Genomic DNA, 55,432 nt, shown 5'->3' on the forward strand with positions numbered 1-55,432 from the left:
CGGCATGAGCCAGCCCATCCTTCTGCGCCTCCCGCCAAGACCTCCCGGCGGAAAAACAAATCCACAAAAACAAAACCCGCCGAAAATATCGACGGGTTTGTCAGCAGTCTGGGCGGGCTCAAGGCCCGCTTTTTTGTTGTGCACGGCAGATATGCCGGCCAAGCCTTGCTCCGGATCGGCATTGCACCTATCTGAAGGTCAGCGAGGACGACCTCCCCCATTCGGGCAGAAACTCCGGGACGGCCCGGAAAGCACCCCAGGAGGTCATCATGCGCTCCACACGCGACCGTATCCGCCATGCCATCAGCTTCGAACTGATCGGGCTCGCTCTCATCACACCACTCGGCTCCTTCGCCTTCGGCATGCCGGCCGCCGATATCGGCGTGGTCGGCATCGGCAGCGCGACGATCGCCACTGGCTGGAACTATCTGTACAATCTCGGCTTCGACCACCTGATGCAGCGCTTTACCGGCGGCACGCAGAAAAACACCGCCATACGCGTGGCGCATGCGGTGCTGTTCGAACTTGGACTGCTGATCGCGCTTCTGCCGCTGATCGCCTGGTATCTCGGTATAAGCCTCGTCCATGCGCTGACGATGGACGTGTCGTTCGCAGTCTTCTACGTGGTCTATGCCTTCGTGTTCAACTGGGCCTACGACCGGATCTTTCCGTTGCCGGAATGGCAGCGGCAGACCGAGGCGGCTTAAAGCCGCCTCTCAGGATTCCATTGAATAACCCGCGCCGCGGACGGTGCGGATGACATCCTGCATATTGGAGAAGTTGAGCGCCTTCCTGAGACGGCCGACATGCACGTCGACGGTGCGCTCGTCGACATAGATGTCGTGACCCCAAACGCCGTCCAGAAGCTGCGACCGCGAGAAAACGCGGCCAGGCGAGGCCATCAGGAATTCCAGCAGGCGGAACTCGGTCGGGCCAAGGCGCACTTCGCGGCTCTTGCGGTGAACGCGATGGGTTTCCCGGTCGAGTTCGATATCGCCGCAACGGAGCACGCTGGAGAGCACTTCGGGACGGGCGCGGCGAAGCATCGCCTTGACGCGGGCCATCAGTTCCGGCGTCGAGAAAGGCTTCACCACGTAGTCGTCGGCGCCGGTGGCGAGGCCGCGAACACGCTCGCTCTCCTCGCCGCGGGCCGTCAGCATGATGATCGGCAGGCGCTCCGTTTCCGGGCGCATGCGCAGCCGGCGGCAGAGTTCGATGCCGGAAACGCCGGGCAGCATCCAGTCCAGGATCAGAAGGTCGGGTACCCGCTCCTGAAGCCGAATTTCGGCTTCGTCGCCCCGCAAAACGGTATCGACCTCATAACCCTCGGCTTCCAGATTGTAACGAAGAAGCACGCTCAGCGCTTCTTCGTCTTCTACGACAGCGATTTTCGGCAGCATTCGTGGCCTGCTCCGTCAGTTCTATTCGGTGATCGCGCCGAGCGTGTTCGACGAGTCGTCCTTCGGACGGTCGCCTTCCGGCTGGGCGCCCGTCGTCATGTAGTAGATGGTCTCGGCGATATTGGTGGCGTGGTCGCCGATACGCTCGATGTTCTTGGCGCAGAACAGCAGATGCGTGCAGGTGGTGATGTTGCGCGGATCCTCCATCATGTAGGTGAGGAGCTCGCGGAACAGCGAGGTGTACATCGCGTCGATTTCCTCGTCGCGGCTGCGGATCGCCTCGGCCTTCTCCGCCGAACGCGTCGAATAGACGTCGAGGACGTCCTTGAGCTGCACGAGGGCGAGATCGGAGAGATGCTCCAGACCGCGGGCGAGCTTGCGTGGCACGCCGGTGCCCTGAACCGCGATGACGCGCTTGGCGGTGTTCTTGCCGAGGTCGCCGACGCGCTCCAGATCAGAGGCGATGCGCAGCGAACCGACGATCTCGCGAAGGTCAGCCGCAACCGGCTGGCGGCGGGCGATCGTGATGATCGCCTTGTCGCCGATCTCGCGCTCGGCGTGATCGAGGATCACGTCGTCGGAGATGACCTTCTGGGCGAGTGCGGCGTCGGAATTGACCAGCGCGCGCACGGCGTCCGAGCACATCTGCTCGGCGAGGCCGCCCATTTCGGAGATACGGCGGCTCAGGTATTTCAGTTCGTCGTCATAAGCCGACAGGATATGGGTCGATGCCATCTTCTAGTCCTCAAAATTGATTTTCAGGCGGCACAGTCGGCTGGATCAGCCGAAGCGGCCCATGATGTAATCCTGGGTGCGCTGGTCGTCGGGATTGGTGAACATCTTGTCGGTGTCGTTCTCCTCGACGAGCTGGCCGAGATGGAACATGGCGGTGCGCTGCGAGACGCGGGCAGCCTGCTGCATCGAGTGCGTCACGATGACGATCGTGTAGTTGGCACGCAGTTCATGGATGAGTTCTTCGACCTTGGCGGTCGCGATCGGATCGAGAGCCGAGCAGGGTTCGTCCATGAGGATGACTTCCGGCGACACGGCGATCGCGCGGGCGATGCACAGACGCTGCTGCTGGCCGCCGGAGAGGCCGGTGCCGGATTCATGCAGACGATCCTTGACTTCAGTCCAGAGACCGGCGCGCTGCAGGCTCGCCTCGACGATCTGATCCATGTCGGCCTTGTTCTTGGAAAGGCCGTGGATGCGCGGACCGTAGGAAATGTTCTCGTAGATGGTCTTCGGGAACGGGTTCGGCTTCTGGAAAACCATGCCGACGCGGGCGCGAAGTTCCACGACGTCGATGTTATTGTCGTAGATATCGTCCGTGTCGAGGGTGATCTTGCCGGTGACGCGGCAATTCTCGATCGTGTCGTTCATGCGGTTGAGGCAGCGCAGGAAGGTGGACTTGCCGCAACCGGAAGGACCGATGAGAGCCGTCACAGTGTTTTCGCGGACGTTGAGGTTCACGTCGAAAAGCGCACGCTTTTCGCCGTAATAAACCGAAACGTCCTTACCGATCATCTTGTGGGAAGCATCGCTCATCTTTTGGTCCAGCGCCTTTTCTACTGCCGATTCTGACATCATATTCATTGTCATACTCCTTCTACCAGCGCCGCTCGAAGCGACGCCGCAAGAGAATTGCGCCAACATTCATTAGGATGAGAAACAGGAGCAGGATGATGATTGCTCCCGAGGTACGCTCGACGAACGCGCGCTCAGCTTCGTTCGCCCACATGTAGATCTGGACCGGCAGCGCCGTCGACGGGTCGAGCGGCGTGGTCGGATAGTTGGCAACGAATGCCACCATGCCGATCAGGAGCAGCGGTGCGGTTTCGCCAAGGGCATGGGCCAGGCCGATGATGGTGCCGGTCAGGATGCCCGGCATGGCAAGCGGCAGGACATGGTGGAAGATCGTCTGCATCTTCGAGGCGCCGAGCCCGAGGGCGGCAGCACGGATCGAAGGCGGCACGGCCTTCAAGGCGGCGCGCGTCGCGATGATGATCGTCGGCAGCGTCATGAGGGTGAGCACCAGACCACCAACGAAGGAGGCCGAGCGCGGCAGGCCCATGAAGTTGACGAACACCGCCAGACCGAGCAGACCGTAGACGATCGAGGGAACGGCCGCGAGATTGTTGATGTTCACCTCGATCAGATCGGTGAACTTGTTCTTCGGGGCAAATTCCTCGAGATAGATCGAAGCAGCGACGCCGATCGGCAGCGCCAGGACAAGCACGATCAGCATCATGTAGAACGAGCCGATGAGTGCGACGCCGACACCGGCTGCTTCCGGACGGCTCGATGCGCCGTTGACGAAAATGCCGCCGTTGAAGTGCTTGGCGAGGGCTCCGCTGTCGGAGAGCTGTGTCATCCAGCCGAGCTGCTGGTCGTTGATCTTGCGGTTCTCCTGGCTGACATCGAGGTCGATCTGGCCCTTGTAGGCCGAGTCGATATCGCCGGAAGCAAGCAGTCTTACCGTCTGCGTCGTGCCGATGATCGCCGGATTGGCGATGACCAGGTCACGCAGCTGAACACGGACACCATCCGACAGCATCTGGCCGACCGCGCGGGCCGCGACACGGTCATCGACGCTGACGTTGAGCAGCTTGGCGAGAGCGTTGCGGGCGACGACCGGATAGTTGGCCGTCATCAGCTTCTGCGGATTGGTGGCACGTTCGTTCTGCGGGTCGATGATCTGCTGCGAGAACTCGACCGGCATGGTGATCATGGTCTGCTGGAAGGCGGTGTAACCCTTGGAGACCACCGACCACAGGAGAAGCATCAGGAAGATGATGCCGAAGGAAAGCGCGGCGATGCCATAGGCACGGAAGCGACGCTCGGCGGCGTAACGGCGCTTGATGCCGATATCGCGACGGACGGACTTGGCCCTGGAGATGCCGGCGGCGGGAGAAACCACATCGGTCATTCGTACTGCTCCCGGTATTTGCGCACGATATAAAGCGCGTAGATGTTGAGGCAAAGCGTGATGGCGAAAAGCGTGATGCCAAGCGCGAAGGCAACCAGGGTCTGCGGCGAGGTGAACTCAAGGTCACCCGTCAGCTGATTGACGATCTTGACGGTCACGGTCGTCATCGGCTCGAAGGGGTTGATCTGCAGGCGGGCGGCGACACCGGCCGCAAGCACGACGATCATGGTCTCGCCGACGGCGCGCGATGCGGTCATCAGGAGTGCACCGACGATGCCCGGCAGAGCGGCCGGCAGGACGACCTTCTTGATGGTTTCCGAACGGGTGGCGCCGAGGCCGAGCGAGCCGTCACGCAGGGCACGCGGCACCGCCGTGATGATATCGTCGGACAGCGAGGAGACGTAGGGGATCAGCATGATGCCCATGACGAAGCCGGCGGTCAGAACGCTCTGTGCCTGAATGAAGTTAGCATAGTCGCCGGTGACGAGGCCGTTCAGCTGCGAGGAGATATCGCGCAGGAACGGGCCGACGGTCGTCAAGGCGAAGAAGCCGTAGACGATGGTCGGAATGCCGGCGAGCACTTCGAGCAAAGGCTTCGCAACCGAGCGGACCTTCGGCGAGGCGTATTCCGACATATAGATTGCCGAAAAGAGGCCGATCGGAACCGCGAAGAGCATCGCGACGAAACCGATATAGAGCGTACCGAGCAGCAGCGGAATAAGGCCGAACTGACCTTCGGAGCCGCCAGAACCGGCAGCAGCAAAACGCGGATCCCATACCGTGCCGAAGAAGAATTCCCAGGCGGGAATAGCGGTGAAGAAGTGGGCCGCTTCGGTCAGCATCGAGGCGACGATGCCGATCGTGGTCAGAATGGCGATCGAGGAGGCGACGACGAGGCTGCCGAGAACCACCTTTTCCACTCGGTTGCGGGCGCGGAAGCGCGGCGCAATCTGACGATAGGCGAAGAACGCCCCGCCGATGGAAACCGCCAGCACGACGATCGTCATGAGGATGCGGCTGACGAAGGTCATCCTGTTCAGGACCGCGGCGGCCTTGACCATGAAGGGCTGGGGATCGCCCGCAAGCGGAACGCCCTTGGCCCCAAGCGCAGCACGCAGCTCGACTGGATTATTCTCGACGCGGGCAATCTCGTCGCCGGTCAGCGCATTCATGCCTCGGGCGATCGAAGTGATCATGCCGTAGCTCAGGCCCTGCTCGGCCTGCGATTGGGTTTTCACCTCCTCAGGAAACGCACCGCGGACCGAGGAGCTGATATAGATCGGGCTGGCGACCAGCCAGACAAAGAGAATGACGACGGCCGGCAGGATCGCCCAGACAGCGACAAAAGAACCGTAATATCCGGGCCGTGAATGAAGTTTGGAGGAAATCCCTCCGACCAGTGCCATTGAATACCGGGCACCGGTGACGTAACCGGCTATGCCGATTATTGCCAAAATCAATAATATTAGTGATGTGTTCATCATAATCCCCCGGCGTACCGCTTTCGGCGGCAACCCATCACCGCCCAGCTCCGTTCATCGGAACCGATCGCATTCGCCATCGCGCACTGCGCAACACCATCGCCACAAAACCGACGATTCCGCCGATGCAAAGGCCATCGATCGGAAGAGAAAACGGCGCCGCCAAAAGCGGCGCCGTTCTTTGGATTACATGGTCTTGCCAGCGGCAAAGTCCTTGCGGCCCTGTTCGCGCTGTGCGTCAGGAGCAGCAACCAGGCCGTACTCGATGAGCGGCGAGTCAGGGCCGATCATGTCGTCGGAAAGGAAGAACTCGACGTATTCCTTGAGGCCCGGAACGACGCCCAGGTGAGCCTTCTTCACGTAGAAGAACAGCGGACGGGAAACCGGGTAGGTGCCGTCGGCGATGGTGGCCGAGGTCGGCTTGATGCCGCGCATGGTGGCGACCTTCAGCTTGTCGGCATTGTTTTCGTAGAAGGCGAGGCCGAACACACCGACGCCGGTCTTGTTGGCAGCGATACGAGCGAGGGTCTCGGTGTAGTCGCCGTCGATGTCCACGGCAACGCCGTCCTTGCGAACAGCAACGCAGGCTTTGGCCTGGGCAGCCTTGTCAGCGATTTCCTTGGCGATGACGTCGGTTGCACCGGCATCCTTGCAGCCTGCGGCCAAAACGTTCAGTTCGAAAACTTCGCGGGTGCCGTGCTTTTCGCCCGGGATGTAGGCGGCGATCGGACCCTTCGGAAGCGTCGGATTGATGTCCGACCAGTTCTTGTAGGGGTTGGCGACGAGTTTGCCGTCAACAACGACCTGAGCGGCGAGAGCCTTGTAGAGGTCCTTCGGCTCGAGTTTCATGTCGCCGTTGCTGCTGGCGGTCGCGAAAACGATACCGTCGTAACCGATGCGGATTTCCTGGATGTCGGTGACGCCGGCTGCCTTGCAGGCTTCGGCTTCAGACTTGTTGATCGGGCGAGAAGCGTTTGCAACGTCGATCGTGGCTTCGCCAACGCCCTTGCAGAATTCCTTGAGGCCGGCGCCGGTGCCGCCCGACTCGACGATCGGGGTCTTGAACTTCGGGAAGGCTTCACCGAAGGATTCGGCGACGATCTTCGCATAGGGAAGAACGGTGGAGGACCCGGCAACCTGGACCTGGTCGCGTGCAGCGGCGGCGCCGGCAAACGCAACGGAGGCCACCAAGGCAGCTGCAGAGAGTTTAAGGATGTTCATGAGGAATCTCCCGTCATGGGCTTGTGTGAATGCGGACGGCGCTGGCTCTCGCTCTCGCCAACGCTCGGCCCGCTTGTCTTAGCCGCTGTAGCACCTCTCTTTTATGTCAGTTCGGTGAAACATTTGTGACATATCAAGTATTTGATATTTAAACGGAAATGCAATGCACAGCTTTGCAGAGAGAGCCCTTTATGTCAGAATCTGACGGTGAACTCGCTTCCCTTGCCGACTTCCGACTTCACGATCAGACGTGCTCTGTGGCGGGTCAGGATGTGCTTGACGATTGCAAGGCCTAGGCCCGTGCCTTTCTTGGAACGGCTGTCGGCCACGCTGACCCGGTAGAAGCGCTCGGTAAGCCGCGGAACGTGCTCGGCCGGAATGCCCGGCCCCTGGTCGACAACGGTCACTTCCACCGGATCGGAGGCGCCGTTGCGCAGATAGACGTCCACGAACTTGCCTTCCTGGCCGTATTTGCAGGCGTTCTCGATCAGGTTTTCGAAAACCTGGACGAGCTCGTCGCGATCGCCCAGAACCTCCACCTTGCCTTCCGGCAGGTGCGTGCGGATCTCTACCCCGAGATCGTCGGCGAGCGGTACGAGCGCATCCCGCACATGACCGATCAGCGGCTTCAGGTCGATCGTCTGGTCCGGAGCGATATGGGATTTGAGCTCCAGGCGCGACAGCGACATGAGATCGTCGACAAGGCGGCTCATGCGCGTCGCTTGGTCGAACATGATGGCGAGGAACCGCTCGTGCGCGGCCGGATCGGAGCGCGCCGGCCCCTGCAGGGTCTCGATGAACCCTCGCAGCGACGCAAGCGGGGTGCGCAGTTCATGGCTGGCATTGGCCACGAAATCGGAGCGCATCCGGTCGATGCGGCGCAACTCCGAAATATCCCTGAAAGAGAGGAGATAGAGCTTCTGCACCACGTCTTCCGAGCTTTGCTGCATCGGCTGACCAAGATCGATGGGTGCGATGCGCAGGGTATAGACACGCTCGGAGGGCAGCCGCTCGGAATGCTCGATCTGGTTCGGCTCGTCGGTGGCGATGGTTTCCCGCACCATGTCGAGAATGCCGGGCGACCGCAGCCGGGCCGAAAGGTGCAATCCGGGCGAAAGGGTACCAAAGGCCTTCTCGGCAGCCTTATTCTGGTAGAGCACCGTTATATCCTCGCCCAGCACGAAAGCCGGAATATCGAGCGCACTGAGCGTTGCGGCCACCTGAGGCAGCGGCTGGAAATCCGGCTGCTCTTCCTCAACGATCTCCGGGACCGGCGGCGGAAGGACGACGGGCTTGCGCCCGACAACGACCAGCACCAGCAGCAGCCAGCCGACGAGCACGCCCACCCAATCCATTCCGACCAGGAACGCGATCGTTGCCAGAAGGGTCAGAAGCAGCAACAGCGGTCGCTCCTGCCGAGCCCTCGCAGCAAGCGTGCCCAGACCCCGACGCCATTTCTCCAGTACCGACCCCACAGACAGACTCGCAGCTTTCACAGGTTGAACACGCGCTCATATATCCCCTGCATGACAGATATACATCGCTTCCGAGTGCGCATCGCAAAAATGACGCTATCCGGACTGTAGCGGAATTTCCAACTTGCGTTACATATCGGCTACCGCCCCCATGCGGCGGATCGATCGGAGGGAGCACTATCATGGCGGATGAGACCGAAAGCCGGGCAGTCGATATCGACATCAACGGCAAGCTCAAGCGGTTCGATATCGATGACCCGGCGTTACCGGCCTGGATCGAGGAACGTGCTCTTGGCTCCGGCGGATATCCCCATGACGATAAGCTGGACAAGGACAAATACGCAAAGCAGCTCGAAAAGCTGCAAGTCGAGCTCGTCAAGGTGCAGTTCTGGCTGAAGGCGACCGGCAAGCGGATGATGGCGCTGTTCGAGGGGCGTGATGCGGCCGGCAAGGGCGGCACGATCTTTTCGATCAATGCCTATCTCAATCCGCGTTCGGCCCGCGTGGTGGCGCTCAACAAACCGACGGAGACCGAGGCCGGCCAGTGGTATTTCCAGCGCTACATCTCGCATTTCCCGACCTCAGGGGAGATCGTGCTCTTCGACCGCTCCTGGTATAACCGGGCCGGCGTCGAGCCGGTGATGGGCTTCTGCACGCCGGAGCAGTACAAGGATTTCATGAAGGCGGTGCCGCGCTTCGAAGACACGATTTCCGACGAAGGCATCATCTTCTTCAAATTCTGGCTGGATATCGGCCGCGAGATGCAGCTCAAGCGTTTTCATGACCGGCGCCACGATCCGCTCAAGATCTGGAAACTGTCGCCGATGGATATCGCCGCATTCAACAAGTGGGACGCCTATACCGAGAAGCGCGACGCGATGCTCGAAAAAACCCACAACAAGGAGACGCCATGGGCCGTCGTGCGGGCCAACGACAAGCGCCGCGCCCGCCTCAACGTCATCCGCCACATCCTGCTATCGCTCGACTATGAGGGCAAGGACAAGGACGCTGTCGGCGAGATCGACGACAAGATCTTCGGTTTCGGCCCGAAATTCCTGAAATAGACCTCATTGACCGGGCAGGATGCGCACCGAATAGAGCAGCACCGCCCGGTCCGCGCCGTCGATGCCGCTGTTGAAGATCAGGCGACCGGGCCGGTTGGGCGCGAGCGACCGCTCGAAGGTTACCCGGAAGAGGGCCTCCAGCTTCTCCTGCGTTGCCGTAAAGCGATGGCGACTGCAGCTGCCGAGGCTTCCGAAATCGCAGCGGACCGACAGCTGCGCGGAACTGTTCTGTCCCGACTGCAGGGTCAGCGCCACCGTCGAGCTCTTCCCGGCCATTTCGCGCAGCACTTCCGGTGGTACTTCGACAGAGACATCGCCGCCCTCGCCTGACGTTGCCGATGCGATGCGGACGGCCTGCCCTTCCGAGGCGGCGACCGTCTCGATTTTCGCCTGGCCGCCGGCTTTCATTTCCGCCGCCTTGGAGGGCACGAAGATTTCCACCCATTCATCCGAGAAGCCGCGGCGCGGATCGAAGGCGACTGGGCCTCCCGATCCCTGGCCGGCGACCGAGCGGTCCGCCGACTTCGTGGCTTCCTCGATGATCGATTGCACAAGGCCGGATTGATAGAACCACCAGCAGGCGCCGCCAACCACGCCGAGGGTGATGACCCAGGTCAGGAGATGCGACAGGAAACCGCGACGCTTTCGCGGTTTGGCGGCCCGCTCCGGGGGGACGTCCAGTCCGCTATCGGATGGCGGGCGGGCGTTCCTGTTCGTCCTGCCCGGCTTTGCCGCTTTCGCCTGAGGTGCCGGTTCGAATGACTCGGCTTCGATCCGCTCGCCGCGCGCGGGGCTGACGCCGCCGAGATCGCCGGGAGACATGGCCGCGGCAGCTGGCGCGCGCGTCTCACCAGAAACGGTATCGACAGGCGGCGCGACGGACGGCGGCGCCGACCGTTGCTGTGCTTCAGGCCGCGGCCGAGCCTCCATGACGGGAGACTCCACTGCCATCGGTTCTGCGGCATATCGCAATTCCGGTTCGAGCTCGACGGCGGGGCCCGGCACCGGTTCGGCCAGGCGCTCGACTTCACTCATTTCGATCTCGTGGATCTTCCGCTCCAGAAGTTCATGCTGCTGCATGATGATCAGCCGGTCGGTAACGCCCTGCTTGCGAAGGCCGGCGTCCAGCGCCTGACGCGCCGACTGATAAATACGCGCCCTGATCTCCCGGTCCGCCCGGTTCGAGCGATCCAGTGCGTTCCTGATGGCCGTTTCCAAACCGCTCACTGCCGGTCCTTCTTCATACTCTTACCCACTGCGCGGGAGTTTACGTTTCGGTAACCTCTCCGCCGCCGAACTGCAAGCACCGCATTCGACTGCACCATGGCCAAAAATAAGGACAGGATATGTCGGGTGCCTTTGCCGGGCCTCCCGGCGATCTGCTTCGAAAATCTTTCCACCGGCTTTTCGGGGCCTCCGCGATCTGGTAGACGGATTTACGTTTGCGTAAAGGTCAATCGGGAGGTTTTTGATCCATGCTTCCAGCAGTCCTCAAGGACAGGCTTCGCCTGCCCGTGATCGCGTCGCCGCTGTTCATCATTTCCCACCCGGAACTGACGCTGGCGCAATGCAAGGCCGGCGTCGTCGGCGCCTTCCCGGCGCTCAATGCCCGGCCGGAAAGCCAACTCGACGAGTGGCTGGCCATGATCACCGAGGATCTCGCCACCCATAACGCCGCCAATCCCGACAGGCCGGCCGCTCCCTTTGCCGTCAACCAGATCGTTCATACATCCAACAAGCGCCTGGAGCACGACCTGATGATGTGCGTGAAATACAAGGTGCCGATCGTCATCTCCTCGCTGGGCGCAGTGCCGGAGGTGAATGCCGCCGTGCATTCCTATGGCGGCATCGTGCTGCACGACATCATCAACAACCGCCACGCCAATTCGGCGATCCGCAAGGGCGCCGACGGGCTGATCGCGGTCGCCGCCGGCGCCGGCGGACATGCCGGCACGCTCTCGCCCTTCGCACTGGTGCAGGAAATCCGGGAATGGTTCGACGGGCCGCTGCTGCTTGCCGGCGCAATCGCCACCGGTGGCGGTATTCTGGCGGCTCAGGCCATGGGCGCCGACATGGCCTATATCGGCTCGCCCTTCATCGCCACAGAGGAGGCGCGCGCCGTCGAGGGCTATAAGCAGATGATCGTCGACTCGAATGCCGCCGACGTCGTCTATTCCAACTATTTCACCGGCATCCACGGCAACTACCTCAAGGGTTCGATCACCGCCACCGGCATGGACCCGGACGCCCTTCCGGTCGCCGATCCGTCCAAGATGGATTTCGACCAGGCGGTCAGCGGACCGAAGGCCTGGAAGGAGATCTGGGGGGCAGGCCAGGGTGTCGGCGCGGTCAAGGCGGTGGTTCCGGTCGCGGAACTCGTCGATCGGCTGGAAAACGAATACCGGGCGGCGCGCGAGCGCCTCGCAGTTTAAACTAAGGGCCGGATAATAACCGTCTTTCCAGGAAAATCGTCGCGAAGCCAAAAAGCCCGCTTGAAATCGCAGGTCATTGCCTGTATCAGCCGCATCACTCGCAGCCCCGGCAAACCCGGTCGCTGCCCGTGCCGCTTTAGCTCAGGTGGTAGAGCACATCATTCGTAATGATGGGGTCGCAGGTTCGAGTCCTGCAAGCGGCACCACTTATCTCCAATTGTTCCATAGCGCCTGCGTCGCCGACATCTCCGCGCAAAGGCCGGCGCGGGTTTAACCTGCCACAAGGCTGGTTTCGTCGCCGAGGCAATCGCTCTGGAGCTGGATCTGGACGGCGTGCATAAAGAGACCGGCCTGGCGGGAGATTTCCTCGTCTGCCACGCCCTGGGCTTTGAGAGCTGCCGCAAAACCGGCCATTTCCGATCGCCAGAAACGGTTCGCTTGTTCGCCGTGAAGCCGCAGAAGCGCCTCAGCGCAGCGTTTTACGTCAGCGGTGCGCCGATCGGCGGGGAATTGCAGCAGCGTCATGCCATCTCCATATTGTCGGGCGAATCGCCCAGGGATCGCAGCACATTGGCCGCCAGTCCTTCACAAAGGCTGAACGACGGGAGGTATCTGGTGCAGGGAAGGTGGATGTCGAGGCCATCGCTGCGAAGACGATGACCTTGACGACAGCTGTTTGCAGTTTCCCAACTGGCAAAATTGCCGGAATTGACGCTCGCCAACCCTTGCCGTCGGGGCTTTGCCCGCCTACCTAAAGCTCACACTGCGATTGCCGCAAGGCTTCGCACGTAAGCGTTAACGTCACTCAACGCGCTGATCGACCGGGCATTGCCGGTTTCGGTCTGCGCGGCGGTGTCCGGCAGGTCGATATCGACATCCCGTGAAAGGATTTAGATGAACGACCTTACGACCCAGGACCAGACCTCCTCCGCCCCCAAGATCGAGCGCATTCGTCACGAACTCAAGCGTCGCGTGCTGACGGTCGAAACCGTCGAACGTATCACACCGCAGATGCTGCGCGTCACGCTCAGCGGCGAGGATCTTTCGGATTTCGTCAGCGCTGCGCCGGACGACCACGTCAAGATTTTCCTGCCGACCGAAACCGGCGAACCGGAGCGCCGTGACTATACGCCCCGGCGGTATGATCAGAACGCCAGGTCGCTGGTGCTCGATTTCGCCGTCCATGATGCCGGTCCCGCCACGCGATGGGCCCTGGATGCCGTGCCGGGCAGCACGTTGTCGATCGGCGGCCCGCGAGGTTCGGCCGTCATCTCCGGCGTGAACCGCTGGCTGCTTGTCGGCGACGAGACCGGACTTCCAGCGATGGGCCGGCGTATCGAGGAGGCCGGCGGAGACGCCGTGATCACGAGTATCGGGCTGGTCACCGGGCCTGAAGAGGAACAGGTCTTCGAGACACAGGCGTCGCTCGAGACATTCTGGGTGCACCGCCCCCTTTCCCACGCCACGGACGCCTCCGGGCTGATCTCGCTGCTCGATACGATTGCGCTTGAGCCCGAGACCTTCATCTGGGTCGCCGCCGAAGTCTCGGTTGCCCGTGCGGTTCGAGCCTATCTGGTCGAGAAGCGCGGATATCCGCTCACCTGGATCAAGGCCGCCGGATATTGGGCCGAGGGCAAGGCGGATGCCCACGAGACGATCGGAGACTGAACCAAATGACAAAAGGCCGCGCATCCTGCTTGGATGGCGCGGCCTATTTCAATGCCCGAAATGGGATCAGCCGTGCTTTCGCGGGGTCATCGGGTCGCTGATCCGGGCCGCCTGGAACGTGTCCGGCAGCTGCGTCAGCTCGATCGCCGACACGATCCCGGCGCGATTGAAGGGATCGCCCTCGGCAAAAGCTTGCGCCTCTTCGAGGCTCGCGGCCTCCAGGACGCCGAAATTGCCGAGCGCGGAACCGCTCTCGTCGACGAGCGCCGAGCCGATCAGGACGGCGGCAAGGCCTTCTCCGCCCGACTGGACCCAGGCCCGATGCGACGGTCGGTGGGTATCGCGGGCGGCATCCTGGCCTTCATGGTGCAGGCAGCGCATCAGGAAGAACATCGGATCAGGCCGCATTTTCCAGCACGACCATGCCGGCGCCGGTCATCGAGGCCGGGGCGTGGTAATGCTTGTGGATGAGGTTGACGTCGCTGTTCATCGCGGCGCGCATGACGAGCCACATGATCAGTTCGGCGCCCTCGGAGCCGAATTGTTCCACATAGTCCTCGCGGCTCATGGCGCGATAAGGTTCCGGATTGCTGGCGATGCCGTCGAGCCAGGCGCGGTCGGCTGCCTGGTTGATAAAGCCGGCGCGGGCGCCCTGCAGCTGATGCGACAGGCCACCGGTGCCGAGGATGACGACGCGCTCGTCGCCCGGCCAGCTTTCGATCGCTTCGCGCAGGACCTTGCCCATATCCCAGCAGCGCTGCGGGGTCGGGATCGGATACTGGATGGTGTTGACCCAGATCGGCAGGACCTTCACCGGCCAGGCTTCCGGCCGGCCGAAAAACAGTTCCATCGGCACCTGCAGGCCGTGATCCACCTCGATCTCGCGGCAGACCATCGGGTCGAAATGACGCTCGACCAGCTTGTCGACGAAATGCCAGGAGAAATCCACCGCCCCTTCGAATGCCGGGATGGCACGCGGACCCCAGCCTTCGTCGACCGGATTGTAGGTCTCGGCAACCCCGACGGCGAAGGTCGGCACCCGGTCGAGGAAGAAGGTATTGCCGTGATCGTTGAAGACAACGACGGCGATATCGGGCTTGGCGTCCCGCATCCACTGCTTGCCGACTTCGTAACCGTCGAAGAACGGCTTCCAATCCGGCGTGTCGCGCAGCCCCTTGTCGAGCGCAGCGCCGATCGAGGGAACGTGGCTTGTTCCAAGCCCACCGATGATCTTAGCCATTGCGCTTTTTTCCCAGTCTCAGATGCAAGAAATCTTCGTGTTCCATGCTGGCCTGGGCCGCACCGATCCTGGTGATCGGGGTCGGATCGACCGCAGAAATCTTCAGGATAAAGAAGAGATTGCCGCCGAGGCGGACCATCTCGTGCCAATCGCGGCCCATCACTGCGGACTTCTCATGGGCGCTCAGGCCAAAACTGTCGAGATAGGCTTCTTCGTCAGCCTTGAAGGCTGCGCGGTTGGCGGGCTGGCCAAGCGCCATCGCCATCTTGTTGATCCGGTAGCCGCGGATCGAGCCTGCCCGGTCGAAAAGCGGGGTATCCGGTATCGTAGCTGCTGCTTCACTCATTGGGATTCTCCAAATCTGCGCGCCAGCCATTCGGTGATGGCAGCGGTGGTTTCCACGGGCCGTTCGACGGGGGCGAAATGTCCGGCATTTTCGATGATGACGAGTTCGGCATCCGGCGCGGCATCGGCAATTTCCTGGTGCTGGGCGATCGGGCTCCAGCCATCCTGGCGAGCGGCGACAAGCAGGATCGGGCAGCCAAGATCGGCGACATAGGCGCTGGCGTCCGGGCGGTCGATGAGGGCGCGAATGTGGCGCTCATGAACCTGCGAGCCTGCCCTGACGACCATGGCGTGGAGGCGCGCGATCAGGTCCTGGTCACCCACCCGGGCCGGGTCGAGCATCGGCGGCAACCATTGCTGCGCCAGTTCCTCGATGCTGCGGTTGCCGAGATCGATCATCTGCTGCCGCTTGATTTCCTCGCCGTCGCGCTTGGGATGATGACCGGTATTCGCCAGCACGAGACCGCGAACCCGATCCGGCGCCATGCGAGCCATTTCCAGCGCGACGCGCCCGCCCATCGAGTGGCCGACGGCGATGACTTCGTCCGGCGTCTCGTCGAGAAGCTTTTGAGCCATACCGGTGATTGATGTGCCGTCGAGGAGATCGGCGTGATGAACCGGCATGACGCCAGACGCCGCTTCGGCCAAGGGCGCCCAGACGATGGCGTCCGATACAAGCCCGGGTATGAGAACAAGGGTCGTCATGATCTTCCTATCGGACCAGCCTGTGTGGGGCAGATCGCCTAACCGCCAGCCGAAAATCCTCTAGTGCAATGTATACATCGATTTCATTTGGGATACAATATGCTGGACTACAAGCCAATGATGGTCACAATTTACATATTTGGGATACATATTTCCGAATCACGCGTGCTCGGACGCCGAGGCCGCAAAACAAAAGGGCGATTGCCGTGGCAATCGCCCCTGTTATCCACGCACTCAACTGGAAGATCAGGCAGCCTCGCCGAGTTCCCGGCGCATGATCTTGGCGCCCTCGACCATCGCCTTCATCTTGCCGAACGCGACCTCGCGGGGCAGGTATTTCATGCCGCAATCGGGCGCGACGATGATGTTCTTCGCCTCGACGTAAGGCAACGCCCGGCGGATGCGGTCGGCGACCGTTTCCGGAGTCTCGACATTCATGTCCGACAGGTCGATGACGCCGAGCATCAGCGTCTTGCCGGAAAGGCCGGTCAGCGTCGAGCAATCGAGGTGCGACTGCGCGGTTTCCAGCGACACCTGATGGCAGGAGCAGCCCGAAAGCTGGGTCAGGAAGGAATAGCCTGACGGCCGCTCGTGGATGATGGCCGCATAACCGAAGCAGATATGCACGGCCGTCGTCCCCTTGACGCCGTCGAGCGCGCGGTTGAGTGCCGCGAGTCCGTATTGCTCGGCCTTCTGTGGCCGGGCCTGCATGTAGGGTTCATCGATCTGCACCACATCCGCACCGGCGGCGAAGAGATCGCGGATCTCGGCGTTTACCGCGTCGGCGTAGTCGTAGGCGGCTTCTTCTTCCGACGTGTAGAAGTCGTTCTGGGCCTGCTGCGACATGGTGAATGGGCCGGGAACCGTGATCTTGATCTTGCGGTCAGTGTGGCTGCGCAGGAATTTCACGTCCTCGGCCTCTACCGCATGTTTGCGCCGGATCTTGCCGGTGATGCGCGGCACCGGGTTCGGGTGGCCGGAGCGATCGAGCGCCGAGCCCGGATTGTCGAGATCGACGCCTTCGAGCGCGGTCGCGAAGCGGTTCGAATAACTCTCGCGGCGGATTTCACCATCGGTGATGATGTCGAGACCGGCTTCCTCCTGTGCCTTGATCGCCATGATCGTCGCGTCGTTCTGTGCTTCGGCGAGGTATTCCTGGGGGATGCGCCAGAGCTCCCTGGCGCGGACGCGCGGCGGGAAACGACCCGCAAGCTTGGCGCGGTCGATCAGCCATTCCGGCTGCGGATAACTGCCGACGAGTGTCGTTGGAAAAAGCACTGTCTCATCCTCCCATGTGTCAGTGTTGAAAGACGTTATACCTCGACAGACGGCGGTGGTGTCAATGACGACAGGGGCGTTAGTTCCTTGACGAACGAGAAGTCGCGACCGAATATCGCCCGCCGTCTGCGAAGGCGGCATTTAAGATTCCCAAGGAGAATTCATGCCGCTGGACCCCAAGATCATCGAGACGCTGAAGGGCGTCTCCACCGCCACGCTGACCACGGTGCTTTTGAAGAAGGGCCTGCGCAATGTCTGGATGCGCGGCACCAAGCCGCTGAAGCCGGGTCAGGGCCGCGTCGTGGGGCCGGCTTTCACGCTGCGTTTCGTGCCCGCCCGCGAGGATCTGGCGACGCCGGAAAGCTGGGCGTCGCCGATCTCCACCCGCGCGGCGATCGAAGCGATGCCGGAAGGCTGTATTGCGGTGGCTGACGCGCTCGGCGTCACCGATGCCGGCATTTTCGGCGATATTCTCTGCTCCCGGATGGCGAAGCGCGGCGTGGCAGGGCTTGTCACCGACGGCGTGATGCGCGACGCGGAAGGCGTGCTCGGCAGCGGCATGAAGGTCTGGTGCGACGGGATCGCCGCTCCACCTTCTGTCGCCGGCCTCACCTTCGTTGGTTGGCAGGAGCCGATCTCCTGCGGAGGTGTCGCCGTTTTCCCGGATGATATCGTCGTCGTGGATGATGACGGCGCGGTGCTGATCCCCGCCAAGCTGCTCGACGCGGTTGTCGCCGAGGCGCCGGAACAGGAGCGCATGGAAGGCTGGATCATGACCGAAGTGGACCGGGGCGTGCCGCTGCCGGGCCTCTATCCGATGAACGCCGAAACGAAAGCCCGCTACCAGGCCTGGAAGGACGCGCAATAATGACTTTCGGGATTGAGACCAAAGGCGTCTACGCCATCGCCACCACGCCATTCTTCGAAGACGGCTCGATCGATTTTGCCTCGATCGACCGGCTGACGGATTTTTATGAAGAGAGTGGCTGCGCCGGCATCACCATTCTCGGGATCATGGGCGAAGCGCCGAAGATGGAGCCGGACGAAAGCCGCGCCATCATCAAGCGCGTCGTCTCTCGCGCCAAAGTGCCGATCATCGTCGGCGTCTCGGCGCCGGGCTTTGCGGGCATGCGTTCGCTGGCACGGGATGCAGTGGAGATGGGTGCTGCCGGCGTGATGATCGCCCCGACCCCCGCACTGCGCACCGACGACCAGATCGTCAACTATTTCGCCGGCGCCGTCGAAGCGGTCGGCGAGGATGTGCCGTGGGTGCTGCAGGATTATCCACTGACGCTGACCGTCGTCATGTCGCCGGGCGTGATCGCCAGGATCGTCACCAACCACCCGTCCTGCCTGATGCTGAAGCACGAGGACTGGCCGGGCCTCGAAAAGGTCTCGAAGCTGCGCACCATGCAGAAAGCGGGCGAACTGCGCCCGTTCTCGATCCTTTGCGGCAATGGCGGCATGTTCCTCGATTTCGAACCGGAACGCGGTGCCGACGGCGCGATGACCGGCTACGGTTTCCCCGACATGCTAACGGAACTGGTCAACCTCTTCGCGGCCGGCCAGCGCGACGAGGCGCATGACCTGTTCGATGCGCATCTGCCATTGATCCGCTACGAGCAGCAGGCTGGCATCGGTCTGGCGATCCGCAAGCACGTGCTGAAACGGCGCGGCGTCATCACCTCGGACGCGCAGCGCAAACCGGCCCAGATGCTCTCCGCGACCGCCAAGGCCGAAGTTGACTATCTGCTTACCCGTCTCGCCAAGCACGACAGGCGCGCAGCGTTTTAAGGCGGCAAGCGCCTGCCCTCATCGCGAGGTCAGGCGCGCCACCCTTTCGGCGACCGCCAAGGAGGCAGTGAGGCCGGGAGATTCAATGCCGTAAAGCGCGGCATAGGCCGGATGGCCGGTCGTTTCAGGCCCCTGAATGACAAAATCGCCGGCTCCTCCCCCGTTCGGGCCGACTACTTTCGGCCGCATGCCCGCATAGGCAGGCTGCAGGGCGCCGTCCGGCAGATTTGGCCAGTAGCGGCGGATCGCTCCATAGAACTTGTCGGCACGGTGGGGATCGACGTCGTAATCGATCGTCTCGACCCATTCGACATCCGGACCGAACCGCGCCTGGCCGGCGAGATCGAGGGTCAGGTGGACGCCGAGCCCGCCGGTCTCCGGCACCGGGTAGATCAGCCGCTCCGTCGGCGCGCGGCCGGTCAATGAGAAGTAACAGCCTTTTGCGTAGTGGCGCTCGGGGATAGTTCTCCTGTCGAGGCCGATCATGCCTTCGGAGATCGCCCAGGCGCTTAAGCCGGCCGAGTTGACCACCAGGTTCGCCTCGATCTCCACGGGATCGCGGCCGCCGACCGAAAGCCGCGCTGTATCGGATAGAAGCTCGCTGCCAAGGACGGGCGAGTTGAGCACGACGCTGCCGCCATGCGCTTCGATGTCGGCGATATAGGCTTCCATCAGGCGGTGGCTGTCGATGATGCCGGTCGAGGGGGAGACGAGTGCTGCAAAGCCCCTGATCTGTGGCTCGAGGCGGGCAAGTTCGGCGCCGTCGATCAACCGGCAATCGTCGACGCCATTGGCTTGCGCCTGCTTCCGCAGTTTTTCGAGATAGGCCACTTCGGCCTCGTTCGAGGCGACGACCAGCTTGCCGCATCTTTTGTGAGGAATGTGCCGGTCGCGGCAGTATTCGTAGAGCTTCTGTTTGCCGACGACGCAGAGTTCAGCCTTGAGGCTACCGGTCGGGTAATATAGCCCGGCGTGGATGACCTCGCTGTTGCGGGAAGAGGTGATGCTGCCGGTCATCGGCTCGGCTTCCAGGAGCACGACCTCGCGGCCGGCGATTGCCAGTTCGCGGGCGACCGCCAGCCCCACCACGCCGCCGCCGATGACGACGCAATCGAGCGTCAACACTTCACCCATGCCATTCTCCGCACTTTTGCCTTCCGGTCGGCGGGCGGGATGATATACGAGAAATCCATTGCGGCCAGCGCTTCGGCCGCCGTAAGTTCGATTGGGAGGAGTTTCAAATCATGCAGGAATTTTCGCGATGAAGGTCGTGTTTCTGGACCGCGACACGATCGGCCCTTCGGTGACGATCACCCGGCCGGCCTTTGCGCATGATTGGGTGGAGTACGGCAAGACGGCGCTGGAGGACGTGGCTTCCCGTATCGCGGATGCCGATATCGTCATCACCAACAAGGCGCCGGTGCGCGAACAGTCGATCGCCAATGCCCCGAAGCTGAAGATGATCGCAGTCGCCGCGACCGGCTATGACGTGATCGATCTGGCCTTCGCCAAGGAGCGCGGCATCACCGTCTCCAACGTGCGCGGTTATGCGGTCAACACCGTGCCCGAACATACGTTCGGCCTGATCTTCGCACTCCGCCGCTCGATCGTTGGTTTCCGCCAGGACGTGATCGCCGGCGAATGGCAGCGCGCCAACCAGTTCTGCTTCTTCAACCACCCGATCAAGGATCTGGCCGGTTCGACGCTCGGCATTTTTGGCCGAGGCACGCTCGGCAAATCGGTGGCGAAGATCGCCGAGGCGTTCGGCATGAAGGTCATCTTCGCGGCCCGGAAAGACGCCGAAAAGGTCGAGCCCGGCTACACCCCCTTCGACGAGGTGCTGGAAACGTCTGATATCATCACCTTCCACATGCCGCTGACGCCGACGACCCGAAACCTCATCGGCCTGCCCGAGTTCCGAAAGATGAAGCGGCACCCGCTGATCATCAATACCGCCCGCGGCGGGCTGGTGAACGAGGCCGACCTGGTGACCGCGCTCGACGAGGGCCTGATCGGCGGCGCCGGTTTCGACGTGCTGACCAAGGAACCGCCGGCACCGGACAATCCGCTACTGACGATCCTGGAGCGGCCGAACTTCATCCTCACCCCGCATGTGGCCTGGGCGAGCGACGAGGCGATGCAAACGCTCTGGGCGCAGGTCATCACCCATGTCGAGAACTTCGAAAAGGGCTCGCCGTCCAACGTGCTCTGAGGTGAGACATTCGGGAGAGAGGTCATGACATCCGCCATTTCCGATCGCCGCTTGTCGGATTGAAGCCTGGAGATGAATTCGCCCATAAACGACACATTGTTAGAAACGTATTTTCGACTTTAGCAAAACATTCAGGGATAGCTCGGAAGATGCCTATCCAACCGACCGCGCCTCATCCGTGCGGCAAATTTGTTTGTGGAGAGGGCCGGCGATGGCGGAAGCATTCGAAAATAGCGTGCGCGAGTTCATCGCGGAAAATTTCCTGTTCCGCGCCGACGCAGAGGTTTCGAACAACCAGTCGCTGCTCGAAAGCGGCGTGATCGATTCCACCGGCGTGCTCGAACTGATCGCCTTCCTGGAACAGACCTACGGCATCACCGTAGCCGATGATGAAATCGTTCCGGAAAACCTCGACAGCATCGACAACATGACCAGCTACCTCACGACCAAGCTGGCAGCGGCCTGAGGCTGCGCCGGTGCGCATAGAGGCCAGGCTCCGCGACAGCGCCAGACGTTTCGGCGACAAATGCGCGCTCATTGCGGGCGACACCCGGCTGACCTATGCGGAACTCGATGCCTCATCCGACCGGCTCGCCGCAAGCCTTGCCCGCAGGGGCGTCAAGCCCGGCGACCGGGTGCTGATGGTGCTGGACAACGGCCATGAAGCGGTCGTCAGTTTCTTTGGCCTCTGGAAAGCGGGCGCCGTGCCCTGTCCGCTTTATTCGTCGATCAAGGCCGAAAAGCTTTCGGTCATCCTGAACAGCACCGAAGCTTACGCGATCATTACCCAGGGCCGTCAACGGGCAACCGTGAATACGGCCATTTCCATGACGAAGATGCAGCCGCTGACGATCGTCGCGCAGGCGGATGCCGGCGACGATCTCGGTTATGGATTGCGGTTCGAAGATCTGGTCCGCAGCGAGGTTTGGGTTCCGCTCAGGGAACTCGAAGACACCGAAGCGCTGGCGCTGCTGCTTCACACTTCGGGCTCCACCGGCCAGCCGAAGGGCGTGATGCTGACCCATGCCAATGTCGCCGCCGCCTGCGAAGCTATCGTTGCCTATCTCGGCAATATCGCCGAGGACGTCGTGCTCAGCGTCCTGCCGCTGTCCTTCGGCTACGGCATCACCCAGGTGGTGACGATGGTGATGGCCGGCGGCACGCTGGTTCTCGAAAAGAGCTTCGCCTTCCCGCGGAAGATCCTCGAACGGCTGGCAGAGGTGAAGGCGACGGGTTTCCCGCTCGTGCCGCCGATGGCCGCCCTTATTACCGGCATGAAGGATCTGGAGCCGGGTTTCCTGCCACATCTGCGCACCATCACCAGCGCTGCCGCGGCCATGCCGCCGGCCCTTGCCGAGCGGCTTCAGCAGCTTTTCCCGGATATCCGCCTTTTCCTGATGTACGGCCAGACGGAATGCCTGCGTGCCACTTACCTGCCGCCTGAAGAGGTCTCCCGCCGGCCGCTTTCGGTCGGCCGCGCCATTCCCGGCACCAGCGCTTTCGTGATCGACGAGGACGGACGTCCCGCCTCTCCGGGCACGATCGGTGAACTTGTCGTCGAGGGGCCGCATGTGATGTCCGGTTATTGGGGCAATGACCTGACCTCGGTAAGGGCACTTTCGCCGGTTGCGGGTGGCAGACGGCTGCATACGGGCGACCTCTTTCGCGCCGATGCGGACGGTTTTCTCTATTTCATCAGCCGGCGCGACGACATTATCAAGACACGCGGAGAAAAGGTCAGCCCGCAGGAAGTCGAGCGCGCGCTCTATGCGCTGCCCGGCATCAAGGAAGCGGCGGTTGGCGGCATCGACGATCCGATCTTCGGCCAGGTCGTCCGCGCCTATGTGGTGGTTGAGGACGGCGTGACGCTGACCGAACGGGAAATCATCCGCCACTGCGCTCACTTGCTTGAAGATTACATGGTGCCGAAAAGCGTCGAGTTCCGCGAGGCGCTGCCGCGCACGACGACCGGCAAGATCCGGCTCGGCGCGGATGAAACAAACACACTCACACGGGGGAATGTCGCATGATCCAGAGCCTGAAGCAGGCCCAAAGGGTGGAGAAATTCTCGGCCGAGACGCTGAAGCTCGATGCGGAGGCCGAGATCGAGCGCATCTGCGGCTGGCTGCGGGAGACAGTGCTGAAGGATTTGCGTAAACGCGGCGCAGTGCTCGGACTTTCGGGTGGCATCGATTCCAGCGTCACCGCGGCTCTTTGCGCCCGCGCGCTCGGTCCGGGCAAGGTGGCGGGCATCTTCATGCCGGAACATGATTCCGATCCGGACAGCCTGAAGCTCGGCAAGGCGCTTGCAGAAGCCGTCGGCGTGGAGACCGTGCTCGAAGATATCGGTCCGGCGCTTGCCGCGGCCGGCTGCTATACGCGCCGCGACGGCTTCATCCGCCAGATCGTTCCCGAGTTCGGCGAGGGCTGGGGCTGCAAGGTGGTGCTGGAAAATGCGCTGACCGGCCGCGGCTACAATATTTCCTGGCTGGTGGTCGCCAATCCGGCTGGCGAGCAGAGCCGTCACCGCATGCCGCTCGAGGTCTATCTCGGCATGATCGCGGCCGCCAACATGAAACAGCGCACCCGCAAGCAGATCGAATATTATCATGCCGACCGGCTGAACTTTGCCGTCGCCGGCACGCCGAACCGGCTCGAATACGACCAGGGCTTCTTCGTGAAGAACGGCGATGGCGCCGCCGATTTCAAGCCGATCGCGCATCTCTACAAGAGCCAGGTCTATCAGCTGGCTGAAGCCCTCGGCGTACCCGCCGACATCCGCCGGCGCCCGCCGACGACGGACACATGGTCGCTGCCGCAGGGCCAGGACGAATATTATTTCTCGCTTCCCTATGATCGCATGGACCTCTGCCTCTACGGGCTCGACAATGGCATAACGCGGGAAGAGGTCGGCGACGCCGCCGGGCTGGCACCGGACGAGGTCGATGCCGTCTGGCGTAATATCGCCTCAAAGCGCAAGGTGGCGGAATATCTGCATGCCGAGCCGGTGACGATGCTCAGTTAAGTGGGCTCGGCTGAGAAGTCTCAGTCGAACCGGTCGCCGATCAGGCGCGTCCAGCTTTCTCCTGCAAGGCCGCTGATCAGCGCCTGGCCGGACCTGATCGGCTCCAGCAGGCTCTTGTCGCGCGCCTGCGCGACAAAGAACGATCGGCCGTAGAAAATCGTCTTGCGGCTCATCAGCGTCGGGATCAGCCATGGATGCCCGCCGCCGCGTATGCCGGAACATCCCATCTCGTAAGCGTGAGCAAACAGGTCGTCGACCATTTCCGCTGCCGCGTTCGGCGCCGACAGTGCCTGCAGCAGCCAGCCAATCTCGCCGGGACCGGCGAAATAGACGTAGGCTGCGACCGGTCGCCCGTCTGGAGCAAAGCCGACGCGCCATTCCGGATAGCCGAAATTCCGCTTGTTTTCCGCCTGATTCAGAAACCACCCCAACGAACGTTCATCCCAGCGCGGGTGAAGGGGATAGTTCGAGACAAGCGTCAGAAGCGCCGTGCCGAACTCCTCGCGGGTGACGTCGCGGAACGTGATCTTCGAGGCGCTGCGTTCGGCCGGCCGAAGAGGCGTCATACGGACCAGAGACGAGCCACGGTCGGCGATCCGACCGAAGGGACGCAGGAGGGCCGCGGGACGCAACCGCCTGGCCAGGACCTCGACCGCGGCGGAAGCCGGACGCAGGATGCGCAGCCAATTCATGCTGTAGCCGGGATCGAGCGGATGGCCGGCCTTCTGCCACATGCCGAGCGCCGTGGCATTGGCGGTCTCTGTCAGCGAGATATCCTGCGGGCCGGTGAGGAAGGAGCGCAGCAGCCGCGCACCGGCGAGTGGATTTTCCTTCGGGTTCCGAACCATCATCGAGCCGGCAAAGGCTGCGCGAAGCGGCCGGCCATCGAACTCCAGCCGCGACGGAAAGACGCCGATGAAACCGGAGACCCTTGCATCAGCCTCCGCAAACACCTTGGACCGGATGTCGGGCTCGGCCCAGGGATGATCGAAAAAGGCTTCTTCCAGATAGGCGATCAATGAGGGCGACGGCGCATTCGACTTGCGAAACGTCTCCTGGAAAAGCTGCGCTACCGCTTCGATATCACCGCGCTCGAAATCGCGGACCATGCCCGCTTCCGTCTTTCCCGTCATCGCCGTCCCCTTGTCGCGAGGACCTTGCATCAGGAGAATTAAATAAATGAAAAGAGGCCCGCAACGCGGAGCCTCCGGATTTCTATTGGCTGGACGCTTACATCCAGTAGGGCGGAACGCCATAATAGTCGTAGATCGTCCGGCCCTTGTCGTTGTACCAGGTATCGTCGTCCAGATCGCGGTAACGCGGGGCGCCGGTGATCTGGTCCTTAGTGAGGTCGATGCGGTAGCCGTCGAGCTGTTCGTCATAACGAAGCTTTTCCCAAGGCAGCGGGTAATAGTCGTCACCGATGCCGAGAAAGCCGCCGAAGCTCAGGACCGCATATCCGACGCGGCCGCCGCGCTTTTCCAGAAGCACGCGGACGATGGAGCCGATATGCTTGCCGTCGGCGCCATAAACCTTTGTCCCTTCGACCTTGTCGCTGGCGATCAGCGATGGGCTGTCCTTGACATAGGGGTCCTGTCCGGCTCGTGGTTCTTGATGCAACATTTGCGCACCTCCTTTGTGATTCCTCATACATTTTGTTAGGTTGGGAAAACGCCATAGCGTTTCGGATGTTCCGCTGTTCGTCCAAATACGCTCGCCCACGCCCTCTTTGACGTTTACGTGAAAGTTAGATGGCTGTTTAAATCTGTGCCTATGGCTTGATGCTACCGTGGCATGGCATAAGCTGTTGTTCGCGGGGAGGTGGAGGACCTGGCCCGCACGCGCCGGGAAAGCGCGGGATAACAAGAAAAACGATAGAGGAGGTCCAGCATGAACGAAGTCACCGCACGTACCGGTGCCAATCCACCCAAGATCTGGCTTGCCTCCTACCCGCCGACCGTGCCGGCCGAAATCCCGCCGCTGCAGCATCAATCCCTCGGAGCACTGTTCGAGGAAAGCTGCGCGCGCTATGCCGACCGCCCCGCCTTTTCGAGCATGGGCAAGGCGCTCACCTACCGAGCGCTCGAAGCGGAAAGCCGCAAGGTCGGCGCCTGGCTGCAGGCCCAGGGCCTGGTCAAGGGCGACCGCGTGGCGGTGATGCTGCCGAACATTCTCCAGAACCCTGTGATCGTCTACGGCATCCTTCGCGTCGGCATGGTCGTCGTCAACATCAACCCGCTCTATACGCCGCGCGAACTGGCCTACCAGCTCAAGGATGCCGGTGCCAAGGCGATCTTCGTACTTGAAAACTTTGCCCACACCGTACAGCAGGCCTTGCCGCAAACGGAGATCAAGCACGTCGTCGTCGCCACGATGGGCGACATGCTCGGCTTGAAGGGCCATATCGTCAATCTGGTCGTGCGCAAGGTGAAGAAACTGGTGCCGGAATGGTCGCTGCCATCGGCCCGAAGCTTTAAGCAGGTGATTGCCGAAGGCGCCCGGCAACCGATGAATGCGGTCGAGGTCTCGCCTCGCGATATCGCCTTCCTGCAGTATACGGGCGGCACGACCGGCATCTCCAAGGGCGCGATCCTCACCCATGCCAACCTGCTTGCCAACAAGGAACAGATGGCCCTGTGGCTGGAAACCGCCTTCCTCAACAAGCCGCGCCCGGAGCAGATCCAGTTCCTCTGCGCACTGCCGCTCTATCACATCTTTGCGCTGACGGTGAATTCGCTGATGGGGGTTGCCACCGGCAGCCATAATATCCTGATCGCCAACCCGCGTGACATTCCGGCCTTCGTCAAGGAACTGCAGAAGTACAAGATCCACGTCTTCCCCGGGCTCAACACGCTGTTCAATGCGTTGATGAACAATCCGGACTTCCAGAAGCTGGATTTCTCCTCGATGATCCTTGTTTTTGGCGGCGGCATGTCGGTGCAGCGACCGGTCGCCGAACGCTGGCTGAAGATGACCCATAGCCAGATCACCGAAGGTTACGGCCTGTCGGAAACCTCGCCGGTCGCCACCGCAAACCGGCTCGACGCCACAGAATTCAGCGGCATGATCGGGCTTCCCATCTCGTCTACGGAAATCTCGATCCGTAACGACGACGATTCCGAGGTGGAACTCGGCGATGTCGGTGAGATCTGCATCCGCGGCCCGCAGGTGATGGCCGGTTACTGGAACCGCCCGGACGAAACCGCCAAGGTCATGACGGCGGACGGTTATTTCCGGACCGGCGACATGGGCTACATGGACCGCCAGGGCTATACCAAAATCGTCGACCGCAAGAAGGACATGATCCTCGTCTCCGGCTTCAACGTCTATCCGAACGAGGTCGAGGAAGTCGTGGCGACCCATCCCGGCGTGCTGGAATGTGCAGCGATCGGCGTGCCGGACGAACATTCCGGCGAGGCGGTGAAGCTCTTCGTGGTCAAGAAGGACCCTAATCTGACGGAGGCGGACGTCAAGGCCCATTGCGTGACCAACCTGACCGGCTACAAGCGCCCCCGTTTCATCGAATTCCGCACCGAGCTGCCGAAATCCAATGTCGGCAAAATCCTGCGGCGGGAGCTGCGCGGCTAACCTACCGTTGCAACGCTGCGACAGATGACGACCAAGCGTGTGCCGTAAAGCCGGAATCCTTCCGTTAGCGGTGGACGATGCGGCAGTCCTTGATTAGCCCTTTCCGCGGGGGCTGGGCAAAGCATGTTGGAGTTCGCTTGGAAAGCCGCGCCGGATTTTCGTTTCATGTGATCGCCGTTCTCACGGTGCTGAGCGTTCTTGCAGGCTGTGCGGGGCGCCCCGAAGGCGTGCTCATTCCGACCCAGACGCAGGCAGCCGGGACCTCGAAGGTCGACGTGCTGGTGGCAACTACGCGACGCCCGACAGAGACGCCCGGCGTGCTGTTTTCCGGCGAGCGCGGCAAGGAACCTGTCGTCACCGAGATTGCCGTTTCCATCCCGCCCGACAAGGCTCGCGAAGTCGGGCAGGTGCAGTGGCCATCAAAGCTGCCCGCCAATCCGGCCAAGGAGTTCGCGACGGTTTCCGTGACGCCGCTTGCCACCTCGGCGGCCCAATCCTGGCTCAAGGGCCACCTGGGCAAGAGCAGGCGGGTGTTCGTCTTCGTGCACGGGTTCAACAACCGCTACGAGGACGCAGTTTATCGTTTCGCCCAGATCGTCCACGACTCCAATGCGGATGTGGCTCCGGTCCTGTTCACCTGGCCGTCGCGCGGCAGCATCTTTGCCTATAACTACGACAAGGAAAGCACCAACTATTCCCGCGATGCGCTGGAGGAGATGCTGCGACGGCTGGCGAAAGAACCGAATGTCGACGAGATCACCGTCATGGCCCATTCGATGGGATCGTGGCTGACCGTCGAGGCACTCCGGCAGATGGCGATCCGCGACGGCCGGGTGGCGCCGAAGATCCAGAACGTCATCCTTGCCTCCCCCGACCTCGATGTCGACGTGTTCGGCCAGCAGCTTGCCGAGATCGGCGAAAAGCGGCCACATTTCACGCTATTCGTTTCCCGCGACGACCGGGCGCTCAGCCTGTCGCGACGGATTTCCGGCAATATCGACCGGCTCGGCCAGGTGGATCCGACCGTCGAGCCTTATCGCAGCGAATTCGAGAAGGCCGGTATCGTGGTTCTCGACCTCACGGCGCTCAAGACCGGCGACCGGCTGAACCACGGCAAATTTGCCGAAAGCCCGGAGGTGGTGAAGCTGATCGGCAACCGACTGATTGCCGGGCAGACGGTGACCGACTCGGACGTCGGGCTCGGCGAAACGCTCGGCGCCGTGGCCCTCGGGACGGCTCAGACCGTGGGCAGCGCCGCCAGCGTAGCCGTCAGCACGCCGATCGCCATCTTCGATCCGACCACCCGCCGGAACTACAAGGACCAGGTCGACCGCTTCGGCAATTCGGTCGGCAATGCCGTCGAAACGGCGGTTGGACAATAAACGCATCGCCGCCACGGCCGTGCTTGATTTGACATCAAAACGGAATAGGTTCCCGATCATCCCTTTTCGAGTGCCGAGGAATCACCCATGCAGGCCATCGTCCAAGACCTGAAGTCCACCGTCGCGAAAACCAATGCCACGGATATCCGCGCCGCCTTTGCAGCCGATTCCGGCCGTTTCGCCAAGTTCAGCGCCGTTTTCGACGATCTCCTGATGGACTATTCCAAGACGGGCGTGAACGACGAGATCATGGCGCTGCTCGAAAAGCTGGCAGATGTCGGCGGTGTCGCCAAGAAGCGCGAGGAGATGTTCTCGGGCGTCGCGATCAACTTCACCGAAGGCCGCGCCGTGCTGCATACGGCACTGCGCAACCGCTCCAATACGCCCGTCCTAGTCGACGGCAAGGACGTGATGCCGGATGTCAACGGCGTGCTCGCCGCCATGGGCAAGTTCGCCGACGGCATCCGTTCGGGCGCGCTGAAGGGCGCGACCGGCAAAAAAATCACCGATATCGTCAATATCGGCATCGGCGGCTCCGATCTCGGCCCGGTTATGGTCACCCTGGCGCTGGCGCCTTTCCATGACGGTCCGCGGGCGCATTTCGTCTCTAACGTCGATGGCGCGCATATCGCCGACACGCTGAAGCTGCTCGACGCGGAGACAACGCTGTTCATCGTCGCCTCGAAGACCTTCACGACCGTCGAGACGATGACCAATGCTGCCTCGGCGCGCGCCTTCATCGCCGACAAGCTCGGGGAGGCGGCCGTCGGGCATCACTTCTGCGCCGTCTCCACCGCGCTCGACAAGGTCGCCGCCTTCGGCATCGACAGCGACCGCATCTTCGGGTTCTGGGATTGGGTCGGCGGACGGTATTCGATCTGGTCGGCGATCGGCTTGCCGCTGATGATCGCTGTCGGGCGTGAGAACTTTGGCAAGTTCCTGGACGGCGCGCATGCGATGGACACCCATTTCCGCACCGCCCCGGTGCGCCAGAACCTGCCGATGCTGCTCGGCCTGATCGGCTTTTATCACCGCAACGTTCTCGGTTATCCGTCGCGCGCTATCTTGCCCTATGACCAGCGGCTGCTGCGCTTCCCGGCCTATCTACAGCAGCTCGACATGGAATCGAACGGCAAGGGCGTGACGATCGACGGCACGCCGGTCGAGGGCAATTCCGGCCCCGTCGTCTGGGGCGAACCCGGCACCAACGGCCAGCACGCCTTCTATCAGCTCATCCACCAGGGCACGACGGTGATCCCGGCCGAGTTCATGATCGCCGCCAACAGTTTCGAGCCGCACCTGCGCCACCAGCACGAGCTTCTGATCGCCAACGTTCTGGCGCAGTCGGAAGCGCTGATGAAGGGCCGCACCTTCGAGGAGGCCAAGAAGCAGCTGACCGACAAGGGCATGGATGACAAGCAGGCCGATTTCATCGCGCCACATCGCGTCTTCACCGGCAACCGCCCTTCGATCACCTTCGTCCACGACAAGCTGACACCGTTTGCGCTCGGCCGGCTGATCGCGCTCTACGAACATCGGGTGTTCGTCGAAGGCGTGCTCTTCCGCATCAACTCGTTCGACCAATGGGGCGTCGAGCTCGGCAAGGAACTGGCGACCGGCCTGCTGCCCGTCGTGGAAGGCAAGGAAAGCGCTGCCGGCCATGACGCCTCGACGCAGGGGCTGGTGAAGGCCCTTCTGGCTGCCCGGAAATGACATTTCGGCCCTCACGTCAGGGGGCCGAACTATTTCCATTTAAAGACCGAGGATAGGACCTCAGAGACCTATTTCATGCGCAAACGGCGGGTTGGCGCCCGCCCGCGATACCGTGACGGCAGCGGCCTTTGCGCCGAGTGCTAGAGCTTTGCTCACGGCATCCTCGGTCAAGCCCGCAACCTTTTCCTTGGTCAGCAGGTCCTGCATCTTCAGCGAGGCCAGAATGCCGGCATCGAACGTATCGCCGGCACCGACCGTATCGACCACCGTGACGCGCTCGCTCGGCACCGAAACCTTGAAGCCTTTGGTATAGCCGGTCGCCCCATCCGCACCGCGGGTGAGGACCACCAGCTTGGCGCCCTGTTCCAGCCAATGCGCAGCTAGCGCGTCATGGTCGCCCTGCATGCCGAACCAGTCCAGATCCTCATCGGAAAACTTGATGATGTCGGACATGGCGGCCATCCGGCGGACGCGGTCCATGTGCTTCGGCTTGTCCTTGATGAAGCCCGGGCGGATGTTCGGATCGAAGGAGATCACCCGCTTGCGGTATTCGCGCGCCATCAGCGCCTCGTAGGTCCCGCCGCAGGGTTCAGGGATCAGGCTGATCGCGCCGAAATGCATGGCCTCGCAGTCATCGCCGAGCACCGGCAGGTCGGCCTCGGTGATCATCCGGCCTGCGGTGCCCTCGTCGTAGAAGGCATAGGTTGCCTGGCCGTTGACGAGTTTCACGAAGGCAATCGTGGTCGGGCGGGAAGAGACAGCCGCAAGGCTGTAATCCACGCCGCTCTTTGCCAGCGTGTCGCGCAGGACATCGCCCATCAAATCGTCGGAAATGCCGGTGAAAAACGCGGTCGGCTGACCGAGCCGGCCAAGCGCAATCGCGGTATTGAAGATCGCGCCCCCGGCGTAAGGCGCAAATCCTTTTTCACCAAGCGTGGTATCACGCGGAAGCATATCGATCAGGGCTTCGCCGCAGCACAAAATCATAAAATCCTCCCGCGCTTTCTCAGCAATTTTCAATCGATTAAGCGAGCTTTTGCCAAAAGGCTAGAGCAAAAAATCAGAGCGCGATCTCGCTCACGCCGCCATTGCGTCCCGACCAGGCCAGCGGCGCATCGAGAAAGGCCTCGACCTCCGACAGCGTGTTGTCGTCGAAAAGCTTGCCTTCGCGGGCTGCCGCGAGCACGTTGCGCCAGGTGGCGATGTGGTGAAGCTTCACCTGGCCGTTCGAGAAACGCTCGTAGGCTTCTGGGAAAATATCATAGAAGAACAGCGCGATGCCGTGATCGACAGTGGCGCCGGCTGCGCGGATCGCGTCGATGAACTTGAACATGCTGCCGCCGGCGGTCGTCAGGTCCTCGATGACCAGCACACGCGCACCCTCCGGCATATGGCCTTCGATCTGTGCATTGCGGCCATGGCCCTTCGGCGCCTTGCGGACATAGATCATCGGCAGGCCGAGCCGCTCGGCAAGGAATGCGGCAAAGGGGATACCGGCCGTCTCGCCGCCCGCGATGCAATCGAACTTTTCAAAGCCTGCTTCACGCATAACGGTAGCGGCCGCGAAATCCATGATCGCCGAGCGGATGCGCGGATAGGAAATCAGCTTGCGGCAGTCGATATAGACGGGGCTCATCAGGCCGGAGGCGAACTTGTAGGGCTTGTCGGCGCTGAAATGAACCGCTCCGATCTCCCAGAGCATCTTTGCCATCAGTTCGGCCATCACGCCGCGGTCTGGAAATGTGGTTTGAATCATGCGCCCGCTCCTTTTGTCAAAACCACGCGCCGCAATAGCAGCATGCGGCAGAGTATGCCAGACGATGTGGAAAATAAGGAGGGGATCAGGCGGTGGTGCGCGTTTCGTTCAGGTCCACCGGCCGCAGATAGCCGGCGACATGCACGCGGTCGCGGCCGGCCCGTTTTGCTTCGTAGAGCGCGGTGTCGGCGAGGCCCAGCACGGTTTCGAAAGGCTGGCCTTCCGGGGCACCGACCGCCACACCGGCACTGACGGTGCATTTCAGCATAGCCTCGCCGATGACGATGTCGCGGGCGGCGAAGCGGCGGGAGATGTCGTTGGCAATCCGCTCAGCCCGTCCGGGAAGGACTCCGTCGAGGATCATCACGAATTCCTCGCCGCCAAGCCGCGCGACGGTATGGCGGGTTTTCATGCCGCTCGCGAGGTCTTCGGCAAACAACCTCAGCACCTGGTCGCCGGCGGCATGGCCATGCTGATCGTTGATGGACTTGAACCGGTCGATATCGAAAACGATGACCGCGGTCGACGAACCGAGCGTGCGATGCGCATGCTGCTCGAAGAGAGCGCGGCGGTTGAGAAGCCCTGTCAGCGCATCGGTCATCGCATCGTGGCGATGGTGGGCCGCCATGCGCCACTGGTGGAGCGCCAGCGACAGCGCGCCGATGCCGGTCATGCCGGCGATGCAGACAGCGATATTGAGGTTTTCGGCCCAGTTGTCGGGCGCGTGGCCCAGCACCCATTGTTGCCCGTCGATCAGGACGACGGCACATAGCGCGAAAGACACCGCGGTGGCGGCGTAGAGCACCGCCATTCCGATGAGCGGTCCCGGCGCCTCCCGGCGTGCCCGCCAATATTGCCTGGCGGTTTCGAGGAGCAGCCCGGCCGTGGCAAGGTTCATGACGATGAACCCGACGCCGTCGAGGCCGGTAATCATCAGGGGCAGGCCGACAGTCACGGAGGCTGCGGTGATGGCACCGGCCATGATCCAGGGCCGGTTGCCGCTGCGGAACTGCACCGATGCCGCATAGATCGTGCCGAACCCCGCCATCAGGAACGTATAGGCGATCGAGGCACCGAGGACGTCGGCCTCTACCGTATAGGAACTATAGGCGAAAATGCCCGAGACAGTGAGGCAGAGCGCGATGACAAGGGTAAGAAGGAAGGAATCGGTGCGACGCGAATACCATGTGCCGAACAGCGTCACCATCAGGCACGCCGCTGAGACGCCCAGCGCGAGCAGAAGAGAATGGTAGTCGAGCATCATGCCTAGCTTTCTCTTCGGGTACATCCCCGCGGGAAAATCTTGGGCGCCAAGCTAAGCCCGGATTCTATCCAAAAGGTTACCGGATCGATCAAGTGTTATCTGTCCCATCCGAAGCCGTTTCATCAGCAATCTCGTTTATAGATCGCCGCGAACTACACGGAATGGATGTACATCCAGGTCCCGCGTCGCTATGCATTCTCCATCGCGCACAGGGGGAGCGTTTCCATATGTCCGTAAATTTTCTTAGGGCATTTCTTGCCGTCGTCGCCATGGTTGCGGTTTCCATTGCCACTCCAGTCCAGGCCGCATCCTATAAGGAACTGGTCAGCCAAGGGTACAAGACGGGCAAGCTGACACGCGGCCCGAGCGGCGCACAAGGCTGGATCCTGTCGAAAGACAAGACCCGGGAGTTTTGCCTGATGACAGCAACGTCTGCCTATGTCGGAAAAGCCGGCATGGTTGCTTTCACGTCAGCGGGGCGCCAAGTCAAGATCGACCGAAAGGTCTTCGAAAGCCATGCCGGCAGCGCAGGCCCCCTGCCGCAGCTCGAAGACCTGAATGCCGGTCGGCCAAGCCCGGACGATGTCGGTGTATGCCGCCCCGTGAAATAGGGAGTTGATCTGACGGTTCCGGAGGGACGTCACGCGACGTCCCAATGAAGCGGGAACATCGGATCGAAGACCGTGATCGGCCCGGCGCCGCTGTCGCGCTTGTCCGGAAACTTCACCGGACCATCACGCTTTTCAAGCGTGATGGTCTCTTCATTCGGCTTCAGTCCGTACCAGGCCGGGCCGTTGAGCGAGGTGAATGCCTCCAGCTTGTCGAGCGCATTGTCGTCCTCGAACACATGCGCAAGGCAGCTCATGGTATTGACCGACGTGTAGATGCCGGCGCAGCCGCAGGCGCATTCCTTCAGCGGATCGACATGAGGGGCGGAATCGGTGCCGAGGAAGAAGCGCGCATCACCGGATGTCGCTGCCGCCCGCAGTGCGAGGCGATGGTTCTCGCGCTTGGCGACCGGCAGGCAGTAATAATGCGGGCGAATGCCGCCGACCAGGATGGCATTGCGATTGATGATCAGGTGGTGGGTGGTGATCGAACCGGCGAGATTTCTCTCCGACGACTTGATGTAGTCGATGCCATCGGCGGTTGTCACGTGTTCCATGGTGACTTTCAGCTCCGGCAGGCGCTTGCGCAGCGGATCGAGCACGGTCTCGATGAAGACGGCCTCACGGTCGAAGATGTCGACTTCCGGCGTGGTCACCTCGCCGTGTACGCAGAGCGGCAGGCCGATCTTCGCCATGCGCTCCAGAACCGGCATCGCCTTGTTGAAGTCGCGTACGCCGCCATGGGAATTGGTCGTAGCACCGGCGGGATAAAGCTTCACGGCTGAGATCAGCCCGCTCTTGCCTCCCTCTTCCACATCGTCCGGATCGGTATGTTCCGTCAGGTAGAGCGTCATCAGCGGCTCGAAGCGATCACCGGCCGGAAGCGCCGCGAGGATGCGCTCGCGATAGGCCCTGGCATCCGAGGTCGTCACCACCGGCGGCACCAGGTTGGGCATGATGATTGCGCGTGCGAAATGTCGGCTCGTATCGCCGATCACCGCCTTGAGGACGTCGCCGTCGCGCAGGTGCAGGTGCCAGTCATCGGGGCGGCGGAGCGTGAGCGTTTTCATGGGAAGCTTCCGGACGTGATCGATTTGTCCGCCATAACATCAATGGCTCGGCCAAAACAATCCGATCATGCGAGGAACCTACAATCCAGCAGGCCCGATGCAGATTACTTCTCACGCAAACGTGCGGGATCCAGAGGTTCATCACGCATGAAAGATGAAAGGCACACGGAACCGGCGCCCGCTTGCAGCGTTCGTTAAGCAATCTAAAGAATCAGTAAATCGGAGCGAACAATGAAATCCCGCTTCTCCAAAGTCAACAGGGGTTTTGCGATTGCCACAGGTACTGCTGCAGCGCTCTGCGCGCTGACCGTTTCGCTAGGCGCAGAGGAGCGGGCCAACCTACAACTCGCGTCTGCCATGCAGACGGAGTGCGATCGGCTCGCCGGCAGCCCCTACGATCAGCAGCGCAACGGCGAATTCGCCCCGGTCGGCATTTCCGATATAGACGGCACCGCGGTGGACGCCTGCCGCACGGCCTATGACACGACCGGCAACCCGCGCTTCGCCTATCAGCTCGGCCGGGCTCTCAACAAGACCCAGCAGGCCGGCCAGGCGATGAGCGCGTATGACATTGCGGTCAAGGCGGGGTATCCCGCCGCCAAGGTCAATTTCGGCATGCTGATGGGCCGGCTCGGCGACGAGCGATCCGAATTCCAGTTCTATACGGAAGCCGCCAACAGCGGCAACGTTCTTGCCGCCTACAATCTCGGCGTCGCCTATCGCGATGGCCTCGGCACCCAGCCGGATGTCAAGCGGGCGCTCAGTTGGTTTGAAAAGGCGGCAGCGGAAGGCGACGATACCGCTGCCTTCAACATTGGCGCGATCTATGACGAAGGCCACCTCGTAGAGCAGGACGACCAGACCGCGATCGCCTGGTACGACCTTGCGGCCCAGCGCGGCAATGCCGATGCAATGATCAATCTCGGGCTGATGTACGAAGCCGGCGAAGGCATCGAAGCAAATGCTCTGAAGGCTGCTGAAATGTACGGCAAAGCTGCCGAGAAGGGCGACGTCTTCGGCGCCTACAAATTCATGCAGATGCAGGAGCTGGGTGTTGTCCCGGGTCCGAGCGCCCCCGCAACGACCGAAGGTGTCAATTCGCTGGTGCTGAAGCCGGGCGACATGGAACAGACGGCCGGCAACGGCAAGGAAATCTGAAAGCTCAGATTTCTCCGGCGGACGGCCCCCATACGTCGGTCATCGCAAAGCCGTCCGACAACGGGTCAAATGGATCAAGAGCGATCTGATGCAGACCGAAGGTGAACCCGCGGCCGGTGATCGTCGGAATGATCGCCGGCTTTCCGGCGACCTCCGTTTCGGACGCCAGTCCCACCTCGAACTCAGAACCGATGATCGAACGTGACTTGAAGACATCCCCCACCTTTACCTTGCCGCGCGCATGGAGCGCTGCCAGATTGGCGGAATTGCCGGTGCCGCAGGGCGAACGGTCCGCCCTCCCCGGCCACATTGTCGTGCAGGTGCGCACCGTACCGTCGGCCTCCGTATCGCGGAACATCACATAAGCGACGCCTGAGATCGCCGGAATTTCCGGATGCACGACCTCGATCTGCCTGTTGATCAGGTCCTTCAGCACCATGCCTGCCTGGACGAGCGCTGCCGCATTGCCCTTCTCGATGGTCAGACCGATCTGGCCGACATCCACCAGTCCGTAAAAGATCCCACCGTAACAAAGATCGAGCGTGATCTCGCCCCATGACGGGGTCTGAACCTTGACATCAAGCTGATGCACGAAGGACGGCACCATGGTGAGCTTCACCTTCTCGCAGCGGCCGTCGCGGCAGGTTGCCGTTGCCCGCACGAGGCCGGCGGCGGTTTCCAGCGTCACGACGGTTTCAGGCTCCTGCATTTCGACGATGCCGGATTCCAGAAGCGCTGTCGTGACGCAGATCGAGTTCGAGCCGGAACTCGCATGCGCCTGGTCCGGCTGCAGGATGATGAAGGCGGCGTCCGCATCGGGATGTTTCGGCGGCAGCAGCAGGTTGACCGAGCCGATCGGCGCTCCGCGCGGCTCGAGGCAGAGGAAGCGGCGAAGTTCATTGCCCTTCGGATCGGTGTTCAGCCAGCGAAGCTGATCGGCAACCGTTTCGCCCGGGATCTTCGGCACGCCGCCGATCGCGACCTTGCCGATCTCACCTTCGCAATGAACGTCCAGCAGCTGGATCGTGCGCTTCCATCTCATCCCATATGCTCCCGATCAGACGTGGCGAGTGATGCCGCCATCAACGCGGATGTTCTGGCCGGTGATGTATCCCGCACCATCCGAAAGGAGGAAGGCGGCTGTCTTCGCAACTTCTTCCACCTGTCCGACGCGCTTCATCGGTACCTTTTCCGCCGTCCCCGGCTTGTGGTCGAGACTGTCGATGAAACCAGGCAGGATGCAGTTCATGCGGATGTTGTCGGCGGCATAACGGTCCGAATAGAGTTTGGCGAAGGCTCCGGCGGCGGCGCGATAGGTGCACGAGACCGGGAAGATCAATGACGGCTCATAAGCCGCGAAGGTTGTGATGTTGACGAAGGCGCCCTTGCCTTGGCTCAGCATGACCGGCGTCACCAGGCGCGCCATGCGCACCAGAGACAGGATCATCATGTCCGAACCGAGCGTCCAGTCCTCGTCGCTGATATCGAGCAGGTCGCCCTTCGGCGGGTGGCCGGTATGATTGACCACGGCATCGACGCGGCCATAGGTCTTCATGGTGAGGTCTAAAATCGCCTGGATGTCCTCGGCCTTTTCCGCGACGCCCCGCGAGGCGACGCCGCCCAGCTCGGCTGCCAGCTTCTCGCAGCTTTCGGAGGGCGACATCAGTGCAAGCTTGTAACCCTGAGCGTGCAGTTCGCGGGCGATCGCCTCACCCATGCCGCGCCCGCCGCCGGTGATCAGCGCGACCTTTTCCATCTCAGCCATCGGAATCTCCTCTAAGCCTTGTCCGCCTGCGAACAGGTTTCCCGAACAGATATATCAGCCTCGCCGGTTTGCCTACCGTCTTCAGCGAAGCCAGAGATAACCGAGGTTGAGTTGAATTTTACCGTCGCCGTAATAATAAGGCCGGGAGAGGGATTTTGCAGGCGATGGGGTCAGTCCGAGCCTCTCGATCGAGGAAAGATCGATCGACGGCGAGCCAGGCGTCCCCCCTTCATCGGCCCAGATCGCCAGAACTGGCGCTTTCATGGCGTTCGCAGCCGGGAACCCGGCGATCGGCTGCTCCGAATTGATGACCGGCACATCGGGAAACTGTAGCCGCATATTGCCAGCCAGGTTCATGCCGGCCGCAATGATCACCGCCGGTCGACCTTCAGCTTTCAGAGCCTCGGCGACGGAGGCGAACGGATAGTTGATCCGGGTGTAGCCGCCGGTGAGCCCGCCCGTCAGCGTCTTGCCCGCCAGCGGCACCAGCGTCACGAGCATGATGACGGCGAAGACGGGGACGAAGCGCCTGAGATGGGACGTGGTATCGATACCCGCCCGCTCCAGCTTCAGAAGCAGATAAAGCGGCAAAGGCAGAAGATAGGGATCGAGCCAGCGCTCCGTAATCTTGGTCGTCCCTGTGAAAAGGATGACGAGCACGACACCGAGCAGGCCCACCGCCATCATCAGGCCCAGAAGGCGCGTCCAGCGGTCTCCTGCCTTCAGCGATTGCCTGAACTCCCTTTTAAAGGCGACCGCGAAGATGACGACCGTCAGCGCGCCGAACGCGATGCAGGCAAGCATCAGCGAGCCGAGGGCACGTGCAATACGGACGGCGCCATGGGGTGCGTTCGCCTCGACCATCTTGCCGATCGTGCCAGATGTCGCGAGATCGAGGTGGCTGAGAAGCCAGAGGGCGTGCGGGAGGACGATGACCAGGCTGACGATCGCAGTCAGCAGGATGCGCGGATCAAAAAGACGGGGGCGCCATTCCCTGTCGCAGAATACAGCGATGATGGTGGCGGCGGGCAGCAGCGCGAAATTGTATTTCGAGATCGTGCCGATGCCGATCGCGATCCCAATGATCAGGTAGCCCTGCCAATCCGCCCGGACAAGGGTTCGGAAGAGCCCGTAGAGGAACAGCGACGTCGCCATCAGCACTGCGACGGTATGGGTCAGATCCTGCTGTGGCATGTAGGAGAGTTGCGGCAGGGTGAGCAGGCTCAGCATCGCCAGCGCAGCAAAGCCGGGCCGCCTATGGAGTTCGCGTGCCGTCATGCCGAAAAACACGTAGCACAAAAGCAGCAGCAGGAATTTCGGCAGGGTCAGCGAGAAAAGCGAAATGCCGGTCACGCTGACAAAAGCATTCTGAACCCAGTTGTAGAAAGGCGGCTGCGGCCCGTAACCGGCCAGCCAATATTGTGAAAACAACGCCTGCTCGGCCTCGTCCAGCGTCAGCGCGTTGGGAAGCGCCAGGCGAACAGCGACGCTCAGCAAGAAATAGGCGCCAAGAAAAAGCGCCGCAGGCCCAAGGCCACCGGCCAGAAACCCTGCCAACCGGCCGGGTTTTTTCAACTCATCGGAACGCACCGCGTCCACGCTCTCACGATTCATTTTCTCTATTCTTCAGGAAAACATCATATGGCAGCACGTGACACGACCTGGGGCGCGGATCAATAGAGCCTCGTGCTCAGCGTTCTATAACTTGGGGGAAATTGACCGCATACGCGTCGGCCAGTGCTCTCCATCGTGTGAGCCGGCAGGCGCGACACACGTAGAACTGCCACAGCCGAGGGAAGCGATCATTCGAGGGTCAAAAGCCCAGATCGCTGAGGCTGGGGTGCTCGTCCGGCCGCCGGCCGAGGGGCCAATGGTAGCGGCGGTCGCTCTCGCGGATGGGTGTGTCGTTGATGGAGGCGAAGCGCCGGCGCATCAGACCGTTTTCGTCAAACTCCCAGTTCTCGTTGCCGTAGGAGCGAAACCAGTTTCCGCTATCGTCGTGCCACTCGTAGGCGAAGCGCACGGCTATGCGGTTCTCGCCGAAGCTCCACAGCTCCTTGATGAGCCGGTAGTCCAGCTCTCGTTGCCATTTGCGCGTGAGGAAACCGACGATCGCTTCACGCCCCTGGACGAATTCGGCGCGGTTGCGCCAAAAGCTATCGACGGTATAGGCGAGCGCCACGCGGGCCGGGTCGCGGCTGTTCCAGCCGTCTTCCGCAAGCCGGACTTTTTCGACAGCCGTTTCCAGTGTGAACGGCGGCAGTGGAGGACGTTGATCGCTCATTGCGTATCTCCAGGGGTGGCAAGGCGAGCCCGCAGCTCGGCATTTTCGGATTCGAGCTGAGCAAGACGTTCCCTCAAGGGACGAACCACTTCGTTGACTTCTCCCTCGGTGAAGCGAGGCGTGATGTGTTGCGGACAGTTCCAGTCGAAGCTCTCGAGCCGCAGCCGGAAGATGCGCTCGATCTTGGCGCGGTAATTCGGGTCGGTGACCAGCATAGTCAGTTCAGGATCCGCGTCGAGCGCCACCTCTTCGACATGTGCGTAGATCTTCAGCCGGGCGCGATGCGCGTAGTCCATCAGGAAGAGGCTGACCCGGTCGTTCGCTGCCACATTGCCGGTGCTGATGTACTGGCGATTGCCGCGGTAATCGGCAAAAGCCAATGTGCGGTCATCGACCACCTTCAGGAAACCGCTCGGACCGCCCCGATGCTGGACATAGGGCCAGCCGGTTTCCGAAACCGACGCCATATAGAAGCTGTCGCGGGCAGCGATAAAGGCCGCTTCGTTTTCCGTCAGTCGATCGAAGTCGCGATCGCCGTTGAAGTTCTGCCAGATGTGGTCGACACCCATCGTTTTCTGTGCGGCCCGGACGCTGGGCGTTATAGCGATATCCAGAAAGCCATAGGACATGATGGACCTCCTTCAGGTCGGGAGCCGCGATCGGCGGGTTGCCTGAGACAATGCCTCTTTTCACAAATCTGCAGAATAGAGTAAGATTGGAACTCATCTTACCAAAAAATGGAAAAGTGGATGGATCGCTTCGAAGCCATGTCAATGCTGCTGGAGGTAGTGGACAAGGGTAGCCTGTCTGCCGCGGGCCGGGCGCTCCGGGTTCCCGTGCCGACGCTCAGCCGGAAGATCTCCGAGCTTGAGGCATCGCTTGGTGCGCGCCTGCTGATCCGCACGACCCGCAAACTAACCCTGACCGACGCAGGCGCCACCTATGTGACCGCCGCGAGGCGTATTCTCGAACAGGTTGAGGATGCCGAACGCGAGGCAGCCGGCGAGTTCACTGCACCGAAGGGTGAACTGGTCGTCACGGCGCCGGTTATGTTCGGCCGGCTGCATGTGCTGCCCATCGTCATCGACTTCCTGGCACTGTTCCCCGAGATCAACATCCGCCTGCTGCTCGCCGATCGCAACGTTCATCTTGTCGACGACCATGTCGATATGGCCGTCCGGATCGGGCAGCTGCCGGACAGCGCGATGGTCGCGACGCGGATCGGATCGATGCGGATGGTCACCTGCGCCAGCCCGGCCCTGCTGGCGGTCGATGGCATTCCGCAGACACCCGAGGACCTTCGACGGATGCCGTGGGTGACGTTCGAAGGGCCAATCCCATCGCCGATTCGGCACATGTTATCGACGGGATCAAGCACGACCGCTGAGATGATCGCTGCACCCCGCCTTTCGGTCTCGACTGCCGAGGCCGCCGCGGAAGCCGCGATGCGTAATGTCGGGGTGACGCGGCTGCTCCATTACCAGGTGGAAGACGCGATCAAAGCCGGAGCGCTCCGGATCATCCTGGAATCATTCGAGCCGGAGCCGGCCCCCATCCATCTCATCCACGCCGCGCGCGGCCAGATGCCGCTCAAGATGCGCAGCTTCTTGGATTTCGCGACACCGAGGCTGCGCCAGGCACTCGGCAGGATCAGCTCGGCCACTTGAGGCATTGCATGACTGCGATCGAAAGCCGCGAAACATGGTCGCCGGTTCAATACTTTGGGGAAGATTATCCTTGACCGCTAGACCATGAAGGGACGCCTGTAGCATCGTCTAGCGGAAAAATATGGCGCACCCGGAGCGATTCGAACGCCCGACCCCCAGATTCGTAGTCTGGTGCTCTATCCAGCTGAGCTACGGGTGCGTCTGCAAGCAGTGCGTGACCGCTTGCGTGGCGATCCTCTAAAACGTCCGCATTCCGATTGCAAGCGATTTTACCGCGGGCAACGTCATTTTGCTGTCACTTCTCGCTCAAACCGTTGAGAAGCAACATTTATTTGCATCAGGCCCGAGCCCGGTAGTCCTCCAGCGACACCGGACGATCGGGAATTTCTATCCTGAACTGCGTGCCGGGGCCGGGTTTCTCCACAAGCGCGATGGTGCCGCCGTGGGCGAGAACAAGCTCGCGGGCGATCACCAGGCCAAGCCCGGTGCCGCCCGACCGCGCCGAGCCGCGGAACGCGGAAAACAGGTTTTCGCGGGCCTTTCGGGGCATGCCGGGGCCCGTGTCGTCAATGGTAATGCTGACGACGCTGCCCACCCGGTGCGCGGAGACCGTTACCCGGCGAACCATGGACGCATCCTGCGGATCGAAATTCACCAGCGCCTGGACAGCGTTACGGCAAAGATTATGGATGACGCGGAAAATCTGCTCGCTATCGCAATCCACTTCCAGATCAGCGGCGATCTGGTCCAGGAATTCGATGCCTATCTCCGGATCGATCGCCAGCATGTCGCGCACTTCCTGGGCCAACGCAGCAAAGCGGATGCGGCGGCGGCGGGGTGCTGCTTCGGAGGCCTGCCCATAGGCCAGGACTTCGCTCGTATAACCTACAGCCCGGTCTATAGTGCGCAGCAGTTTCGGTGCAAAACTCCTCACCATCGGATCATCGACGTCGGTCAGGCGATCCGACATCAGCTGCGCCGATGCCAGGATGTTGCGCATATCATGGTTGATCTTGGACACGGCAAGGCCAAGATCCGCGAGGTTCTTCTGCTGTTTCAGGATGCGCTGCAATTGCGCCTGCATGGCAGTGAGGTGACGGCCTGCGACGGCAAGTTCGCCCCGGGAGCGATCGGCGCTAAAGACGCGGGCGGGATCGTCCGGCTGCTCCGAGAAAAGCTGCATGCTATGGGTGAGCCGCCGGATCGGCATGATCATCATGCGGTTGATGGCAAGGAAAATCAGCACCGCGGTGATCAGGGAGATCAATAGCGACAGCAGAAACATTGTCTTCGAATATTTCAGCATGTCCTTGCGCAGGGCGTCATCGGTCATGACCAGTTCGATGATCATGTCGCTGTCGCCGATCGGACCATAGACGCGCATGACCCGGCGACCGCCGAAGACGAGCGTGTCGACTGCATCGCACATTGCCGAGACCAACGGGGTGTTGGCGAGATCGAACACCTGATCGATCTGGGGCTGCGTGTCCGTGGCAGCCAGCAGCCGCGAGGTGCCGTCCTTGCGCAGCGCGATCACCTTGGTGCCGGTGGCAAGCAGCGTATCGTCCTGCACGGCGCGGGGGAGTTCAGCGGGCTGCAATCCGTCGATGACGATGCCGGCGGCGGCGGCGGTATCCAGACGATCACGCAGCCAGTTCATCCGCATGGTCGCGACGGAGGGGATGAAGATCAGCACTTCGGCCATCATCACGAAAATGACGGTGAGCCATAAAAGCCTGCCGGAAAGGCCGCGGAAAAGACGCGGCATGGTTTCCGGGCCTGCGCCTTCCGGCGAGGACCCCGAGCGCCCCGAGGTATGAACCTCGTCGTCCATGCGGATCTCCATTTCCGAAATACTGGACCCGCCGGATCGAAGCGGGCACAGGGATGATCAGCCATTCTAGAGCTTCAGCGGTTTTTTACCAGTCCCTTTGCCGCAGTGCAAAAGAGAAAGCGGAGAGGGTTGCCCATCTCCGCTTCCTTATTCGATCGATATGCGAAACTGGATCAGAATTCTTCCCAATCCCCGGCAACGGCTGCCGTTGCGGTAGCCGTTCCGCCGAAAGCGCGGGAGAGTGCGCCAGTCATCGCTTTCACCGGTGAGACGCGCGGCCGATGAACGGCAGCCGCCGCGGGCCGCGGGGCCCTGACCGGTTCGGCGACGCGCTCGCTCTCCTGGCCGATGTCGAAATTGGAGACCAGCGCAAACAGGCTATCGGCCTCGGAGGAGAGGGTCTGGGTCGCGGCCGACGTCTCCTCGACCATGGCGGCATTCTGCTGGGTCACCTGGTCCATCTGGTTGACGGCCGTACTGACCTCGCCGAGCCCCGTCGCCTGCTCGCGGGAGGCGACGGCGATCGAGTGGATATGGTCATTGATGCTCAAAACGCGGGTTTCGATTTCCGACAGCGCCTCGCCGGTCTTTTGGACCAGCATCACGCCTCCGGCAACTTCCTCGCCGGATTTGCTGATCAGCGCCTTGATGTCCTTTGCGGCACTTGCCGAGCGCTGGGCGAGTTCGCGGACTTCCTGCGCGACGACGGCAAAACCCTTGCCGGCTTCGCCTGCACGGGCCGCCTCGACGCCGGCGTTCAGAGCCAGAAGATTGGTCTGGAAGGCGATCTCGTCGATGACGTTGGTGATCTGCGCGATCTCGCGGGAGGCCTGCTCGATCCGACCCATAGCATCGACGGCGCTGCGCACCACCTCGCCCGACTGGACCGCGCTCTGCTTGGCCTCGCCGACCATGACGGTTGCCTCGTGCGCCCGCTCGGTCGAACTCTTGACGACGGCGGTGATCTCCGCGAGCGCGGCTGAAGTTTCCTCCAGCGCGGCGGCCTGCTGTTCGGTACGGCGAGACAGATCGTTGGTCGCCCGGCTGAGCTCGGCGGCGCTCCCGTTGATGGAGCCGGTGGCGGTGCGGACATTGCGCATCGTGCCACGCAACGTATCCATGGTGCCGTTGACATTGTGCTGCAGCTCGGCAAACGCACCCTTGAAAGTGCCCCGCATGCTGTCGGTGAGGTCGCCGTCGGCAAGGCTTTTTACGACGCGCCGGGTTTCGGACACCCCGGCATCGACGCTCTCGACGAGCATGTCGACGTCACGGGCGAAACGGTCGAGGCTCTCCTCGCCCCATTGCTTGTCGATACGGCGGGTGAAATCGCCCTCCGCGGCGGCCGCGACGACGGCCGCCATGCGGGTCTGCAGATCGTCGCTCTTGCCGCGCATGGTCGCTTCGGACGCATTCATGCGCGCGACCTCGATGCCGTTCTTGCGGAAGATCTCGATCGCGGCGGCCATATCGCCAATCTCGTCGGCGCGATCCGCACCGCCGACGACCGTATCGAATTCGCCGGCAGCGATGTGTTTCATGGACCGGGTCAGATCGGTGATCGGATGGCTGAGCTGGCGGCGGCCCAGGTAAAGGCCGAAACCGGCACCGGCGGCTACGCCTGCCAGGGTAACCGCGGAGACGAGTATGAAAAGGGTCTGCGTGAAGTCGTTGAGCTCTTCATTGACGGCGGCGAGAACGGCTTTGTCGGTAGCGACAATCGCATCGATCTCGACCTGATAGGCTTTGCGGTTGTTTCGGTTGGCGTCGTTATTGCCCTGCTCGTTGGCGGCAGCCGGGCTCACCTCCCGGCCAAGGCGGGCCGTCTCGGTCCGAAAACCGGTGAACTCCTTGGAACGGGCGAGCAATTTGTCGAATGCGGCACGTTCATCGGTAGGGACGATCTTGTCCCAATCCTTGAGAAGCTTGCCCATTTCATCCAGGTAACCGAGGATGCCATCGCCGAATTTTCCGCCCTCCTTGATGTCCTTCGACATGTAGACGCCTCGGGAATCCATCACGACGGCCGTGACGAGCCGGTTCAGGTGCTCACCCTTGTGGGCGCGGTCCGCGGCCAGTTCATATTGAACCATCATCTGGCGATATTCCGCCATGGCAAACAACGCCATGCCGCCAATAAAGCAGGCCACGAGGCTCATCAGACCGACGAGGAGGTTGATTTTCCCTCGAATTTTCATTTCTTTCCCTTCCAACGCGACTTATCGTGTGAGGAAGGGCTGGTTCGTGACCAGCTTCTCTTCCATTCAATGCTAAAATTAGCCTTTAGAAATTAAAGAAACGCTTAGAGAAAAAGGTATCTGCGCAGCCTTGGCGGGCATGATTTTTCCTGCCGCGCTCGGCGGTTGAGAGATTTGACGTTTGATAGGGAAGATGCCTCACATCTTCTATTTCTTACCCCTCAATTCATGGGGGAAATATTAGTGCAGCCGCACTGCAATGTCGCAGCGGGGCGCTTTGATAGAAGATCAACCGGCTCTCGGCTTACGAGCAAAAGAGCCCGGCAGCGATTGACTTTTCCGGCGGAGTCCTCTTATAAGCCGCCCACGTTCAGCTCCGGCGGGCTTGCACGCATGCGGCCGCCTGCGCAGATCGTTTTTCCGAAGCGCTCTTGCCGTCGTGATGACGGCAAACTCCAAGAAGGGCCGCACACCGCGGTATTAAAATAAATGAAGCGTACCTATCAACCGTCCAAGCTTGTTCGCAAGCGCCGCCACGGATTCCGCACCCGTATGGCCACCAAAGGTGGTCGTCTGGTTCTCTCCGCACGTCGCGCCCGTGGCCGCAAGCGTCTCTCGGCCTAAGGCCTGAGATGCCCGAGACGACCGGGCGATGACGACTGAGACAAAGAACGAGAAAACTGTCGGGCGGCTTAAAAGCCGGCCGCAGTTCCTTGCTGTCCGGGAAGGCGAAGCTCGCCGAGGCCGGAACTTCCTTCTGGAAGTCCTTGATCGGAACCAGCCGGACGAAGCGCCGCGCGTCGGTTTCACCGTTACCAAGAAACATGGCAACGCGGTCGAACGCAACCGCATGCGCCGCCGCCTCCGCGAGGTGGTGAGGCAATCTGCCGGATTTGCAATGAAGAACGGACACGACTATGTGATTGTCGCGCGGCGGGAGGTGCTTAAGGCCCCCTTTGCGGATATGACGGCTCAGCTTATCGAGCGTATCGAAAGCAAGCCGAGACCAAAGCGGTCCGAGGAGACCCGTTCCAGGAAAGCATGATGGAAAAGAACCGCAATTACTTCATCGCGATCGCGCTCTCGGTGCTGATCGTTCTTGCCTGGCAGTTCCTCTATATGAACCCGAGGATGGAAGCCCAGCGGCGCGCCGAAGAAGCCAGCCGTGCGCTTCAGGGCGAGAGCGCCCAGCCTGTTTCGCCGGAAAGCCCCGGCGCTCAGAGTGGTTCCGGCGTACTGGGGAACCTGCCTGGTGCGAACCCGGCAACTGCCGCACTCTCCCGCGATCAGGCGCTGGCCCGGTCGCAACGCGTCCAGATCGAGACGCCTGCTCTGATCGGCTCCATCAACCTGACCGGCGCCCGCTTCGACGACCTCAAGCTGCGTGAATATCGCGAGACCGTCGACGAAAAGAGCCCGATCATTACGCTGTTCTCGCCATCCGACACGACGGATGGCTATTTCACTGAAGTCGGCTACATCCCGAATGAAACGATCGGCACCGCTCCCGGTACCGGCACGCAGTGGACGCTCGCAAGCGGCGGCAAGCTGACCCAGCAGACGCCGGTGACGCTGACCTTCACCAACGAGAAGGGCGTCACCTTCACGCGCACCGTCTCGGTCGACGACCATTACATGCTGACTGTTGCCGACAAGATCGACAACAAGACCGCTGCCCCGGTGACGCTGACGCCTTATGGCCGCGTCATCCGCAACAACAAGCCGGCCACGCCTGCCGTCTGGGTTATCCACGAAGGCTTCATCGGCGTAATGGGCGAGAGCGGCAGCCTCAACGAGCATACCTACGCCAATATCGAAAAAGAGCAGTACACCAACGAGAAGGCCAAGACCGGCTGGCTCGGGATCACCGACAAGTACTGGGCTGCCACCATCGTGCCGCCGCAGACGCTGCCTTATGTGGCGCGCTTCTCGCATTTCACCGGCGGTCAGGCGAGCTACCAGGCTGACTACAAGGGCGATGACCTGACGGTTCAGCCGGGCCAGTCGACCGAGATCAAGAACCTCGTCTTCGCCGGCGCCAAGGAAGTGCCGCTGGTCTCGCGCTACGAGACGGAATTCGGCGTTCCGCAGTTCAACCGCCTGATAGACTGGGGATGGTTCTACTTCATCACCAAGCCGATGTTCCAGCTGATGGACTTCTTCTTCCGTCACGTGGGCAATTTCGGCGTGGCGATCCTGCTCACCACCATCGTCGTCAAGACGCTGTTCTTCCCGCTGGCCAGCAAGCAATACGCTTCGATGGCCAACATGAAGCGCATGCAGCCGAAGATGGAAGAGCTGAAAGCCAAGTTCGGCGACGACCGAATGGCCCTGCAACAGGCGACGATGGCGCTTTACAAGGAAGAAAAGATCAATCCGATCGCCGGCTGCTGGCCGGTCATCCTGCAGATTCCGATCTTCTTTTCGCTCTACAAGGTCATCTATGTCACCATCGAAATGCGGCACGCGCCGTTCTTCGGGTGGATTCAGGACCTGTCCGCCCCCGACCCGACCTCGCTTTTCAATCTCTTCGGCCTGCTGCCCTACGACGTGCCGCATGCCTTGATGATCGGCGTATGGCCGCTAGTCATGGGCGTTACCATGTTCCTGCAGATGCGCATGAACCCGACGCCGCCGGATCCGACACAGGCGATGATCTTCACCTGGATGCCGCTGGTGTTCACCTTCATGCTGTCGTCCTTCCCTGCGGGCCTCGTCATCTACTGGGCCTGGAACAACACTCTGTCGGTAACGCAGCAGGCAATCATCATGAAGCGCCATGGTGCGAAGGTGGAGCTGTTCGACAATCTGAAGGGCCTCTTCCGACGAAAACCGGCGCCGACAAAATAGCGCCTGCCGATAAACGAATGAGAACCCCGGCTCGTCCGGGGTTTTTCTTTTAGGGAAAGGGCTGAAAAGCCCGAAAGCTTGACATTGCCGGCCAAAACCTTGAAGCCGTGCCCTTCGACAAAACAGGACGACCAGAACCGATGCCCGCAGACATGAGCACGGACGACAAACCGCTATTCGGCCGCCCCTGGATCTTCATCCGCGGCGTACCCTCGATGAAATTCCTGCCCCCGGAAGGCCCGCTGGAAGTCGCCTTTGCCGGCCGCTCGAACGTCGGCAAGTCGTCGCTGATCAATGCGCTCGTCGGCCAGAAGGCTTTGGCGCGCACTTCCAATACGCCCGGCCGGACCCAGGAGCTCAACTATTTCGTGCCGGATGGCTATTCGGGCGCAGGTACCGACCTGCCGCCGATGGCACTGGTCGATATGCCGGGCTATGGTTATGCCAAGGCTCCGAAGGAAACCGTCGATGCCTGGACCAGGCTCGTCTTCGACTATCTGCGCGGCCGCGCGACGCTAAAGCGCGTCTATGTGCTGATCGACAGCCGCCACGGCATCAAAAAGAACGACGACGAAGTCCTGGACCTCCTCGACAAGGCCGCCGTCTCCTACCAGATCGTGCTGACCAAGACGGACAAGATCAAGGAACCAGCCGTGGTGAAGCTGCTGGCCGAGACGCAGGAAAAGATCCGCAAGCATCCCGCCGCCTTCCCGTTCGTGCTCTCCACCTCCTCCGAAAAGGGCAAGGGGATAGACGAACTGCGCCAGGCGATTGCCGAAACCGTCGGCCGCCCGGTCTGACGCTGTTCTTGAAACGGCAGATCCGGCCACCCCGAGAAGAGGCAGCCGGATCTTGACGTAAGAGCCTCAAACGCGTGACCGGCTTTTACATTTTCGGGAGCAGGACCTTGTCGACCACATGGATGACGCCGTTCGACTGCTTGACGTCGGCGATCGTCACATGGGCCACGCCGCCCATCTCGTCGGTGAGCGTGATCTTGCCCATGTTTTCCTTGGCCTTCAGAATGCAGCCACCGACGGTCTTGACGTCATGGGTGCCCTTGTCGTCCTTGATCATCTTTTCGATGGCCGTGGACATGGCGTCCGCCGCAACCACGTGGCAGGTCAGCACCTTGGTAAGCTGAGCTTTGTTCTCCGGCTTCAGCAGTGTTTCGACCGTGCCCTTCGGCAGAGCGGCGAAGGCTTCGTTGGTGGGCGCAAAGACCGTGAACGGGCCCTTGCCCTGGAGCGTCTCGACCAGACCGGCAGCCTTGACGGCAGCGACGAGCGTCGTGTGGTCCTTGGAGTTCACGGCGTTTTCGACGATGTTCTTGCCTTCATACATCGCCGCGCCGCCGACTTTGGGATTGGCGGCGAAGGCGGTGACTGTGGCGGCGGACAGAACGGTCGCGATGGCGAGCGTGCGGAGTGCGGTCTTCAACATGATGGCTTCCTCTCAACGAATCTTGTTGCCCCGGCGCGGATGCGCGCCTCCCAAGGCCTGGCGTCCCGACATCGGCGGAGACATCACAAGAGACGGAAGCCGGAGAAGAAGAGTTTCAGCGGCGATGAGAAAGCCGGAAAATTAACATCAAACCTTTGTTTTTATTGATTTATATTTTCCGTAGCGCCCGCAATCCGCTTGACCACCATGCCCCTGATCGGCGTTCGTGCTGGCGCGCGGCGCTCTGTTTGGCCTGCGCGGCTCCGTCGATTGCGCGATAATCTCCGGACTTATTATTTCCTCTGTCAAAAACATGCGCTAAAAGGCCCCACTCAATATTCAGGGGTATCCCATGACGGCTTCCGAAAGCGAACTTCAGGCAAAGCTTCTGGCACAGGCGCTGCCCTATATGCAGCGTTACGAAAACAAGACGATCGTCGTGAAATACGGCGGCCATGCCATGGGTGACACGGAGCTCGGCAAGGCTTTCGCGGCGGATATCGCGCTTCTCAAGCAGTCCGGCGTCAATCCGATCGTCGTGCATGGCGGGGGTCCGCAGATCGGTGCGATGCTGACGAAGATGGGCATCGAATCCAAGTTCGAAGCCGGCCTGCGCGTCACCGACCAGAAGACGGTCGAGATCGTCGAAATGGTTCTCGCCGGCTCGATCAACAAGGAAATCGTCGCGCTGATCAACCAGACCGGCGAATGGGCGATCGGCCTTTGCGGCAAGGACGGTAACATGGTCTTCGCCGAAAAGGCCAAGAAGACCGTCATCGATCCGGACAGCAATATCGAGCGGGTTCTCGACCTCGGCTTCGTCGGCGAGGTGGTGGAAGTTGACCGCACGTTGCTTGACCTGCTCGCCAAGTCGGAAATGATCCCGGTCATCGCCCCGGTTGCTCCGGGCCGCGACGGCGCCACCTACAACATCAATGCCGACACGTTCGCAGGCGCCATCGCCGGCGCGCTCAGCGCCACCCGACTGCTGTTCCTCACCGACGTACCGGGTGTCCTCGACAAGGACAAGCAGCTGATCAAGGAACTGACGGTCGCCCAGGCCCAGGCCCTCATCAAGGACGGCACGATCTCCGGCGGCATGATCCCGAAGGTCGAGACCTGCATCGAGGCGATCAAGGCCGGCGTGCAGGGCGTCGTCATCTTGAACGGCAAGACCGCCCACTCGGTCCTGCTCGAAATCTTCACCGAACACGGCGCCGGCACACTGATCGTTCCCTGATCGCCGATGCCTCCGATGCTCAGCCGGCGGCGGTGAAAACCGCCGCGGCGTCTTCCTTCAGCTTCGCCATCATCGCCCGGTAGGGACCCGGCCCGTAGCTGACCCGACCGACACCAAGTTCGCCGAGGCGTTTCGGCGACGGAACGCCACTGAACATCATGATGTTGACTGGAAGTGGCGAGGCCTTGCACAGCGTCTCGATCAACCCCTCATCGGCCAGTCCCGGCGCAAAGAAACCGTTGGCCCCAGCCTCGGCATAGGCTCTGGCGCGTTCGATCGCCTGATCGAGAAGTGCTGCATGCTTCGTCCGGTCGCCTTCCTGAAGGAAAAGATCGGTCCGGGCGTTGATGAAGAATGGCATATCGCGTGTGTCTGCCAAGGTCCGGATGGCACGGATGCGATCGGCCTGCTGCTCCACGGGATAGATACCGCTGCCGCCGATGACCTGATCCTCGAAATTGATGCCGATCGCACCCGCGTCGATGACCCTGGCGACATTTGCCGCCAGTTCGGCCGGATCCTCCGCATAACCGCCCTCAAAATCCACCGACAACGGCAGGTCGACGGCCGCGGTGATCGATTTCGCCGTGGCGAGCAATGCATCGAGCGGCAGGTTTTCGCCATCGGCATAGCCTTGCGCTGCGGCGACCGACCAGCTTCCAGTGCCGAGCGCCTTCGCCCCAGCATCCGCAACCGCCTTGGCAGTGCCTGCATCCCAGATGTTGTAGATGATGACCGGGTTGCCCTTCTGGTGAAGTGCCGCGAACGCGGCTGCCTTGTCTTTCTCCAGCATGAATGATCCTCCCATTGATCGGAATACCCTAACCGGTTTCGGTGACGGATGCCGCCGCAAATCGGGCGTCGATCAGGAAAAGAGCAACCCGAGGATGCCGCCGACGATCAAGAGGCAGCCAAACACCTCCATGCGGTTCACCCGTTCATGGAAAAGGAAATAAGACGCCATGAAGGTGAAGACGAGCTCGATCTGCCCGAGCGCGCGGACATAGGCCACCTGCTGCAGGGTCATGGCGGTGAACCAGCCGGCCGAGCCGACCACGCCTGCCAGGCCGACGAGAGAGGATGAACGCCACGAGAGAACGACCTGGACGATCTCACGCTTGTCCTTCCAGAACATCCAGACCAGCATGAAGGCGGTCTGGAAAGTCGTGACACAGGCGAGCGTCACCGCGGCCTCCATGACCGGACCGGGACCGCCGAGCGACAGCGACGCGCTGCGGTAGGAGACGGCCGAAATACCGAAGACCGCGCCTGACGCGATGCCGATCAAGGCAGTGCGGCTGGTCATGGCGACTATCATGTTGCGCCAGGACAGCGGCATGCGCGCCATCGAAATCGTCATCACGCCGATCACGCCGACGATGATCGCGGCGACCGAACCCGGCGTCAGCTTTTCGCCGAGCAGAATGAAGCCAAATATGGCAGCCTGCACCGGCTCGGTCTTGGAATAGGCCGTTCCGACCGCAAAATTCCGCAGCGAAAAGAGATGCACCAGCATCATGGTCGCAAAGATCTGTGCCAGCCCGCCGATCACCGCCCATAAGGCGAAGGTCCAGTTCAGTGTCGGGAACGGGTAACCGGCGACATGGTGAAGGAACAGGGCATAGAGGATTGCGATCGGAAAACCGTAGCCGAAGCGCACGAAGCTCGCTCCGCGCGTGCCAAGAGACCCCTGTAGATGCTTCTGCAGCGCAGAGCGCAGGTTCTGCAGGAAGGCGGCGGCGATGGTGATGGGGATCCAGAGTTCCATATGCGGGCGGTATCACGCGTTCCGGCAGATCGCCAAGGCCGGCTCTGGCCGAAAGCGTACGTCTTTTTCGTTTTCTTTGCCGCCGTGCCGGTGCATAAAGCCGCCATGGAAAAAAAGCCGCAGACCTTGCCCGATCCCGCCGATTTCGCCCATGTCCGCGACTGGGTGTTCGATCTCGACAACACGCTTTATCCGCATCACATCAATCTGTTCGCGCAGATCGACAAGAACATGACGGCCTATGTGCAGGAATTGCTGCAGCTGGAGCCGGCGGAAGCGAAAGCGCTGCAGAAGCAATATTACCATGAACACGGCACGACGCTGCAGGGCCTGATGCTGAACCACGGCATCGATCCGGACGGGTTTCTCGAACAGGCGCACGCGATCGACTATTCGGCGCTGTTGCCGCATCCGGAACTCGGCGAGGCGATCAAGGCCCTTCCCGGCCGCAAGTTCATCTTCACCAATGGCAGCGTGCCACATGCGGAGGCGGCGGCGCGAGCACTCGGCATTCTCGATAATTTCGACGACATATTCGACATCGTCGCGGCCGACTACGTGCCTAAACCGGCAGGCGCGACTTACGACAAGTTCGCCAGCCTGCATCGGGTCGATGCAAAAAGCGCTGCGATGTTCGAGGACCTGCCGCGCAATCTGCAGGTGCCGAAAGCGCTCGGCATGCGCACGGTCCTTCTGGTGCCGCGCAATCTGGATGCGGTGCTGATGGAACGTTGGGAGAAGCTTACCGATGAGGACGATCACATCGACTATGTGACCGACGATCTGACGGGTTTCCTCACCGGCCTCAACATCTGCTAACGTTTTATCGCCATTACAGAAAGTTCATCCACATTACGGATGTTTAAGTGGTTTTGACGGGTTGCGGGCCCTATCTTCAGGCTATCGAAACAACCTGAAGGACCACCACAATGACCGCAAGAAAGATCGTTCTGGCGACCCTCGGAGCAGCGCTGATCGCCGGCGCAGCTATCCCGGCCTTTGCAGCCCCAGGGCGTGATGGTCCCGGCCGCCATAATGGTCCCGGCCGCGCCATGATGCAGGACGTGATGTTCGTCCGCCTGCTGAAGAACGCCGATGCCGACAAGGATGGCAAAATCTCCAAGGACGAGATGACTGCCTTCCAGGACAAGCTCTTTGCGGCAATCGACGCCAACAAGGACGGCTCTCTGACGCGCGGCGAAATTTTCGATTATCGCCAGGCGAAGATGGAAGAGTTCCGCAAGAACAACCAGCCGGAAGTCGCCAACACCGCGGACAAAAAGGACGACCAGTCCAACCGCGACATGGCAGATCGGCGCGACGACCATCGCCGCGACCGCGATCATTCCGCCTGGAACCGCGACGACCAGGGCCGCCATGGCTGGGGCCGCGAGGACGCCCGCTGGGAACGCCCGCATGGCCGCCAGATGATGGGCCAGGGCGTGTTCCGCATGGTCGATGAAGACAAGGATGGGAAGATCACCAAGGCAGAAGCTTCTGCCGCATCCGACAAGCTGTTCGCCCGCATGGACACCAACAAGGATGGAACCATTTCCATCGACGACTTGCCGGACC

At 61.6% G+C, this 55,432-nt stretch carries 55 protein-coding genes and 2 tRNA genes (1 of these 57 cut by a window edge); 25 read left to right on the top strand and 32 right to left on the bottom strand.

Translation table 11 applies throughout. The features are described from left to right. Positions 1–195, top strand: a 195-nt coding sequence (locus tag MOV63_RS14190; protein ID WP_247034369.1) for a hypothetical protein, incomplete at its 5' end; no start/stop codon positions are given. 74 nt (positions 196–269) lie between these two features. Continuing rightward, positions 270–707: a PACE efflux transporter gene (locus MOV63_RS14195; RefSeq protein WP_247034370.1), complete on the top strand. Its 438-nt coding sequence runs from the start codon at positions 270–272 to the stop codon at positions 705–707. Positions 708–716: 9 nt separating this feature from the next. Here the strand turns inward: MOV63_RS14195 and phoB are convergent, their stop codons facing one another. From phoB to phoR, 7 genes are all read right to left on the bottom strand, one after another. Continuing rightward, entirely contained in the window at positions 717–1,400 is a 684-nt protein-coding gene (gene phoB / locus MOV63_RS14200; protein WP_038539434.1) for a phosphate regulon transcriptional regulator PhoB, read from the bottom strand. A 21-nt stretch (positions 1,401–1,421) separates the two neighbouring features. Next, on the bottom strand, positions 1,422–2,135 hold the full coding sequence (gene phoU, locus MOV63_RS14205; protein WP_038539431.1) for a phosphate signaling complex protein PhoU: 714 nt from the start codon (positions 2,133–2,135) through the stop codon (positions 1,422–1,424). Between the two features lie 45 nt (positions 2,136–2,180). Then, positions 2,181–2,996, bottom strand: coding sequence for a phosphate ABC transporter ATP-binding protein PstB (gene pstB, locus MOV63_RS14210; RefSeq protein WP_038539427.1), 816 nt, complete (start codon positions 2,994–2,996; stop codon positions 2,181–2,183). Between the two features lie 13 nt (positions 2,997–3,009). After that, positions 3,010–4,329: a phosphate ABC transporter permease PstA gene (gene pstA, locus MOV63_RS14215; protein WP_247034371.1), complete on the bottom strand. Its 1,320-nt coding sequence runs from the start codon at positions 4,327–4,329 to the stop codon at positions 3,010–3,012. Then, positions 4,326–5,810, bottom strand: coding sequence for a phosphate ABC transporter permease subunit PstC (gene pstC / locus MOV63_RS14220; RefSeq protein WP_247034372.1), 1,485 nt, complete (start codon positions 5,808–5,810; stop codon positions 4,326–4,328). The genes pstA and pstC overlap by 4 nt, the downstream gene beginning before the upstream one ends. A gap of 186 nt (positions 5,811–5,996) precedes the next feature. Then, the gene (locus MOV63_RS14225) at positions 5,997–7,031 is read right to left on the bottom strand and encodes a substrate-binding domain-containing protein (RefSeq protein ID WP_038539421.1); all 1,035 of its coding nucleotides are present in this window, start codon (positions 7,029–7,031) and stop codon (positions 5,997–5,999) included. 194 nt (positions 7,032–7,225) lie between these two features. Then, positions 7,226–8,494: a phosphate regulon sensor histidine kinase PhoR gene (gene phoR, locus MOV63_RS14230; RefSeq protein WP_405029336.1), complete on the bottom strand. Its 1,269-nt coding sequence runs from the start codon at positions 8,492–8,494 to the stop codon at positions 7,226–7,228. Between the two features lie 194 nt (positions 8,495–8,688). Here phoR and ppk2 point away from each other — a divergent pair, with 194 nt between their 5' ends. Continuing rightward, positions 8,689–9,570: a polyphosphate kinase 2 gene (gene ppk2 / locus MOV63_RS14235; protein WP_247034374.1), complete on the top strand. Its 882-nt coding sequence runs from the start codon at positions 8,689–8,691 to the stop codon at positions 9,568–9,570. A 3-nt stretch (positions 9,571–9,573) separates the two neighbouring features. Here ppk2 and MOV63_RS14240 read toward each other — a convergent pair whose 3' ends face one another. Continuing rightward, positions 9,574–10,797 carry a hypothetical protein gene (locus tag MOV63_RS14240; protein WP_247034375.1) on the bottom strand — a complete coding sequence of 408 codons (1,224 nt, stop codon included), beginning with the start codon at positions 10,795–10,797 and terminating at the stop codon, positions 9,574–9,576. 248 nt (positions 10,798–11,045) lie between these two features. On the opposite strand from MOV63_RS14240, the gene MOV63_RS14245 reads away from it, so the two are divergent. Both MOV63_RS14245 and MOV63_RS14250 read left to right on the top strand, forming a co-directional pair. After that, a complete protein-coding gene (locus MOV63_RS14245) occupies positions 11,046–12,002 on the top strand; it encodes a nitronate monooxygenase family protein (protein WP_247034376.1) in 957 nt (318 codons plus the stop codon). Positions 12,003–12,132: 130 nt separating this feature from the next. Continuing rightward, positions 12,133–12,208, top strand: a tRNA-Thr gene (locus MOV63_RS14250). 64 nt (positions 12,209–12,272) lie between these two features. Here the strand turns inward: MOV63_RS14250 and MOV63_RS14255 are convergent. After that, positions 12,273–12,527, bottom strand: coding sequence for a DUF6074 family protein (locus MOV63_RS14255; RefSeq protein WP_038539407.1), 255 nt, complete (start codon positions 12,525–12,527; stop codon positions 12,273–12,275). Between the two features lie 369 nt (positions 12,528–12,896). On the opposite strand from MOV63_RS14255, the gene MOV63_RS14260 reads away from it, so the two are divergent. Continuing rightward, positions 12,897–13,670 (top strand): siderophore-interacting protein, encoded by a 774-nt coding sequence (locus MOV63_RS14260; RefSeq protein ID WP_247034377.1) that lies wholly within the window; start codon positions 12,897–12,899, stop codon positions 13,668–13,670. A gap of 66 nt (positions 13,671–13,736) precedes the next feature. Here the strand turns inward: MOV63_RS14260 and MOV63_RS14265 are convergent, their stop codons facing one another. The 5 genes from MOV63_RS14265 to MOV63_RS14285 form a co-directional block, all read right to left on the bottom strand. Then, positions 13,737–14,078 carry a YciI family protein gene (locus MOV63_RS14265; RefSeq protein ID WP_247034378.1) on the bottom strand — a complete coding sequence of 114 codons (342 nt, stop codon included), beginning with the start codon at positions 14,076–14,078 and terminating at the stop codon, positions 13,737–13,739. Beyond that, on the bottom strand, positions 14,068–14,910 hold the full coding sequence (locus tag MOV63_RS14270) for a class III extradiol dioxygenase family protein (RefSeq protein WP_247034379.1): 843 nt from the start codon (positions 14,908–14,910) through the stop codon (positions 14,068–14,070). The genes MOV63_RS14265 and MOV63_RS14270 overlap by 11 nt, the downstream gene beginning before the upstream one ends. Beyond that, positions 14,903–15,256: an extradiol ring-cleavage dioxygenase gene (locus tag MOV63_RS14275; protein ID WP_046603184.1), complete on the bottom strand. Its 354-nt coding sequence runs from the start codon at positions 15,254–15,256 to the stop codon at positions 14,903–14,905. The genes MOV63_RS14270 and MOV63_RS14275 overlap by 8 nt, the downstream gene beginning before the upstream one ends. Further along, on the bottom strand, positions 15,253–15,960 hold the full coding sequence (locus MOV63_RS14280; RefSeq protein ID WP_247034381.1) for an alpha/beta fold hydrolase: 708 nt from the start codon (positions 15,958–15,960) through the stop codon (positions 15,253–15,255). Before MOV63_RS14280 ends, MOV63_RS14275 begins: the two co-directional genes overlap by 4 nt. Positions 15,961–16,206: 246 nt before the next feature. Beyond that, positions 16,207–17,238, bottom strand: a complete 1,032-nt coding sequence (locus MOV63_RS14285; protein WP_247034382.1) for a uroporphyrinogen decarboxylase family protein — start codon at positions 17,236–17,238, stop codon at positions 16,207–16,209. A 163-nt stretch (positions 17,239–17,401) separates the two neighbouring features. Between MOV63_RS14285 and MOV63_RS14290 the strand changes: the two genes are divergently transcribed. Both MOV63_RS14290 and MOV63_RS14295 read left to right on the top strand, forming a co-directional pair. Beyond that, positions 17,402–18,106, top strand: coding sequence for a ribonuclease activity regulator RraA (locus MOV63_RS14290; protein WP_247034383.1), 705 nt, complete (start codon positions 17,402–17,404; stop codon positions 18,104–18,106). Beyond that, positions 18,106–19,032: a dihydrodipicolinate synthase family protein gene (locus tag MOV63_RS14295; protein ID WP_247034384.1), complete on the top strand. Its 927-nt coding sequence runs from the start codon at positions 18,106–18,108 to the stop codon at positions 19,030–19,032. The genes MOV63_RS14290 and MOV63_RS14295 overlap by 1 nt, the downstream gene beginning before the upstream one ends. A gap of 18 nt (positions 19,033–19,050) precedes the next feature. On the opposite strand, the gene MOV63_RS14300 is transcribed toward MOV63_RS14295, so the two are convergent. Then, positions 19,051–20,166, bottom strand: a complete 1,116-nt coding sequence (locus tag MOV63_RS14300) for an NAD(P)/FAD-dependent oxidoreductase (protein ID WP_247034385.1) — start codon at positions 20,164–20,166, stop codon at positions 19,051–19,053. A 127-nt stretch (positions 20,167–20,293) separates the two neighbouring features. Here MOV63_RS14300 and MOV63_RS14305 point away from each other — a divergent pair, with 127 nt between their 5' ends. The 4 genes from MOV63_RS14305 to nadE all read left to right on the top strand — a co-directional run bounded on the left by MOV63_RS14305 (position 20,294) and on the right by nadE (position 24,269). After that, positions 20,294–21,244 carry a D-2-hydroxyacid dehydrogenase gene (locus MOV63_RS14305; RefSeq protein ID WP_247034386.1) on the top strand — a complete coding sequence of 317 codons (951 nt, stop codon included), beginning with the start codon at positions 20,294–20,296 and terminating at the stop codon, positions 21,242–21,244. A gap of 211 nt (positions 21,245–21,455) precedes the next feature. Then, complete coding sequence (locus MOV63_RS14310; protein WP_247034387.1) at positions 21,456–21,710, top strand: acyl carrier protein; 255 nt, start codon at positions 21,456–21,458, stop codon at positions 21,708–21,710. A gap of 10 nt (positions 21,711–21,720) precedes the next feature. Further along, the gene (locus MOV63_RS14315) at positions 21,721–23,274 is read left to right on the top strand and encodes a class I adenylate-forming enzyme family protein (protein ID WP_247034388.1); all 1,554 of its coding nucleotides are present in this window, start codon (positions 21,721–21,723) and stop codon (positions 23,272–23,274) included. Further along, positions 23,271–24,269, top strand: a complete 999-nt coding sequence (gene nadE / locus MOV63_RS14320; RefSeq protein ID WP_247034389.1) for an NAD(+) synthase — start codon at positions 23,271–23,273, stop codon at positions 24,267–24,269. The genes MOV63_RS14315 and nadE overlap by 4 nt, the downstream gene beginning before the upstream one ends. A 20-nt stretch (positions 24,270–24,289) precedes the next feature. On the opposite strand, the gene MOV63_RS14325 is transcribed toward nadE, so the two are convergent. Together MOV63_RS14325 and MOV63_RS14330 are read right to left on the bottom strand one after the other, a co-directional pair. After that, positions 24,290–25,402, bottom strand: a complete 1,113-nt coding sequence (locus tag MOV63_RS14325; protein WP_247034390.1) for a hypothetical protein — start codon at positions 25,400–25,402, stop codon at positions 24,290–24,292. A 97-nt stretch (positions 25,403–25,499) separates the two neighbouring features. Further along, positions 25,500–25,892 carry a PRC-barrel domain-containing protein gene (locus tag MOV63_RS14330; protein WP_247034391.1) on the bottom strand — a complete coding sequence of 131 codons (393 nt, stop codon included), beginning with the start codon at positions 25,890–25,892 and terminating at the stop codon, positions 25,500–25,502. A 267-nt stretch (positions 25,893–26,159) separates the two neighbouring features. Here MOV63_RS14330 and MOV63_RS14335 point away from each other — a divergent pair, with 267 nt between their 5' ends. The 3 genes from MOV63_RS14335 to pgi all read left to right on the top strand — a co-directional run bounded on the left by MOV63_RS14335 (position 26,160) and on the right by pgi (position 30,952). After that, the gene (locus MOV63_RS14335; RefSeq protein WP_247034392.1) at positions 26,160–27,857 is read left to right on the top strand and encodes a long-chain fatty acid--CoA ligase; all 1,698 of its coding nucleotides are present in this window, start codon (positions 26,160–26,162) and stop codon (positions 27,855–27,857) included. 137 nt (positions 27,858–27,994) lie between these two features. Further along, complete coding sequence (locus tag MOV63_RS14340; protein ID WP_157885053.1) at positions 27,995–29,239, top strand: alpha/beta hydrolase; 1,245 nt, start codon at positions 27,995–27,997, stop codon at positions 29,237–29,239. A gap of 87 nt (positions 29,240–29,326) precedes the next feature. Continuing rightward, the gene (gene pgi / locus MOV63_RS14345) at positions 29,327–30,952 is read left to right on the top strand and encodes a glucose-6-phosphate isomerase (RefSeq protein ID WP_247034393.1); all 1,626 of its coding nucleotides are present in this window, start codon (positions 29,327–29,329) and stop codon (positions 30,950–30,952) included. 60 nt (positions 30,953–31,012) lie between these two features. Here pgi and MOV63_RS14350 read toward each other — a convergent pair whose 3' ends face one another. From MOV63_RS14350 to MOV63_RS14360, 3 genes are all read right to left on the bottom strand, one after another. Further along, complete coding sequence (locus MOV63_RS14350) at positions 31,013–31,939, bottom strand: carbohydrate kinase (RefSeq protein WP_247034394.1); 927 nt, start codon at positions 31,937–31,939, stop codon at positions 31,013–31,015. Between the two features lie 73 nt (positions 31,940–32,012). Next, positions 32,013–32,708, bottom strand: coding sequence for an orotate phosphoribosyltransferase (locus tag MOV63_RS14355; RefSeq protein WP_038583477.1), 696 nt, complete (start codon positions 32,706–32,708; stop codon positions 32,013–32,015). A gap of 85 nt (positions 32,709–32,793) precedes the next feature. Continuing rightward, positions 32,794–33,972: a GGDEF domain-containing protein gene (locus MOV63_RS14360; protein WP_247034395.1), complete on the bottom strand. Its 1,179-nt coding sequence runs from the start codon at positions 33,970–33,972 to the stop codon at positions 32,794–32,796. Positions 33,973–34,199: 227 nt separating this feature from the next. On the opposite strand from MOV63_RS14360, the gene MOV63_RS14365 reads away from it, so the two are divergent. Beyond that, positions 34,200–34,583: a hypothetical protein gene (locus MOV63_RS14365; protein ID WP_247034396.1), complete on the top strand. Its 384-nt coding sequence runs from the start codon at positions 34,200–34,202 to the stop codon at positions 34,581–34,583. A gap of 29 nt (positions 34,584–34,612) precedes the next feature. Here MOV63_RS14365 and pyrC read toward each other — a convergent pair whose 3' ends face one another. Further along, a complete protein-coding gene (pyrC, locus tag MOV63_RS14370) occupies positions 34,613–35,650 on the bottom strand; it encodes a dihydroorotase (protein WP_247034397.1) in 1,038 nt (345 codons plus the stop codon). Between the two features lie 231 nt (positions 35,651–35,881). Between pyrC and MOV63_RS14375 the strand changes: the two genes are divergently transcribed. Then, on the top strand, positions 35,882–36,808 hold the full coding sequence (locus tag MOV63_RS14375; RefSeq protein ID WP_247034398.1) for a tetratricopeptide repeat protein: 927 nt from the start codon (positions 35,882–35,884) through the stop codon (positions 36,806–36,808). Between the two features lie 4 nt (positions 36,809–36,812). Here the strand turns inward: MOV63_RS14375 and MOV63_RS14380 are convergent, their stop codons facing one another. From MOV63_RS14380 to MOV63_RS14400, 5 genes are all read right to left on the bottom strand, one after another. Beyond that, positions 36,813–37,850, bottom strand: coding sequence for a 4-hydroxyproline epimerase (locus MOV63_RS14380; protein ID WP_247034399.1), 1,038 nt, complete (start codon positions 37,848–37,850; stop codon positions 36,813–36,815). Positions 37,851–37,865: 15 nt separating this feature from the next. Beyond that, positions 37,866–38,573 carry an SDR family oxidoreductase gene (locus tag MOV63_RS14385; RefSeq protein WP_247034400.1) on the bottom strand — a complete coding sequence of 236 codons (708 nt, stop codon included), beginning with the start codon at positions 38,571–38,573 and terminating at the stop codon, positions 37,866–37,868. 81 nt (positions 38,574–38,654) lie between these two features. After that, positions 38,655–40,187, bottom strand: a complete 1,533-nt coding sequence (locus MOV63_RS14390; protein WP_244447464.1) for a glycosyltransferase family 39 protein — start codon at positions 40,185–40,187, stop codon at positions 38,655–38,657. A gap of 199 nt (positions 40,188–40,386) precedes the next feature. Continuing rightward, a complete protein-coding gene (locus MOV63_RS14395; RefSeq protein ID WP_038539310.1) occupies positions 40,387–40,857 on the bottom strand; it encodes a nuclear transport factor 2 family protein in 471 nt (156 codons plus the stop codon). Continuing rightward, the gene (locus tag MOV63_RS14400) at positions 40,854–41,486 is read right to left on the bottom strand and encodes a pyridoxamine 5'-phosphate oxidase family protein (protein ID WP_247034401.1); all 633 of its coding nucleotides are present in this window, start codon (positions 41,484–41,486) and stop codon (positions 40,854–40,856) included. The genes MOV63_RS14395 and MOV63_RS14400 overlap by 4 nt, the downstream gene beginning before the upstream one ends. 120 nt (positions 41,487–41,606) lie before the next feature. On the opposite strand from MOV63_RS14400, the gene MOV63_RS14405 reads away from it, so the two are divergent. Continuing rightward, a complete protein-coding gene (locus MOV63_RS14405) occupies positions 41,607–42,524 on the top strand; it encodes a LysR family transcriptional regulator (RefSeq protein WP_247034402.1) in 918 nt (305 codons plus the stop codon). Positions 42,525–42,646: 122 nt separating this feature from the next. On the opposite strand, the gene MOV63_RS14410 is transcribed toward MOV63_RS14405, so the two are convergent. The 3 genes from MOV63_RS14410 to MOV63_RS14420 all read right to left on the bottom strand — a co-directional run bounded on the left by MOV63_RS14410 (position 42,647) and on the right by MOV63_RS14420 (position 46,556). Further along, positions 42,647–42,723, bottom strand: a tRNA-Arg gene (locus tag MOV63_RS14410). A 138-nt stretch (positions 42,724–42,861) separates the two neighbouring features. Beyond that, positions 42,862–44,292 carry a HAMP domain-containing sensor histidine kinase gene (locus tag MOV63_RS14415; protein ID WP_247034430.1) on the bottom strand — a complete coding sequence of 477 codons (1,431 nt, stop codon included), beginning with the start codon at positions 44,290–44,292 and terminating at the stop codon, positions 42,862–42,864. Positions 44,293–44,531: 239 nt separating this feature from the next. Next, complete coding sequence (locus MOV63_RS14420; RefSeq protein WP_247034404.1) at positions 44,532–46,556, bottom strand: methyl-accepting chemotaxis protein; 2,025 nt, start codon at positions 46,554–46,556, stop codon at positions 44,532–44,534. Between the two features lie 489 nt (positions 46,557–47,045). On the opposite strand from MOV63_RS14420, the gene rpmH reads away from it, so the two are divergent. From rpmH to yihA, 4 genes are all read left to right on the top strand, one after another. After that, positions 47,046–47,180: a 50S ribosomal protein L34 gene (gene rpmH, locus MOV63_RS14425; RefSeq protein ID WP_080719113.1), complete on the top strand. Its 135-nt coding sequence runs from the start codon at positions 47,046–47,048 to the stop codon at positions 47,178–47,180. 28 nt (positions 47,181–47,208) lie between these two features. Further along, complete coding sequence (gene rnpA / locus MOV63_RS14430) at positions 47,209–47,601, top strand: ribonuclease P protein component (RefSeq protein WP_038539293.1); 393 nt, start codon at positions 47,209–47,211, stop codon at positions 47,599–47,601. Then, positions 47,601–49,406 (top strand): membrane protein insertase YidC, encoded by a 1,806-nt coding sequence (gene yidC / locus MOV63_RS14435; protein ID WP_247034406.1) that lies wholly within the window; start codon positions 47,601–47,603, stop codon positions 49,404–49,406. Before rnpA ends, yidC begins: the two co-directional genes overlap by 1 nt. A 152-nt stretch (positions 49,407–49,558) precedes the next feature. Next, positions 49,559–50,206 carry a ribosome biogenesis GTP-binding protein YihA/YsxC gene (gene yihA, locus MOV63_RS14440; RefSeq protein ID WP_038539284.1) on the top strand — a complete coding sequence of 216 codons (648 nt, stop codon included), beginning with the start codon at positions 49,559–49,561 and terminating at the stop codon, positions 50,204–50,206. A gap of 85 nt (positions 50,207–50,291) precedes the next feature. On the opposite strand, the gene MOV63_RS14445 is transcribed toward yihA, so the two are convergent. Further along, a complete protein-coding gene (locus MOV63_RS14445; protein WP_247034407.1) occupies positions 50,292–50,849 on the bottom strand; it encodes a fasciclin domain-containing protein in 558 nt (185 codons plus the stop codon). Between the two features lie 352 nt (positions 50,850–51,201). On the opposite strand from MOV63_RS14445, the gene argB reads away from it, so the two are divergent. Next, positions 51,202–52,089 carry an acetylglutamate kinase gene (gene argB / locus MOV63_RS14450; protein WP_038539277.1) on the top strand — a complete coding sequence of 296 codons (888 nt, stop codon included), beginning with the start codon at positions 51,202–51,204 and terminating at the stop codon, positions 52,087–52,089. 19 nt (positions 52,090–52,108) lie between these two features. Here argB and MOV63_RS14455 read toward each other — a convergent pair whose 3' ends face one another. Together MOV63_RS14455 and MOV63_RS14460 are read right to left on the bottom strand one after the other, a co-directional pair. Further along, positions 52,109–52,882: an isocitrate lyase/phosphoenolpyruvate mutase family protein gene (locus MOV63_RS14455; protein ID WP_247034408.1), complete on the bottom strand. Its 774-nt coding sequence runs from the start codon at positions 52,880–52,882 to the stop codon at positions 52,109–52,111. 72 nt (positions 52,883–52,954) lie between these two features. Then, positions 52,955–53,857 carry a DMT family transporter gene (locus tag MOV63_RS14460; protein WP_247034409.1) on the bottom strand — a complete coding sequence of 301 codons (903 nt, stop codon included), beginning with the start codon at positions 53,855–53,857 and terminating at the stop codon, positions 52,955–52,957. A 105-nt stretch (positions 53,858–53,962) separates the two neighbouring features. Here MOV63_RS14460 and MOV63_RS14465 point away from each other — a divergent pair, with 105 nt between their 5' ends. Together MOV63_RS14465 and MOV63_RS14470 are read left to right on the top strand one after the other, a co-directional pair. After that, positions 53,963–54,676: a pyrimidine 5'-nucleotidase gene (locus tag MOV63_RS14465; RefSeq protein ID WP_247034410.1), complete on the top strand. Its 714-nt coding sequence runs from the start codon at positions 53,963–53,965 to the stop codon at positions 54,674–54,676. Positions 54,677–54,786: 110 nt separating this feature from the next. Further along, positions 54,787–55,432 carry the 5' portion of a calcium-binding protein gene (locus tag MOV63_RS14470; protein ID WP_247034411.1) on the top strand. It continues 11 nt past the right edge of the window, so 646 of the gene's 657 nt are visible here — the first part of the coding sequence; its start codon is at positions 54,787–54,789; its stop codon lies beyond the right edge, outside the window.

The sequence above is a fragment of the Neorhizobium sp. SHOUNA12A genome, from assembly GCF_023006505.1.
Classification (GTDB): Bacteria; Pseudomonadota; Alphaproteobacteria; order Rhizobiales; family Rhizobiaceae; genus Neorhizobium.

Bases quoted from the DNA above. Each gene is read 5' to 3' on its own strand.
- MOV63_RS14195 (WP_247034370.1), top strand. From the start codon at position 270: ATGCGCTCCACACGCGACCGTATCCGCCATGCCATCAGCTTCGAACTG.
- phoB (WP_038539434.1), bottom strand. From the start codon at position 1,400: ATGCTGCCGAAAATCGCTGTCGTAGAAGACGAAGAAGCGCTGAGCGTG.
- phoU (WP_038539431.1), bottom strand. From the start codon at position 2,135: ATGGCATCGACCCATATCCTGTCGGCTTATGACGACGAACTGAAATAC.
- pstB (WP_038539427.1), bottom strand. From the start codon at position 2,996: ATGAATATGATGTCAGAATCGGCAGTAGAAAAGGCGCTGGACCAAAAG.
- pstA (WP_247034371.1), bottom strand. From the start codon at position 4,329: ATGACCGATGTGGTTTCTCCCGCCGCCGGCATCTCCAGGGCCAAGTCC.
- pstC (WP_247034372.1), bottom strand. From the start codon at position 5,810: ATGAACACATCACTAATATTATTGATTTTGGCAATAATCGGCATAGCC.
- MOV63_RS14225 (WP_038539421.1), bottom strand. From the start codon at position 7,031: ATGAACATCCTTAAACTCTCTGCAGCTGCCTTGGTGGCCTCCGTTGCG.
- ppk2 (WP_247034374.1), top strand. From the start codon at position 8,689: ATGGCGGATGAGACCGAAAGCCGGGCAGTCGATATCGACATCAACGGC.
- MOV63_RS14245 (WP_247034376.1), top strand. From the start codon at position 11,046: ATGCTTCCAGCAGTCCTCAAGGACAGGCTTCGCCTGCCCGTGATCGCG.
- MOV63_RS14255 (WP_038539407.1), bottom strand. From the start codon at position 12,527: ATGACGCTGCTGCAATTCCCCGCCGATCGGCGCACCGCTGACGTAAAA.
- MOV63_RS14260 (WP_247034377.1), top strand. From the start codon at position 12,897: ATGAACGACCTTACGACCCAGGACCAGACCTCCTCCGCCCCCAAGATC.
- MOV63_RS14265 (WP_247034378.1), bottom strand. From the start codon at position 14,078: ATGCGGCCTGATCCGATGTTCTTCCTGATGCGCTGCCTGCACCATGAA.
- MOV63_RS14270 (WP_247034379.1), bottom strand. From the start codon at position 14,910: ATGGCTAAGATCATCGGTGGGCTTGGAACAAGCCACGTTCCCTCGATC.
- MOV63_RS14275 (WP_046603184.1), bottom strand. From the start codon at position 15,256: ATGAGTGAAGCAGCAGCTACGATACCGGATACCCCGCTTTTCGACCGG.
- MOV63_RS14280 (WP_247034381.1), bottom strand. From the start codon at position 15,960: ATGACGACCCTTGTTCTCATACCCGGGCTTGTATCGGACGCCATCGTC.
- MOV63_RS14290 (WP_247034383.1), top strand. From the start codon at position 17,402: ATGCCGCTGGACCCCAAGATCATCGAGACGCTGAAGGGCGTCTCCACC.
- MOV63_RS14295 (WP_247034384.1), top strand. From the start codon at position 18,106: ATGACTTTCGGGATTGAGACCAAAGGCGTCTACGCCATCGCCACCACG.
- MOV63_RS14300 (WP_247034385.1), bottom strand. From the start codon at position 20,166: ATGGGTGAAGTGTTGACGCTCGATTGCGTCGTCATCGGCGGCGGCGTG.
- MOV63_RS14305 (WP_247034386.1), top strand. From the start codon at position 20,294: ATGAAGGTCGTGTTTCTGGACCGCGACACGATCGGCCCTTCGGTGACG.
- MOV63_RS14310 (WP_247034387.1), top strand. From the start codon at position 21,456: ATGGCGGAAGCATTCGAAAATAGCGTGCGCGAGTTCATCGCGGAAAAT.
- nadE (WP_247034389.1), top strand. From the start codon at position 23,271: ATGATCCAGAGCCTGAAGCAGGCCCAAAGGGTGGAGAAATTCTCGGCC.
- MOV63_RS14325 (WP_247034390.1), bottom strand. From the start codon at position 25,402: ATGACGGGAAAGACGGAAGCGGGCATGGTCCGCGATTTCGAGCGCGGT.
- MOV63_RS14330 (WP_247034391.1), bottom strand. From the start codon at position 25,892: ATGTTGCATCAAGAACCACGAGCCGGACAGGACCCCTATGTCAAGGAC.
- MOV63_RS14335 (WP_247034392.1), top strand. From the start codon at position 26,160: ATGAACGAAGTCACCGCACGTACCGGTGCCAATCCACCCAAGATCTGG.
- pgi (WP_247034393.1), top strand. From the start codon at position 29,327: ATGCAGGCCATCGTCCAAGACCTGAAGTCCACCGTCGCGAAAACCAAT.
- MOV63_RS14350 (WP_247034394.1), bottom strand. From the start codon at position 31,939: ATGATTTTGTGCTGCGGCGAAGCCCTGATCGATATGCTTCCGCGTGAT.
- MOV63_RS14355 (WP_038583477.1), bottom strand. From the start codon at position 32,708: ATGATTCAAACCACATTTCCAGACCGCGGCGTGATGGCCGAACTGATG.
- MOV63_RS14360 (WP_247034395.1), bottom strand. From the start codon at position 33,972: ATGATGCTCGACTACCATTCTCTTCTGCTCGCGCTGGGCGTCTCAGCG.
- MOV63_RS14365 (WP_247034396.1), top strand. From the start codon at position 34,200: ATGTCCGTAAATTTTCTTAGGGCATTTCTTGCCGTCGTCGCCATGGTT.
- pyrC (WP_247034397.1), bottom strand. From the start codon at position 35,650: ATGAAAACGCTCACGCTCCGCCGCCCCGATGACTGGCACCTGCACCTG.
- MOV63_RS14375 (WP_247034398.1), top strand. From the start codon at position 35,882: ATGAAATCCCGCTTCTCCAAAGTCAACAGGGGTTTTGCGATTGCCACA.
- MOV63_RS14380 (WP_247034399.1), bottom strand. From the start codon at position 37,850: ATGAGATGGAAGCGCACGATCCAGCTGCTGGACGTTCATTGCGAAGGT.
- MOV63_RS14385 (WP_247034400.1), bottom strand. From the start codon at position 38,573: ATGGCTGAGATGGAAAAGGTCGCGCTGATCACCGGCGGCGGGCGCGGC.
- MOV63_RS14390 (WP_244447464.1), bottom strand. From the start codon at position 40,187: ATGAATCGTGAGAGCGTGGACGCGGTGCGTTCCGATGAGTTGAAAAAA.
- MOV63_RS14395 (WP_038539310.1), bottom strand. From the start codon at position 40,857: ATGAGCGATCAACGTCCTCCACTGCCGCCGTTCACACTGGAAACGGCT.
- MOV63_RS14400 (WP_247034401.1), bottom strand. From the start codon at position 41,486: ATGTCCTATGGCTTTCTGGATATCGCTATAACGCCCAGCGTCCGGGCC.
- MOV63_RS14405 (WP_247034402.1), top strand. From the start codon at position 41,607: ATGGATCGCTTCGAAGCCATGTCAATGCTGCTGGAGGTAGTGGACAAG.
- MOV63_RS14415 (WP_247034430.1), bottom strand. From the start codon at position 44,292: ATGCCGCGTCTTTTCCGCGGCCTTTCCGGCAGGCTTTTATGGCTCACC.
- MOV63_RS14420 (WP_247034404.1), bottom strand. From the start codon at position 46,556: ATGAAAATTCGAGGGAAAATCAACCTCCTCGTCGGTCTGATGAGCCTC.
- rpmH (WP_080719113.1), top strand. From the start codon at position 47,046: ATGAAGCGTACCTATCAACCGTCCAAGCTTGTTCGCAAGCGCCGCCAC.
- rnpA (WP_038539293.1), top strand. From the start codon at position 47,209: ATGACGACTGAGACAAAGAACGAGAAAACTGTCGGGCGGCTTAAAAGC.
- yidC (WP_247034406.1), top strand. From the start codon at position 47,601: ATGGAAAAGAACCGCAATTACTTCATCGCGATCGCGCTCTCGGTGCTG.
- yihA (WP_038539284.1), top strand. From the start codon at position 49,559: ATGAGCACGGACGACAAACCGCTATTCGGCCGCCCCTGGATCTTCATC.
- MOV63_RS14445 (WP_247034407.1), bottom strand. From the start codon at position 50,849: ATGTTGAAGACCGCACTCCGCACGCTCGCCATCGCGACCGTTCTGTCC.
- argB (WP_038539277.1), top strand. From the start codon at position 51,202: ATGACGGCTTCCGAAAGCGAACTTCAGGCAAAGCTTCTGGCACAGGCG.
- MOV63_RS14455 (WP_247034408.1), bottom strand. From the start codon at position 52,882: ATGCTGGAGAAAGACAAGGCAGCCGCGTTCGCGGCACTTCACCAGAAG.
- MOV63_RS14460 (WP_247034409.1), bottom strand. From the start codon at position 53,857: ATGGAACTCTGGATCCCCATCACCATCGCCGCCGCCTTCCTGCAGAAC.
- MOV63_RS14465 (WP_247034410.1), top strand. From the start codon at position 53,963: ATGGAAAAAAAGCCGCAGACCTTGCCCGATCCCGCCGATTTCGCCCAT.